The 56,437-nt window shown below is 70.5% G+C and carries 55 protein-coding genes (1 of these 55 cut by a window edge); 23 read left to right on the top strand and 32 right to left on the bottom strand.

Annotated elements, in window-relative coordinates; translation table 11 throughout:
- The 9 genes from QIT00_RS31005 to QIT00_RS30965 all read right to left on the bottom strand — a co-directional run.
- Window positions 1–465: the 5' portion of a dTDP-4-dehydrorhamnose 3,5-epimerase family protein gene (locus QIT00_RS31005; RefSeq protein ID WP_282538775.1), read on the bottom strand. Its footprint begins 114 nt before the window's first position; the window shows 465 of its 579 coding nt (coding positions 1–465); its start codon is at window positions 463–465; its stop codon lies beyond the left edge, outside the window.
- Window positions 466–498: 33 nt separating this feature from the next.
- Window positions 499–1,605 (bottom strand): nucleotide disphospho-sugar-binding domain-containing protein, encoded by a 1,107-nt coding sequence (locus tag QIT00_RS31000; protein WP_282538774.1) that lies wholly within the window; start codon window positions 1,603–1,605, stop codon window positions 499–501.
- 6 nt (window positions 1,606–1,611) lie between these two features.
- On the bottom strand, window positions 1,612–2,967 hold the full coding sequence (locus QIT00_RS30995) for an FAD-dependent oxidoreductase (RefSeq protein ID WP_282538773.1): 1,356 nt from the start codon (window positions 2,965–2,967) through the stop codon (window positions 1,612–1,614).
- 33 nt (window positions 2,968–3,000) lie between these two features.
- Entirely contained in the window at window positions 3,001–3,780 is a 780-nt protein-coding gene (locus tag QIT00_RS30990; RefSeq protein WP_282538772.1) for an SDR family oxidoreductase, read from the bottom strand.
- 33 nt (window positions 3,781–3,813) lie between these two features.
- Entirely contained in the window at window positions 3,814–5,031 is a 1,218-nt protein-coding gene (locus tag QIT00_RS30985; protein WP_282538771.1) for a class I SAM-dependent methyltransferase, read from the bottom strand.
- Between the two features lie 220 nt (window positions 5,032–5,251).
- Window positions 5,252–6,841 (bottom strand): MFS transporter, encoded by a 1,590-nt coding sequence (locus QIT00_RS30980; protein ID WP_282538770.1) that lies wholly within the window; start codon window positions 6,839–6,841, stop codon window positions 5,252–5,254.
- Window positions 6,842–6,896: 55 nt separating this feature from the next.
- Window positions 6,897–7,481, bottom strand: coding sequence for an NADPH-dependent FMN reductase (locus QIT00_RS30975; RefSeq protein WP_282538769.1), 585 nt, complete (start codon window positions 7,479–7,481; stop codon window positions 6,897–6,899).
- 347 nt (window positions 7,482–7,828) lie between these two features.
- Window positions 7,829–8,245 carry an NUDIX hydrolase gene (locus tag QIT00_RS30970; RefSeq protein ID WP_282538768.1) on the bottom strand — a complete coding sequence of 139 codons (417 nt, stop codon included), beginning with the start codon at window positions 8,243–8,245 and terminating at the stop codon, window positions 7,829–7,831.
- Window positions 8,242–8,901, bottom strand: a complete 660-nt coding sequence (locus QIT00_RS30965) for an NUDIX hydrolase (protein WP_282538767.1) — start codon at window positions 8,899–8,901, stop codon at window positions 8,242–8,244. Before QIT00_RS30965 ends, QIT00_RS30970 begins: the two co-directional genes overlap by 4 nt.
- A gap of 409 nt (window positions 8,902–9,310) precedes the next feature.
- Between QIT00_RS30965 and QIT00_RS30960 the strand changes: the two genes are divergently transcribed.
- The 13 genes from QIT00_RS30960 to QIT00_RS30900 all read left to right on the top strand — a co-directional run bounded on the left by QIT00_RS30960 (window position 9,311) and on the right by QIT00_RS30900 (window position 23,860).
- Window positions 9,311–9,820, top strand: a complete 510-nt coding sequence (locus QIT00_RS30960; protein WP_282538766.1) for a nucleoside-diphosphate kinase — start codon at window positions 9,311–9,313, stop codon at window positions 9,818–9,820.
- An 80-nt stretch (window positions 9,821–9,900) separates the two neighbouring features.
- Window positions 9,901–10,200 (top strand): hypothetical protein, encoded by a 300-nt coding sequence (locus QIT00_RS30955; RefSeq protein ID WP_282538765.1) that lies wholly within the window; start codon window positions 9,901–9,903, stop codon window positions 10,198–10,200.
- A 163-nt stretch (window positions 10,201–10,363) separates the two neighbouring features.
- Window positions 10,364–10,948, top strand: coding sequence for a CYTH domain-containing protein (locus tag QIT00_RS30950; protein WP_282538764.1), 585 nt, complete (start codon window positions 10,364–10,366; stop codon window positions 10,946–10,948).
- A 39-nt stretch (window positions 10,949–10,987) separates the two neighbouring features.
- Entirely contained in the window at window positions 10,988–11,752 is a 765-nt protein-coding gene (locus QIT00_RS30945; protein WP_282538763.1) for a hypothetical protein, read from the top strand.
- Between the two features lie 2 nt (window positions 11,753–11,754).
- Window positions 11,755–13,149 (top strand): hypothetical protein, encoded by a 1,395-nt coding sequence (locus QIT00_RS30940; protein ID WP_282538762.1) that lies wholly within the window; start codon window positions 11,755–11,757, stop codon window positions 13,147–13,149.
- Between the two features lie 61 nt (window positions 13,150–13,210).
- Window positions 13,211–13,948, top strand: a complete 738-nt coding sequence (locus QIT00_RS30935; RefSeq protein ID WP_282538761.1) for a class I SAM-dependent methyltransferase — start codon at window positions 13,211–13,213, stop codon at window positions 13,946–13,948.
- A 122-nt stretch (window positions 13,949–14,070) separates the two neighbouring features.
- Entirely contained in the window at window positions 14,071–14,598 is a 528-nt protein-coding gene (locus QIT00_RS30930; protein WP_282538760.1) for an ATP-binding protein, read from the top strand.
- A 602-nt stretch (window positions 14,599–15,200) separates the two neighbouring features.
- The gene (locus QIT00_RS30925) at window positions 15,201–18,419 is read left to right on the top strand and encodes a BTAD domain-containing putative transcriptional regulator (protein ID WP_282538759.1); all 3,219 of its coding nucleotides are present in this window, start codon (window positions 15,201–15,203) and stop codon (window positions 18,417–18,419) included.
- Between the two features lie 262 nt (window positions 18,420–18,681).
- The gene (locus QIT00_RS30920; protein WP_282538758.1) at window positions 18,682–19,737 is read left to right on the top strand and encodes a glucose-1-phosphate thymidylyltransferase; all 1,056 of its coding nucleotides are present in this window, start codon (window positions 18,682–18,684) and stop codon (window positions 19,735–19,737) included.
- Window positions 19,734–20,717: a dTDP-glucose 4,6-dehydratase gene (rfbB, locus tag QIT00_RS30915; RefSeq protein ID WP_282538757.1), complete on the top strand. Its 984-nt coding sequence runs from the start codon at window positions 19,734–19,736 to the stop codon at window positions 20,715–20,717. The genes QIT00_RS30920 and rfbB overlap by 4 nt, the downstream gene beginning before the upstream one ends.
- Complete coding sequence (locus tag QIT00_RS30910) at window positions 20,714–22,090, top strand: NDP-hexose 2,3-dehydratase family protein (RefSeq protein WP_282538756.1); 1,377 nt, start codon at window positions 20,714–20,716, stop codon at window positions 22,088–22,090. Before rfbB ends, QIT00_RS30910 begins: the two co-directional genes overlap by 4 nt.
- 33 nt (window positions 22,091–22,123) lie before the next feature.
- Window positions 22,124–23,089, top strand: a complete 966-nt coding sequence (locus QIT00_RS30905; RefSeq protein ID WP_282538755.1) for a UbiA family prenyltransferase — start codon at window positions 22,124–22,126, stop codon at window positions 23,087–23,089.
- Window positions 23,090–23,347: 258 nt separating this feature from the next.
- Window positions 23,348–23,860: a GNAT family N-acetyltransferase gene (locus QIT00_RS30900; protein WP_282538754.1), complete on the top strand. Its 513-nt coding sequence runs from the start codon at window positions 23,348–23,350 to the stop codon at window positions 23,858–23,860.
- 41 nt (window positions 23,861–23,901) lie between these two features.
- On the opposite strand, the gene cutA is transcribed toward QIT00_RS30900, so the two are convergent.
- The 4 genes from cutA to QIT00_RS30880 are packed head-to-tail and all read right to left on the bottom strand — an operon-like array spanning window position 23,902 to window position 26,647.
- A complete protein-coding gene (cutA, locus tag QIT00_RS30895) occupies window positions 23,902–24,228 on the bottom strand; it encodes a divalent-cation tolerance protein CutA (RefSeq protein WP_282538753.1) in 327 nt (108 codons plus the stop codon).
- A gap of 54 nt (window positions 24,229–24,282) precedes the next feature.
- The gene (locus QIT00_RS30890) at window positions 24,283–24,840 is read right to left on the bottom strand and encodes a GNAT family N-acetyltransferase (protein ID WP_282538752.1); all 558 of its coding nucleotides are present in this window, start codon (window positions 24,838–24,840) and stop codon (window positions 24,283–24,285) included.
- Entirely contained in the window at window positions 24,840–25,379 is a 540-nt protein-coding gene (locus tag QIT00_RS30885; RefSeq protein WP_282538751.1) for a GNAT family N-acetyltransferase, read from the bottom strand. Before QIT00_RS30885 ends, QIT00_RS30890 begins: the two co-directional genes overlap by 1 nt.
- Window positions 25,376–26,647, bottom strand: a complete 1,272-nt coding sequence (locus tag QIT00_RS30880; protein ID WP_282538750.1) for an XRE family transcriptional regulator — start codon at window positions 26,645–26,647, stop codon at window positions 25,376–25,378. Before QIT00_RS30880 ends, QIT00_RS30885 begins: the two co-directional genes overlap by 4 nt.
- A 167-nt stretch (window positions 26,648–26,814) precedes the next feature.
- Here QIT00_RS30880 and QIT00_RS30875 point away from each other — a divergent pair, with 167 nt between their 5' ends.
- Complete coding sequence (locus QIT00_RS30875) at window positions 26,815–27,180, top strand: hypothetical protein (RefSeq protein ID WP_282538749.1); 366 nt, start codon at window positions 26,815–26,817, stop codon at window positions 27,178–27,180.
- Window positions 27,181–27,378: 198 nt separating this feature from the next.
- Complete coding sequence (locus QIT00_RS30870; RefSeq protein ID WP_282538748.1) at window positions 27,379–28,467, top strand: methyltransferase domain-containing protein; 1,089 nt, start codon at window positions 27,379–27,381, stop codon at window positions 28,465–28,467.
- 180 nt (window positions 28,468–28,647) lie between these two features.
- Here QIT00_RS30870 and QIT00_RS30865 read toward each other — a convergent pair whose 3' ends face one another.
- From QIT00_RS30865 to ispH, 5 genes are all read right to left on the bottom strand, one after another.
- Window positions 28,648–31,002, bottom strand: coding sequence for an ATP-binding protein (locus QIT00_RS30865; RefSeq protein WP_282538747.1), 2,355 nt, complete (start codon window positions 31,000–31,002; stop codon window positions 28,648–28,650).
- A gap of 316 nt (window positions 31,003–31,318) precedes the next feature.
- Window positions 31,319–32,497: a flavodoxin-dependent (E)-4-hydroxy-3-methylbut-2-enyl-diphosphate synthase gene (gene ispG, locus QIT00_RS30860; protein ID WP_282538746.1), complete on the bottom strand. Its 1,179-nt coding sequence runs from the start codon at window positions 32,495–32,497 to the stop codon at window positions 31,319–31,321.
- Window positions 32,494–34,350, bottom strand: a complete 1,857-nt coding sequence (locus QIT00_RS30855) for a 1-deoxy-D-xylulose-5-phosphate synthase (protein ID WP_282538745.1) — start codon at window positions 34,348–34,350, stop codon at window positions 32,494–32,496. Before QIT00_RS30855 ends, ispG begins: the two co-directional genes overlap by 4 nt.
- A 4-nt stretch (window positions 34,351–34,354) precedes the next feature.
- A complete protein-coding gene (locus QIT00_RS30850; RefSeq protein ID WP_282538744.1) occupies window positions 34,355–35,398 on the bottom strand; it encodes a polyprenyl synthetase family protein in 1,044 nt (347 codons plus the stop codon).
- 25 nt (window positions 35,399–35,423) lie between these two features.
- Window positions 35,424–36,374, bottom strand: coding sequence for a 4-hydroxy-3-methylbut-2-enyl diphosphate reductase (ispH, locus tag QIT00_RS30845; RefSeq protein ID WP_282538743.1), 951 nt, complete (start codon window positions 36,372–36,374; stop codon window positions 35,424–35,426).
- Between the two features lie 242 nt (window positions 36,375–36,616).
- Here ispH and QIT00_RS30840 point away from each other — a divergent pair, with 242 nt between their 5' ends.
- Window positions 36,617–37,753: an IS701 family transposase gene (locus QIT00_RS30840; RefSeq protein ID WP_282538742.1), complete on the top strand. Its 1,137-nt coding sequence runs from the start codon at window positions 36,617–36,619 to the stop codon at window positions 37,751–37,753.
- A 107-nt stretch (window positions 37,754–37,860) separates the two neighbouring features.
- Here the strand turns inward: QIT00_RS30840 and QIT00_RS30835 are convergent, their stop codons facing one another.
- The gene (locus QIT00_RS30835) at window positions 37,861–38,310 is read right to left on the bottom strand and encodes a GNAT family N-acetyltransferase (RefSeq protein WP_282538741.1); all 450 of its coding nucleotides are present in this window, start codon (window positions 38,308–38,310) and stop codon (window positions 37,861–37,863) included.
- 141 nt (window positions 38,311–38,451) lie between these two features.
- On the opposite strand from QIT00_RS30835, the gene QIT00_RS30830 reads away from it, so the two are divergent.
- Together QIT00_RS30830 and QIT00_RS30825 are read left to right on the top strand one after the other, a co-directional pair.
- Complete coding sequence (locus QIT00_RS30830) at window positions 38,452–39,453, top strand: NADPH:quinone reductase (protein WP_282538740.1); 1,002 nt, start codon at window positions 38,452–38,454, stop codon at window positions 39,451–39,453.
- 37 nt (window positions 39,454–39,490) lie between these two features.
- Window positions 39,491–40,045 carry an SRPBCC family protein gene (locus QIT00_RS30825; RefSeq protein ID WP_282538739.1) on the top strand — a complete coding sequence of 185 codons (555 nt, stop codon included), beginning with the start codon at window positions 39,491–39,493 and terminating at the stop codon, window positions 40,043–40,045.
- Between the two features lie 113 nt (window positions 40,046–40,158).
- On the opposite strand, the gene QIT00_RS30820 is transcribed toward QIT00_RS30825, so the two are convergent.
- The 4 genes from QIT00_RS30820 to QIT00_RS30805 form a co-directional block, all read right to left on the bottom strand.
- Window positions 40,159–40,731 carry a dihydrofolate reductase family protein gene (locus QIT00_RS30820; RefSeq protein ID WP_282538738.1) on the bottom strand — a complete coding sequence of 191 codons (573 nt, stop codon included), beginning with the start codon at window positions 40,729–40,731 and terminating at the stop codon, window positions 40,159–40,161.
- 199 nt (window positions 40,732–40,930) lie between these two features.
- Complete coding sequence (locus tag QIT00_RS30815) at window positions 40,931–41,479, bottom strand: flavoprotein (protein ID WP_282538737.1); 549 nt, start codon at window positions 41,477–41,479, stop codon at window positions 40,931–40,933.
- 49 nt (window positions 41,480–41,528) lie between these two features.
- Window positions 41,529–41,849 (bottom strand): 4a-hydroxytetrahydrobiopterin dehydratase, encoded by a 321-nt coding sequence (locus QIT00_RS30810; protein ID WP_282538736.1) that lies wholly within the window; start codon window positions 41,847–41,849, stop codon window positions 41,529–41,531.
- 4 nt (window positions 41,850–41,853) lie between these two features.
- Entirely contained in the window at window positions 41,854–43,098 is a 1,245-nt protein-coding gene (locus tag QIT00_RS30805; protein ID WP_282538735.1) for a Twin-arginine translocation pathway signal, read from the bottom strand.
- Window positions 43,099–43,210: 112 nt separating this feature from the next.
- On the opposite strand from QIT00_RS30805, the gene QIT00_RS30800 reads away from it, so the two are divergent.
- Genes QIT00_RS30800 through QIT00_RS30780 form a run of 5 tightly spaced genes read left to right on the top strand, consistent with a single transcriptional unit; the run spans window position 43,211 to window position 46,070 of the window.
- Window positions 43,211–43,765 carry an ATP-binding protein gene (locus QIT00_RS30800; RefSeq protein ID WP_282538734.1) on the top strand — a complete coding sequence of 185 codons (555 nt, stop codon included), beginning with the start codon at window positions 43,211–43,213 and terminating at the stop codon, window positions 43,763–43,765.
- Complete coding sequence (locus QIT00_RS30795; RefSeq protein WP_282538733.1) at window positions 43,765–43,953, top strand: hypothetical protein; 189 nt, start codon at window positions 43,765–43,767, stop codon at window positions 43,951–43,953. The genes QIT00_RS30800 and QIT00_RS30795 overlap by 1 nt, the downstream gene beginning before the upstream one ends.
- Window positions 43,954–43,993: 40 nt before the next feature.
- A complete protein-coding gene (tgmA, locus tag QIT00_RS30790; protein ID WP_282538732.1) occupies window positions 43,994–44,263 on the top strand; it encodes a putative ATP-grasp-modified RiPP in 270 nt (89 codons plus the stop codon).
- A 2-nt stretch (window positions 44,264–44,265) separates the two neighbouring features.
- Complete coding sequence (gene tgmB, locus QIT00_RS30785) at window positions 44,266–45,471, top strand: ATP-grasp ribosomal peptide maturase (protein WP_282538731.1); 1,206 nt, start codon at window positions 44,266–44,268, stop codon at window positions 45,469–45,471.
- On the top strand, window positions 45,468–46,070 hold the full coding sequence (locus QIT00_RS30780) for a methyltransferase domain-containing protein (RefSeq protein ID WP_282538730.1): 603 nt from the start codon (window positions 45,468–45,470) through the stop codon (window positions 46,068–46,070). Before tgmB ends, QIT00_RS30780 begins: the two co-directional genes overlap by 4 nt.
- 111 nt (window positions 46,071–46,181) lie before the next feature.
- Here the strand turns inward: QIT00_RS30780 and QIT00_RS30775 are convergent, their stop codons facing one another.
- From QIT00_RS30775 to QIT00_RS30735, 9 genes are all read right to left on the bottom strand, one after another.
- Window positions 46,182–47,843 carry a transposase gene (locus QIT00_RS30775; RefSeq protein ID WP_282538729.1) on the bottom strand — a complete coding sequence of 554 codons (1,662 nt, stop codon included), beginning with the start codon at window positions 47,841–47,843 and terminating at the stop codon, window positions 46,182–46,184.
- Window positions 47,844–48,080: 237 nt separating this feature from the next.
- The gene (locus QIT00_RS30770; RefSeq protein WP_282538728.1) at window positions 48,081–48,398 is read right to left on the bottom strand and encodes a type II toxin-antitoxin system PemK/MazF family toxin; all 318 of its coding nucleotides are present in this window, start codon (window positions 48,396–48,398) and stop codon (window positions 48,081–48,083) included.
- Entirely contained in the window at window positions 48,395–48,739 is a 345-nt protein-coding gene (locus tag QIT00_RS30765) for a ribbon-helix-helix domain-containing protein (protein ID WP_282538727.1), read from the bottom strand. Before QIT00_RS30765 ends, QIT00_RS30770 begins: the two co-directional genes overlap by 4 nt.
- 31 nt (window positions 48,740–48,770) lie before the next feature.
- Window positions 48,771–49,736, bottom strand: coding sequence for a glutathione S-transferase family protein (locus QIT00_RS30760; protein ID WP_282538726.1), 966 nt, complete (start codon window positions 49,734–49,736; stop codon window positions 48,771–48,773).
- A complete protein-coding gene (locus QIT00_RS30755) occupies window positions 49,733–50,347 on the bottom strand; it encodes a flavodoxin family protein (RefSeq protein ID WP_282538725.1) in 615 nt (204 codons plus the stop codon). Before QIT00_RS30755 ends, QIT00_RS30760 begins: the two co-directional genes overlap by 4 nt.
- Before the next feature lie 44 nt (window positions 50,348–50,391).
- Window positions 50,392–51,999 (bottom strand): FAD-dependent monooxygenase, encoded by a 1,608-nt coding sequence (locus QIT00_RS30750; protein ID WP_282538724.1) that lies wholly within the window; start codon window positions 51,997–51,999, stop codon window positions 50,392–50,394.
- Window positions 51,996–53,579 carry a class I adenylate-forming enzyme family protein gene (locus QIT00_RS30745; protein ID WP_282538723.1) on the bottom strand — a complete coding sequence of 528 codons (1,584 nt, stop codon included), beginning with the start codon at window positions 53,577–53,579 and terminating at the stop codon, window positions 51,996–51,998. The genes QIT00_RS30750 and QIT00_RS30745 overlap by 4 nt, the downstream gene beginning before the upstream one ends.
- A 19-nt stretch (window positions 53,580–53,598) precedes the next feature.
- Window positions 53,599–54,555, bottom strand: coding sequence for an arylamine N-acetyltransferase family protein (locus tag QIT00_RS30740; protein WP_282538722.1), 957 nt, complete (start codon window positions 54,553–54,555; stop codon window positions 53,599–53,601).
- A gap of 4 nt (window positions 54,556–54,559) precedes the next feature.
- Complete coding sequence (locus tag QIT00_RS30735; protein WP_282538721.1) at window positions 54,560–56,389, bottom strand: MFS transporter; 1,830 nt, start codon at window positions 56,387–56,389, stop codon at window positions 54,560–54,562.
- Between the last annotated feature and the right edge of the window lie 48 nt (window positions 56,390–56,437).

The raw sequence follows: 56,437 nt of genomic DNA, 5'->3' as shown, positions 1-56,437 counted from the left end.
GAGGGCGAGTCCGGGGTCGAAGGGGTCGATGTCGATCTGCGTGCCGGGCGCGTACACCGTCGACATGACGTAGCTGATGCAGGTGTCGTCGTCGAGGGTGAGGAAGCCGTGGCCGACGCCCTCGGGGATGTACAGGGCGCGGCCCGAGGCGGCGTCGAGCTCGCAGACGTGGTGCCGGCCGAAGGCGGGTGAGCCGATGCGCAGGTCGACGATGACGTCGCGCAGCGCGCCGCGTACGCAGCTGACGTACTTGGCCTGGCCCGGCGGGATCGCCACCGTGTGGATCCCGCGCAGGGTGTTGCGGCGGGACACGGAGTAGCTGATCTGCCGGGGCACGAACGGCTCACCGAGCACCTTCTCCAGCTTGTCGGCGCGCATGCCCTCCCAGAAGGCCCCGCGCTCGTCCGGCAGTTGCTCGGGGGTGACGAGATAGGCCCCGGGGATCGCCGTCGCGGCGATGCGCACCGCGTTCTCCTCTCTGTCTGTTGCGGGCGGAGGTCAGCCGCGGGCGGCGACGAGCCGCTCCAGGTCGGCGACGATCTCGTGGGCGGGCGGAAGTGCCGCCATCTCCTTGGACACGGACTGGGCCCGCTCCCGGTACGAGGGGTCGTTCAGGAGCTGCTCGCAGGCGGCGTTGACCTCCTCGTGGCCGCCCGACTCGACCAGGAGCGCGGCGCCGAAGTCGACGACCTGGCGGGTGGCGGCCGTGGGGTACTCGGGGTGCGCGATCAGCTGCGGCACACCGGCGTTCAGGGAGGTCATGTCGGTGCCGCCGCCACCGTGGTGGATGATCACGTCGCAGGTGGGGGCGAGCACGTCGAGGGGCACCCAGCCGACGTGCACACCGGGCAGTTCGCCCCGGAGTTCGGCGGCGACGTTCTCGGGGGCGCCGACGACGACCTCCGCGCCGAGCCGGTCGATGCTGCGGGCCATGTCGCGCAGCCCCTCGCCGCTGAACAGGCGGGTGCCGGCGGTGATGTAGACACGGGGCCGCTCGCCCTTGGTGTACATCCAGGGCTCCAGGGGCTTCTGCGGGTTGCCGGGCACCCAGCGCATCGGCTTGGCGGGCACCGCGTCGTCGGGCCGCAGGCTGGGCGGGCAGACATCGAGCCACAGGTCGGGGTCCGGGACCTTGTCGAGGCCCAACTCGGCCAGGACGGGCGCCAGTACGGGTTCGGCGCCCGGGTCGTACGTACGGGAGTCGATGCGGTCCCACTCCAGGCGGACGCTGGGGATGCCCAGGTGGTGGGCGAGGAGCGGCGCGGTGTAGAACATGCCGCCGCCGACGACGACGTCGGGCCGCCAGTGGTCGGCGAGGGCGAGGAGGCGCTCCAGGCTGTCCACGGCGATCTCGGCGTAGACCCGGCCGACGGCCTTGAGCTGGTCGGCCGGGTTGTCCGGCATGGCGCCCATGAAGGCGCTGACCTCCTCCATCGACACGGGGGAGATCTGCACGGCGGGCAGTCCGACACTGGCGATGTTGGGCAGCACCCAGTCGATGCCGCCCATCATGACCTGGTGTCCCGCATTGCGGGCGGCCGAGGCGAGCGGGGCGTGGGAGAAGATCGGGTACGGGCTGTTTCCGGGGATGAACAGGACCTTCATGGGGCCTCAGCCTGCCTTCGTGAGCGCCGCGGCGGCCCGGATTCCCGAGAGCATCGCGGCTTCCGTCGTGGGTGAGTTGAAGTAGTCGCCGGCGAACACGACCGGGGCGCGCTGCTCCTGAAGTACGCGCACGGAGCGGCGGTAGCGGCCGGGGGCGGGGATCGGGAAGCCGTAGGGCCGCTCGGCGATCTGGAAGGGTTCGGCGCGCTCCACCGGGAAGTCCGGCCACAGCGTCGGCAGCAGCTGCGTGACCTCGGCGAACTGCTCCTCGGGTGAACGGCCCAGGAGGCGGCGGGTGTTGGCGCGGCCGGGGTAGGCGAACACGAGGAGCTTCTCGACGGGGTTGCCCGCCTCGTCCCGCACCGTGCGCGGGTAGGTGATCATGTTGCGCAGTGGCGGGTCCTCGGGGCCGCCCGCGACGATGTGCGCCTCGGCGGGCAGGACGCCCGCGTCGACCAGGAACGAGACGGACAGCGCCGGCTCGTAGGCCTGCGTCTCCAGGAACGAGCGGGTCTCGGCGCCCACGGTCTGCTCGGGCAGGGCGGCGACGAGCTTCGCGGCGATCGGCGCGGGTGTGGCGACGACGACCTGGTCGAACTCCTCGGTGACGGGGGCGCCGTCGGGGCCGACGGCGGTGATGCTGACACCGGCGCCGTCCGGCTGCACGGCGGTGACCTCGTGGGAGAGCCGGATGTCGGCGCCCTCGGCGTTCTTCTCGGCGAGGATCTCCATGCCGTTCCGGAGCACGTAGAAGCCGGAGCCGCCCATCCAGGCGAGCAGGGCGCGGGCGTGGACGGCGGAGATCTCCTCGCAGGCGAAGTTCCAGAAGCCCTCGATCTGCGGGCGGAGCAGGAAGTCGAAGCCGCGCCTGGAGACCTGCCGGTAGCCCCAGTCGGTGGCGCTCTGCCCGTCGTCGAACGGGGCGGACTTCACCGGGTCGAACAGGTCGAGCTGCTTCTTGCGGCCGACCTGGGCGAGCGTGCTGAGCAGGAACCTGATCCGGTCGCGCAGACCCACGTGCTGGTACGTGAGCAGGCTGAGCGGCGAGTCGGAGGAGAGCGGGACGGTCTTGCCGTGGTCGGAGATCCAGACGTTGCTGGAGATCTTGACCAGCTCGTCTTCCAGGCCGTACTCCTTTATGAGCTGGGTCATCAGCTTGTAGAAGCTGACGTACATCAGGTTGATGCCGACGTCGGGCTCGATCTCCGGGCGGTGCCAGGAGCGGGCCCGGCCGCCGAGTCCGTCGGCCGTCTCGTAGACGACGACGTCACGGCCGCCGCGGAGCAGTTGGCGGGCGGCCGCGGAGCCGGCCATGCCGCCGCCGATCACCGCGACTCGTGTGCGTTGCGTGCGACTGGTCATCGCGCCACCTCTGTCTGCTGGTCGGGGCCGGGGTCAGTGTTCGACGATCTCGTCGTGCGGCCACTCCAGGGCCTGGCCGAGGCCGCCGTCGACGGGCAGGTCGACGCCGGTGGTGAAGGTGGCGTCGAAGCCGAGGAAGAGGACGGCGCCGGCGACCTCGTCGGCGGCACCGAAGCGGCGCATCGGGGTCAGCTCGACGCCCTCCTTGATGTTGGCGGCGCGCAGTTCCTCGGAGCCGTCCGAGAGGCCCATCGTCGGGGTGTCGATGAAGCCGGGGCTGACCGTGTTGACGCGGATGCGGCGCGGCAGCAGCTCGGAGGCGAACACCTTGGAGAAGGCGCGGATGGCCGACTTCATGCCGGTGCCGACGCTGGTGGCGACGAAGCCCATGCCGACGGCGACGGCGGTGGTGAAGACGAAGGAGCCGCCGTCCTTGACGAGGGGCGCGAGCCGCTGCGCGGTGAAGAAGGCGCCCTTGGTGTTGGTGTCGAACATCCGGTCGTAGGTCTCCTCGGTCACCTGGCCGAGGGAGCCGAACTTGATGTAGCCGACGTTGACGAAGACGAAGTCGACCTCGCCGAGGGTGGTCTCGACGGTTTTGCCGAGGGCGTCGATGTCGCTGAGGCTCGCGGCGTCGGAGCGCAACACGTGGGCGCGCGGGCCGAGTTCGGCGCGGGCCTTCTCGATGTTCTCCTCGTTGAGGCCGGTGAGGAGGACCTCGGCGCCGCCGTCGAGGAGCTGCTTCACGACGGCCATGCCGATGCCATGCGTGCCACCGGTGACCACGGCCTTCTTTCCCGCGTACGTGTTCATGGGACCTTCCGGGTTGGAGTACGGATGGGGGTGTCAGACGACGTGGACGTCGGGCACGTAGAGGATCCATTTGCCGCCCGCGGCCCGGAATTCCTGTTCCTTCGCCATGATTTCCTCGGCGTGGTTCCAGGCGAACAGCAGGGCGTAGTCGGGGTAGGGCTTTGAGAACTCCGCGGACGGCCGTACGGGGATGTGGGTGCCCGGTGCGAGCCGGCCCTGCTTGGCGGGGGTGCTGTCGCAGATGAACGGCACGAGGTCCGGGCCGATACCGCAGTAGTTGATGACGGTGGCGCTCTTCGCGGTCGCCCCGTACCCGACGACCGAGTGGCCCTGCTCGCGCAGTTCGGTGAGGAGTTCCACGAGCTTGGCGCAGCTCTCCTTCACCTGCCGTGCGAAGCGGTGGTACGTCTCCGGGCGGGCGAGGCCCGCCGCGCGCTCGCTCTCGACGTGCTCGGTGACGGCGCCGGACACGGTGCGGCGGCCGGGCCGGGCGATGGTGTAGCGCATCGAGCCGCCGTGCACGGAGAGCGGTTCCACGTCGACGAGTTCGAAGCCGAAGCGGGCGGCCATGTTGCGCACGGAGGTCACGGAGAGCAGGTAGTAGTGCTCGTCGTAGATCTGGTCGAAGGCGTTCTGGGCCATGATCGAGGCGAGGTAGCGGTCCTCGATGACGAAGACGCCGTCCGGGGCGAGCACCGCGTCCGCGCCCCGGAACACCGAGTCGATGTACGCGATGTGGCTGGTGGTGTTCGCGGAGAAGATGACGTCGGCGGGGCCGTCGGCCGCGGCGATCTCACGGGCGCTGCGCTCCTCGAAGAAGTCGGTGCGCACCCGCACGCCCTCCTCCTTGGCGAACTCCCCGACCTGGGCGGAGGGGTCGACGCCGAGGTGGCGTACGCCTGCCTTGCCGATGGTCTTGAGCATCGTCCCGTCGTTGGAGCCGATCTCGACGATGAACGGGTCGTCGCCGGAGAGTTCGCTCTGCAGCAGCTGGTGCGCGTACTTCTCGAAGTGCTCGTGCATGACGGCCGAGCCGGCGGAGCGGTACGGGTAGTCCTCGTGGAACATCTGCTCGCGCGGCACTTCCTCGGTGAGCTGCACCATCGTGCATTCCGTGCAGATGCCCGCGGCCAGCCGGAAGAAGAACTCACTGCCCGCCGTCTGCGGTGTCACGAAGGAGTCGGATACGGGCTGTCGGCCGAAGTCGAAGAATTCGTCGACCGAGCCGCCGCAGATTCGGCATTGGACCATGAAGGAACCCCTTTGCGGTTCGTGGGCAGGCAGGCGTTGGTGTGCCAGGGCGGACGGGCGGACGGGCGGACAGTCCGATGCTGTCGGCGTCGACGCGAACGGTCCATGAAAGGTCCAGGTCATGTGTCAGGTCCGGCGGCGCCGGGTACGCCACGCGGCCCGAACGGGGCGGGCCCCGCACCGGCTTGGGGTGCGGGGCCCGGCCTCGGCCGCGTACGGATCAGGAGCTGCTCGCGAGCGAGCCTTCCGCGTCCTTCGCGGGCTCCGGCTCCTCGCCCTGCGGCTGCTCACCGGCGCCGACCTTGCGCAGCAGCGTGACGGCGAGCACGGCCGTGACGGCGATGAGCGAGGCGCAGACGACGGCGACGGTGTTGAGGCCGCTGGTGTAGGCGTCGCGGGCCGCGCTCAGCACCTTCTCGCCGAGTTCGCCGGGCAGTTGCTGGGCGACGACGACGGCGCCCTCCATGCCGCCGCGGACCGTCTCGGCGGCGTCGGCGGGCACGCCCTCGGGGACGGTGACGTCGCCGCGGTAGAGGGCGGTGCCGAGGCTGCCGAGTGCCGCGACGCCGAGCGAGACGCCGAACTCGCCGCTGGTCTCGGAGAGCGAGGCGGCCGAACCGCCCTTCTCCGGCGGCGCGGAGCTCACCACGAGGTTGGTGCCGAGGGCGCCGATCGGGCCCGTACCGAAGAAGGCGACGACGAAGCCGGTGACGAGGAGCGGGAGTCCGCCGACCGGGTCGACGAAGGCCACCAGGAGGTAGCCGACGGTGGTGAGGCCGAGGCCCGCACCGATGACCACGCCCATCGGGAGCCGCTTGGTGAGGGTCGGAGCGATCATCGCGGCGACGATGGAGGCGACCGCCGAGGGCACCATCCACATGCCGGCGGCGGTGGGCGAGAGCCCCTCGACCATCTGCAGGGAGCCGGTGATGAACAGGTAGCTGCCGCCCATGGTGGCCATCGCCAGCATCAGGATGAGCAGCGACGAGGTGAACGCGCCGGAGCGGAACAGCCGCAGGTCGAGCAGCGGGTGCTCCAGGTGGTTCTGGCGGCGGACGAAGAGCACACCGACGAGCACGCCGACCGCGATGGCGAGCAGCGGGACCGGCTCCCAGCCGTACCGGGCGACCTCCTTGAGGCCGAAGATGACCGGCAGGATGGTGGCGAGCGAGAGCCCGACGCTGATCAGGTCGATCTTCCCGGCGTTCGGGTCCTTGTACTCGGGCAGCAGGATCGGGCCCGCGATCAGCAGGATCAGCGTGACGGGCACGCCGAGCAGGAAGACCGAGCCCCACCAGAACTGGTCGAGCATCACACCGCCGATGACCGGGCCGAGTGCGGTGCCCGCCATGAAGCAGCTGGCCCAGACCGCGATGGCCCGGCCGCGCTGGCCCGGGTCCTGGAACATGTTGCTGATCAGGGCGAGCGTGGACGGCATCAGGGTGGCCGCGGCGACACCGAGCAGGGCGCGGCTGGCGATCAGCATCTCGGAGCTGGTCGAGTACGCGGCGATCAGCGAGGTGGCGCCGACGAACAGGGCGCCGATCAGCAGGAGTTTGCGGCGGCCGATGCGGTCGCCGAGGGTGCCCATGGTGACCAGGAAGCCGGCGATCATGAATCCGTAGACGTCCATGATCCACAGCGTCTGGGTGCCGGTGGGCGCCAGGGACTCGGCGAGGTGCGGCAGGGCGAGGAAGAGCACGCTCTGGTCGAGCGACAGCAGCAGCGTGGGCAGCGCGAGGACGGCGAGGCCCAGCCACTCGCGGGTCCCTGCCTTCGCCGGCACGGCCGGGGAGACATTCGTTGACATGGGGTTTCCTTCCAGGGTCGGCGCCTTGGCGGGCACGGAGCGGGGAGCGGAAGCGTCAGCCGGGATACGGGTGTTCGGCCCGCGCGGCGCGAAGTGTGCGGCCCCACCACGTCAGTTGGTCGAGCATGGTCTTGGCGGCGGCCTCGCACTCCGTGGCGTGGGTCGGGCGGCCGTCGTCGTCGAAGCGGTTCCAGTACTCGGGGAAGGCGACGGAGTCGCGGACGGTGACGGCGTGCAGCCCGGGGAAGATCTCCCGCAGGTGGGCCACGGAGCGCAGGCCGCCGGCGATGCCGCCGTAGGAGACGAACGCGACCGGCTTCGCCTTCCACTCGTCCACGTACCAGTCGATGGCGTTCTTCAGCGACGCCGGGAAGCTGTGGTTGTACTCCGGCGTGACGACGACGAACGCGTCGGCGCGGCTCAGCCAGGGCGCCAAGTCCTGTACGGCGGCGGGCCGTTCGGCGTGTTCGTCGGCGGGCAGCACATCGGGAAGCCAGACCTTGGCCAGGTCGATGACGTCGATGTCGAGGTCGTCGCGCTTGGCGGCCTCGGCCGCGATCCAGCCGGCCGGTGTGGGGCCGAAGCGGCCGTTGCGGGTGCTGCCGATGATGACGGCGACCCGTAGTTTCGGCTCGGGCATGGGGTTGGGTTCCCTCCTCCAGGTGCTCGACTTCTGTGCCTGACGGTGCCCGGTGCCGCCACCGGCTCGCTCTCGGTTCACTCTCGGTCGCTCTCGGGCCCCGCTCTCGGGCCCCGCTCTCGGCTCCGCCCCGAACCCCGTCGTGCTGAGGCGCTCGTCCTCAAACGCCGGACGGGCTGATTCCTCGCTCCCTCCGGCGCTTGGAAAGCGTTTTGGGGGCAACCCCCTCACGAGTTCGAATCTCGTATCCTCCGCCAGTGCCTCACCGGGCACGATGTCGAAGGGCCCCACCGTTCGCGGTGGGGCCCTTCGACGTGTGTGGTTGCAGTTTTGGTTGTAGTTCTCGGCTACTGGGAAGGCAGGGCGGTGTCGAGGTAGTCCTGCACCGGCTCGAACAGCCCGTACGGCACGTACTGCGGGATCTCGCCGTGGGAGACCCATGCCAGCTCGGCCAACTCCTCGGTGTCCGCAACGTAAGCCGTGCCTGCGACGACCTCGCAGGCGGAGTACGACATCAATCGGCCCGTCTTCGGGTGGACGCGCTCGCCGAGGAGCTTGGCGGCGGCCACGTCCAGGCCGGTCTCTTCCTTCGTCTCGCGCACGGCGGCGTCCTCGCGGGCCTCGCCGGGCTCGACCTCTCCGGCCGGGAACTGCCAGGAGAGCTGCCCCTCGCTGACCCGGCGGCGCACCATCAGTACACGTCCCTCGTGCACGACGATGGCGGCGGCGATGCCCGGCCGCTCGTCCGTGTTCTGCTGCGTCACGTGTGCTCCTCCAGGGCAGCCAGGATGGGTGGGAAGATCGTATCGACGGGGATGAAGCGGGTCATTGCGTTTCTGGGGACCCACATGACGTCGATGTTCTCGGCCGCGTCGCTGTTGGTGGCCTCTCCGGCCAGGTACTCGCACAGGAAGTACTCGCACAGCACGCCGGTCACAGGGTGAAGTCGGTTGCCGAGTTGCTGACGGACCGCGCAGTGAACGCCCGTCTCGTCCAGGGTCTCTCGCACGGTGGCGGTCTCTGCCTTGCCTCCCGGCTTGATGACCCCTGCCGGGAACTGCCATGTGATTCCGGCGGCGTCGTCGTCCCGGCGGCATACCAGGAGGACATCGCCGTCGCGGACGACCACCGCGATGGCAACTCGAAGTGCCTGCGCTCCAGGTGGTGTTGAGTCCGCTGCGGCCTGTTCCTTCGCCAGCAGGAGCGCGAAGCGCTGTCGAGCTGTCGGCGGGGCCTGCTCGTATGCCGTGTCGAGGAGTTGCTGCATCTCCCTGCGTGGCACGACGGACGCGTCCGAGTGCCAGGCGGCCACAGTCCTCACGGCAATGCCCAGGTGGGCGGCGAACTGTTCGTTGCCGAGCCGTAGGGCGGACTGCAGCAGGCAGGCGTACCGGCCGCTCCAGCGCTCGATCACGTCCACAAGACTGCCCCGCACGTCGCCGCCCCGGTGCAGGAATCCGCGCGCCGAAAGTGCACTCCCACTGCACTAGCACTTCATGGTCACGCGAGAAGGGCCCCGGAAGAATCGGAGTCACCCAGAGGCCAGGAAATCACCCGCTGAAGGCTCTGTCCCTGGGAGGCGCAAGAGAGGCGCGAAAGTGCCAGACGACCACAGGGAGATTCTAGATGCGTACCCTCAGCGGATAGCAGGAAAAGGGAAGTTGGCCGAATCGGAGCTCTCGGCCGGCTGCCCGACCGCACCTCGCCCGGCATTCGATCGTCCGGGGCCTCGCCCGTACGCCCAAGCCGCTTCGCCAGCGCCGGTAACCTCAACGGATGACGGCTGATCGTCCGTCATGTTCGGTTGCTAGCAAGGCGAAAGGAAGTCAATGGCCGAGGTTCAGGCACACACTGTCGAGCGCACGCTCGTCCTGCTCAAGCCCGATGCGCTGGCGCGTGGCCTGGCAGGAAGGATCATCACTCGATTCGAGGATGCCGCACTGAAGATCGTCGGCACCAAGATGAAGTGGATGGACGAGGAGTTCACTCGCCAGCACTACTTCGACCTGGAAGAGCGGCTGGGTTCGGAGGTCTACAACTTCACGGCGACGTTCATGCAGCAGGGACCGGTCATCGCCCTGGTACTGGAGGGCTTCGACGCCATCGCCACCGTCCGCAAGATCGTCGGCAGTACCTACCCGAACCAGGCTCCGGCCGGCACGGTGCGCGGCGACTTCTCGCACTACAGCGCGGCGGCCAGCGTCGCCTCGGGCAAAGCGGTCGCGAACCTCGTGCACGCCTCCGGAAACGCGGATGAGGCGAAGCAGGAAGTGGAGCTGTGGTTCGACAAGGACGAGCTGCAGGACTACAAGACGCTGGCCGAGATCTACACGTACTAGCAGCGGGTCGCGGCGTCACCGCGGGGGCGCCGGGGCGTTGATCACCACTGGGGCACGACCGTTTGATCCGAGAGGGTGCCATGACCAACCAGACCCGCCTGGCTTCCACCGACGAACTTGAGTCGATCTTCCAGCGTGAGCTGGCGAGCGACCGGTGGGCGGCTACCGAGACCGCATTTGCCCTGGCTGTACGCCATCGCGACCTGGGCGACTGGCCCGCGTCACGTGAGTGGGCCCAGCAATGCCTGCGTCTGCTGGAGGGCTTCCCCAGCGAGACGGAGGAGCAGGTCGCCACCGGCCGCACGTCGGTGGGAGGCGTTCAACTGCCGACCTACCTGCACTCGGGGGTCATCGAGGAGCGCTTCGGGGCCCTCGGCTGACACCCGCCGATCCACCGGGGTGATGCGGCCGTCCATCCGCATCGGCCGCATCACCCTTCCCCGCTAGACCACCAATCCCATAGCGATCGCCCGACCGGACAGGCCCCCGCACGGCAGGGTTCGGCTGGCTTCGCCATGTCTGAAACGAGGAGGCAGCAGCCCCGTGGCCGTCGAGATCGAGATGCGCGCCCGCTTCAGCAAAGAGGTTCACGACCAGCTCGTCGCCCGCCTGAAGGCGGACGGAGAGGACCTGGGCCCCGACGACAAGCACATCCACTTCTACGTACTTCCCGACCAGCTCCTGAAAGTTACGGACAACACCGCCGCCGGCACCGCCAAGATCACCCTGAAGGGGAGCCGGATCGGACAGGGCGCGGCCTTCGCAGAGACCGAGTTCGCCATCGCCCCCGCCGATGTTCCGGCCGCAGTGCAGGTGTTCAACGCCCTCGGGTTCGAGGCGGCGATGCACGAGGCGTTCAACTTCCGCCACAACTTCCGCTTCGACGGCGTCGAGATCGCGGTCAAGTGGAGTGAGGCGTGGGGCTACCACGCCGAGTTCGAGGTCCTGCTGGACGACGGAGCCTCGGACGCCGCCCGAACCGAGGCCGAAGCCAAGGTGACAGACGTGGCCACGGCGCTCGGGGTGGCCTTGATGACGGAGCAGGAGCTGGCCGACTTCACCGCCTCCTTCGAGGCCGCCGAGAAGGAGCGCAAGGAGCGCGAACAGCAGACCGCGCCAATCCGGTAGGCACCATCACCGCGCAGACCACCAGGGGGGTGGGCACGAGTGAGCACGACCCCGTTGACCGCAAGTCTGATCGACCTGGCTGCCCGAGGGCAGCTCCCGCTCCACCAGCACATGGACCACGCCACCCTCACGTGGATCCACGACAGCAGGCCCGACCTTCCGCCGACCCCAGCAGCGGTCTTGCGCCCGGAGTCGAAGGAACTCCTCGCACACGGCGGACTGCCCACCCAGTGGTGGGCCGATCCCCGCCTGTACACGTCGCTCCACGGCGTCCGGCACGCCATGAGGACGGCGGCGCTCGTCGCCGTCCTCGCCGAGGCGAACGGCCTCGACGACAGCGACACCGCCACGGCGATCCTCGCCGCCGCCGTGCACGACTGCCAGCGACGCAACGACCAGGACGACCGCGGACACGGCGCCCGCGCGGCCATCTGGCTCGCGGCGAACGCCGACACCGTCTGGGGCCACTTCGGCCTCACCGCCACTCCACGGCGAATAGTGCAGGCAGCCACCGCCGTCCGCCTGCACGACGTCCCGTACGAGGCATTCACTGCCGACGACAAGACGGACCACGCACGGGCCGAGCACATCACCGACTTGGTCAAGGCCGCCGACGCCCTGGACCGCTACCGCCTTCCGAAGTTGAAGTGGCGGCCGGACGCCCGGTACGTCCGCGAACCTGCCTTCGATCAACTGCGCGGCCTTGCCTTCGACTTGGTGCTCATCTCCGAACGGGCGTACCTCGCAGGAGCCAGTGGCACGGCAGCTGTCCGCTACGCGCTCGCCGAGAAGGGCCTGGCCTGACCATGGACTTCCGCGACGCCTACCACCTGTGGGCCGATGCCCACGCCTTCTTCGACTCCGCCCTCGTCCTCAGTCCCACCGACCACAACGACCCGCTTGCCACCCAGACTGCGGACTGGGAACGACGGCTCGCCGAGGAGACCCCGAACGGCCAACTGCTTCGGCAGAATGCCCTCTTCGAGGCCCTGAGCGGAAACGGCAAGCTGCACCTGCTGCACGTCACCCATGCCCTGGAGGAGATCAACCGAGAGGGAGTGCTCTACCCCTCGGGCGGCTGCCTCGTCGGGAGCATCTACTGCGCGCCGCTCACCGCGACCGAGCAAGGCTTCCGCATGCACAACCTGGGTGCCTACGTCCTGACAAAGGAAGCGCCGGCCTTCCTCACCAAGCTCGGCGTCACCGACCGCGTCCCCACCCCGCTCATCTTCGAGATCGACACGCCGCTGCAGGCTTACCGCGGGCTTGCAGGCGTGGACTACCTGCGGCTGGGCCTCATCCACCTGCAGATCTACACGCATCTCGAATACCTGCTGAGCAAGAACGAACGGCACCAGCTGCGCGAGACCGTCGCAAGCCGCGCCAAGAACTCGGCCGCGTTCCTCGCCACCGCCGCCGCCGTCACCTACCAGGGCACCCAGGTCGATGCCGATGCGTTCCTGAGGCTGCTCGACGAGACGATCCCCCGCCTGCCGATCCTTGGCTACCTGTACTTCGAAGCGGTCGCCGAGTATCTGATGCTCCACTCGACTTCCCACCACACTCGGCGCCTGGCCGAGCTCGGCGAGCTGAACAACTGGCTGTACAAGGAGATGCTGTTCGCCTCCTTCCCCGCCATGGCCGGCAAGTTCGACCTGGCGAGGTTCCGGCCGCGCCCGAAGCAACTGGCCGGCCTCATCCACCAAGTCGATCCGACCATCGACACGAGCCACGCGAACGCGTACCTGGTCGGACGGATCAGCTACCTCGTCGCCGCCCGCCTCTTCACATCCGGCGAAGCCCCCGAAGACTGGCACCACACGCTCTGGGAGTTCGACTCCCTCGCCACCCAACTCGGGCCGCTCCTCGGCCACCTCATCCACCGGGAACTGCGCACCTTCGGCCGCTACCCCGACTTCTACTTCTACTTTGACCAGCACAAGGCGCTGCAAGCCTGGAACTACTGGAACCACATGGACATCGTCGCCCCGTTCAACGGCACGATGCCCAAGGGCGAGATCGGCATCAACCCGGCCTACCCCAACCTCAACTACCGCGTCTGGCGCGCCGAGCAGGACGACACCGGCTGCCTCGCCCCGGTCGAGGAACTCGCGCTGACCATCGCGCCGAGGCTGGTGGACATCAAGTACACGCTGATGCGCAACAACCAGTGGACCGCCCCCACGCCCAGCGTCGCCTGAGGCTCTCCGCCCCATCCGCGGCACACCCCACCCGAGCAACCTCACACGCAGGAGATCCGTGATGAGTCCCTCCGGCATGCCCTCCATCGACCTCCTCGGCGAGCAGATCGCCTCCGTCCTCATCGACCCCGCCACGACCCACGGCCTCGCCCGTACCCTCCGGGCCGCCGCCAAGGAGATCGAGCTCCACCGCTACCACCACGCCAGCCGCCGCGCCTGGCCCAACGGCTGCATCGACGACAAGCCCGCCAAGGTCCATATCGGCGGCGGAGCCCACCGCATCAACGGGTTCTTCAACATCGACCTCGCCCCGCCGGCCGACCTCCTCTGGGACATCCGCGAGGGCATCCCCCTCCAGGACGACAGCACCGCCGAGATCTTCTCCGAGCACTTCCTGGAGCACATCGACTACCCACGCTCGGCCAAGCACTACGTCCGCGAGGCCCACCGCGTGCTCATCCCGGGAGGCCGGATCATCACTGGCGTCCCCGACGCCGCCTTTACCCTGAGCCAGTACCCCCGTCCCCTGGACACACCCGACGAGACCATCGAGCGCTGGTACGCCAAGCGCGACTGCCTCGGCGACATCAACACGCGACTCGACCTCGTCAACCTCGTCTTCCGTGACCAGGACGACGACCCCACGTACACCCCACACCTGTGGGCCTACGACCACGAGAAGCTCGTCCAGCTCTTCACCGAGGCCAGCTTCACCACCGTCGAGCCCTGGACGTACGACCCCACCATGGCCAACCTCAAGCGCCGCTGGGGCAGCGTCTACGTCGTCGCCACGAAGTAGCCCGTCAAGCAGCCCGCGGGTCCGGAGTGCCCCGCCCTTAGCCACCTCCGGACCCGCGGGCCTCCACCCACACCGCGGCGCCACGCACCCCGCCCGGCCACGCCGCCGAGGGAGCCACCCGCATGAACCCAATCCCCTCATACGTAAGCGAATTGACCCTCACCGCCACCCCCAACGCCGTCTCCTGGGCCCGCCGCCACACCGTCGACGTCCTCCAGCGCTGGGCATTCCCCAACGAGGGCATCGAAGTCGCCCGGCTTCTTGTCTCGGAGCTGGCCACCAACGCGATCGAGCACACCCAACCCGCGGAGCCCTATGAACTGGCCGCCGGATCCTCTGGCGTTGGCACGATCGTCCTCAGGCTCTGGCCAACCGACGGCGGCATCATCCTCGCGATCAGCGACCCCGACCCACGACCACCGGAACCTCGCGACCATGACACCAACGCCAGCGGAGGCCGCGGACTCATACTCGTCCAGGCCATGGCCAACCGCTGGGGCTACTGCCCCACCCAGCCAGCCCCCGGAAAGATCGTCTGGGCCGAGGTTCCCGCCCGGCCCGACAGCGCCCTGAGCGAGCCGGGCATCGGCGATCGTCAAACCGCCCCAATGCTCATCGGCCGAGTCCTGACGGGCCTGCGCGAGGTGTAGCTCAACGGCCCGGTCTGCTCCGCCTTTCACGCCGATCCCCGCGTCCGTAAGCCGATACTTCGCGCGAGCATCCGGCCAAAGATCCGCAACAACATACGGCCGTCTGACCACTACCCGCGCGTGATCCCGGCCCTCCGGGATGGTCAGAAGAACGTCATCAGCTCGACGCGACACCGCGGGCGTCATGAGGTCACGCTCTGAGAGGCCACTACGACTCAGGCTGTCGGCGAATGCCGGTCAGGCAGGCCGCACTTTCGGCCGAGATTACGTAACTACCCTGCATGGGAGGGGTGTTGGCCGGATCCTGTCCGCGCCGTACATCCGCCGACTCCGAAGGGCCCGTACATGATCGATGCAACTGCTCTTGCCATCGCGACCGGTGCTGCGAGCCAGGTGGTGGCCCACCTGCTCCAGGGCCATGTGGATGCCATCCGTGCACGGATTGCACAAGCCTATGGCACCGGCACATCCGGGGCAGGTCCGCACAGATCCGTGCAGGTCGGGGCGGTGGTGGGCAGGTGTCGGGCGATGCGGCCGGGATCCGGGCGGACCGGATCGGGATCGTCCTGTTGTCGATCGCCTCGTTCGGTTAGCGTGATCGCATGCGTTTCGGGGTGCTGGGCCCGCTCGGGGTGTGGACGACTCAGGGGCGGCCGGTACGGGTCCCCGAGCTCAAGGTCCGTGCTCTGCTGACCGCGCTCCTGATCCACCGCGGACGGCCGGTCTCCGTGGACCGGCTGATCGACGACATGTGGGGCACCCAACTGCCCAGCAACCCGGCCGGTGTGCTGCAGAACAAGGTGTGGCAGCTGCGCCGCGCCCTGGAGGACGCCGCGCCCGGCGGCCGTGACCTGGTGGTGTCCCGCCCGCCCGGCTACCAGCTGCAGGTCCCCGCCGACGCCGTGGACGCCGACCGCTTCCACGACCTGACGGCTCGCGCGCGCGAGAGCGCCGAGCCGCGCGCCCGCGCCGAGCTGCTCACCGAGGCGCTCGCGCTGTGGCGCGGCCCGGCCTACGCCGACTTCGTCGACGAGGAGTTCACCCGGGCCGCCGCCGACCGCCTGGAGGAGCAGCGGCTCACCACCCTGGAGGAGCAGGCCGACGCCCGCCTGGAACTGGGCGAACACGCGCTGGTGGCGGACGAGTTGAGCGATCTGGTGGCGCTGCATCCGCTGCGCGAGCGGCTGCGTACGGCGCACATCCGCGCGCTGTACCTGGCCGGTCGGCAGAGCGCGGCCCTGAGCAGCTACGCGGAGTTGCGCGAACGCCTCGCCGACGAGCTGGGTGTGGACCCGGGCCCCGAGCTCGCCGCGCTGCACCAGGCGATCCTGACGCAGAGCCCCGCGCTGACGGCGGTGCCGTCGCCGAGCACCACCGCGGCCAGGCCACCGTCGAACATACCCACCGCCCCCGGCAGGCTCATCGGCCGGGACGCGACGGTCGAGCAGCTGCGGGACCTGCTCGACCGGCACCGGCTCGTGACCCTGACCGGCTCCGGCGGCGTGGGCAAGACCCAGCTCGCCCTGGCGACGGCGGCCGCGCTCGGCCCGCGGTTCCCCGGCGGGGTCTGGCTCGCGGAGTTCGCCTCCCTGGACCCCTCCCCCGGCTCGGCGACCGAGGTGCAGGAAGTCGTCGAGGAGGTCCTCGGCGTACGCGACGACACCACCTCGGGGCCCGGTCCTGACGGCGATCCGCTCTCCTCGGTGGCCCGGGTCGTGCGCGCCCTGGGCGACGCGGACACGCTGCTGGTGTTCGACAACTGCGAGCATGTCGTCGCGCCCGTCGCCGAGTTGACCGGCCGGCTCCTGAAGGCGGTGCCCCGGCTGCGGGTCATGACGACGAGTCAGGCCCCGCTCAGCATCGCCGGCGAGACGCTGGTCGAGGTGGAGCCGCTGCGGCTGCCGCAGTCCGCGGCCGGCCTGGACGCCGACGACGTACTGCAGTTCAGCGCCGTGGAGTTGTTCGCGACCCGGGCCGCCGCGGCGGCGCCGCGGTTCCGGCTGACCGACGAGACCGTGGCGCCCGTCGTGTCCGTCTGCCACCGCCTCGACGGCATCCCCCTCGCCCTGGAGATGGCCGCCACCCGCGTACGCGCCCTCGGCGTGCACGAGTTGGCGGCCCGCCTCGACGACCGGTTCACGCTGCTCGCCGGGGGCGCGCGGGACGCACCGGCGCGGCAGCGCACACTGCGCGCGGTGATCGACTGGAGCTGGGAGCTGCTGAGCGGCCAGGAGCGTGCCGTCCTGCGCCGCCTGGCCGTGCACGCCGACGGCTGCTCCCTCGCGTCGGCCGAAGAGGTCTGCGCGGGACCCGACGTGGACCGCGCCGAGGTCCTCGACCTCCTCGCCCGCCTGGTGGACTGCTCCCTGGTCGTCATGGCCGACGGCGTGGACGGGCCGCGCTACCGGCTCCTGGAGTCGGTCACCGCGTACTGCCTGGAACACCTTGCCGGGACCGGCGAGCTGGAGGCGCTGCAGCAGCGCCACCGCGCGTACTACACCTCGCTCGCCGAACGCGCCGAGCCGCATCTGAGCGGCCACGGCCAGCGCGAGTGGCTGCGGCGCCTGGACAGCGAGACGGCGAACCTGCGCAACGCCCTGGAGCACGCCGTGAGCCGCGCGGACACCGGGGGCGCGCTGCGCCTGGTGAACGCCCTCGCCTGGTACTGGCACCTGCGCGGCCGCAACCGGGAGGCGGCGCGCTCCCTCACGCAGGCCCTCTCCCTCGTGCCCGACGGGGAGGCCGTCACGGTGGAGGCCGCGGCGGCGACGGCCTGGCTCGGCGGCGTGAAGCTGCTCCTCGGCGGCAGCAAGGACCCGCTCGGGGAGTACCGCACGGCGTTGCGCGCCTACGACGAGCTCGACGATCCGGGCGGCCGGGCGCGCGCCGAGTGGTTCCTCGGCTCCAACCTGTACGGCATCGGCGATCTGTCGCCCAGCGAGGAGCTGATCGAGCGCGCGCTGATGACGTTCCGGTCCCGCGGCGACCGCTGGGGCACCGCCGCGTCGCTGAGCAGCCGGGCCTTCCTGGCCAAACTGCGCGGCCGGTTCGGCGAGTTGCGGCGGTACGGCGAGCAGAGCCTGGAGATCTTCTCCGAACTCGGCGACCGCTGGGGGCAGTTGCGTGCCATGGTGCCGCTGCAGACCCTGGCCGAGGTGGTCGGCGACTACGAGCGGGCCGGGCGGCTCTACCGCGACGGGCTGCGGATGGCGGAGGACCTCGGGTTGTGGCCCGAGGTGTCGTTCCAGCTCTCCGGTCTCGGCCGGATCTCCCTGCTGACCCGGGACTACGCACTGGCCAGGGAGTTCCACGAACGGGCCAGGCGGCTCGCGGTGGAGCAGTCGGACGACTTCGGTGAGCAGTTCGCCGAGATCGGCCTCGGCATGGGGGCGCGCCGCGAGGGCGACCTGGAGACCGCCGAGCACCATATGCACAACGTCCTCGACGTGCACCGGCGCATGGGGTACCAGCCGGGGGTGCCGTCGCTGATCCTCGCCGAGCTCGGCTTCGTCGCCGAACTGCGGGGCGATGTGCGGGCCGCGCTCGAACTGCAGCGGGACGGACTCACCGCCGCCGAGTCCGCGGGCGACCCGCGGGGCGTCGCGCTCGCCCTGGAGGGCCTTGCCGGGGCGGAGCTGCTCGCCGGGCACGCCGAGCGGGCGGCCCGGCTGCTCGGTGCGGCCGCGGGGGCACGGGAGCGGGTGGGGACGCCGTTGCCCGGCGGTGAGCGAGCCGATGTCGACCGGATCTTCGCGGGGGCGCGGGAGGCGCTGGGCGAGGAGGGGTTCGCGGCGGCGTTCGAGCGGGGGCGTACGGAGTAGTCCCTCCCCGCCCCTTCCCGAAAGCCTGCGGCAGCTTCGGGGCTCCGCCCCGGACCCCTCCCCCAAGCTCTCGGCTTCGCTCGAGCAGGGGGGACCCCCATCTCAAACGCCGGAGGGGCTGATTTCCCGGCCGGACCTGACAAGGTCCAACACCCTCTCCCCCGGCGCTCGTTGCCCCGCAGCTAGCCTCACCGGAGCACTCCCTAACAGCCGAACGAAGTTATTTCACCCCCGGCCGAAGAGTTCACTCCGGAAGGACAAAGTGAAAGCTCTAGTGCTATCCGGCGGGATGGGGACCCGGCTTCGGCCTCTCACCTACTCCACGCCGAAACAGCTGATTCCGGTCGCCGGCAAGGCGGTCCTGGAACATGTCATCGACAACATCCTGGCGGCGGGCATCACCGAGATCGGCATGGTGGTCGGCGGTCAGGGCGACAAGATCCGTGAAGTGATCGGCGACGGCGGCCGGTTCGGCGCCCGGATCACCTACATACCCCAGGCCCAGCCCCTCGGCCTGGCCCACTGCGTCAAGATCTCCCGCGATTTCCTGGGCGACGACGACTTCCTGATGTACCTGGGCGACAACGTGCTGCCGGAGGGCGTCGCCGACATCGCCGGGTCCTTCGCCGCGCACCGCCCGGCCGCTCAGCTCGTCGTGCAGAAGGTCGCCGATCCGCGCGCGTTCGGGGTCGCCGAGGTCGACGCGGATTTCACGGTGACGGCGCTCGCGGAAAAGCCGGATGTACCGCGGAGCAATCTCGCGCTCATCGGCGTGTATTTCTTTACGCCCGCCATTCATACGGCGGTCGACGCGATTCGGCCGAGCGCCCGCGGCGAACTGGAGATCACCGACGCCGTGCAGTGGTTGGTGGCGAACGGCGCCCCCGTGAAGGCGAGCGAATATCTCGGTTTCTGGGCGGACACCGGAAACGTGGACGCCGTACTGGAATGCAATCGGCGGCTTCTCGACGAGCTCCCGCCGCAGCAGCTCGGCACGGTCGACGCGGCCAGCAGGGTCGACGACTCCGTGGTGCTCGCGGCCGGCTGCCAGGTGGTGAACTCCCGTATCGAGGGGCCCGCGTACATCGGTCCCGGCAGCGTCGTCGAGGACAGCCACATCGGCCGCTACACCGCCATCGGCGCCGACTGTTCGGTGCGCCACACGCTGATCGAGGACTCGATCGTGCAGGACGGGTCCGCCCTTTCGGACCTGCCCGGTCTGAGCGGTTCGCTGATCGGCAGGACCGCCTCGGTGTCGGCGACCCGCCGGCACCGTCTCATCGTCGGGGACGACTCCCGGGTGGAGGTCGCAACATGAGGATCCTGGTGACGGGCGGCGCCGGTTTCATCGGCTCGCACTACGTCCGCGCACTGCTCGACGACGCCTACCCGCAGGCCGTGGGGGCCCGCGTCACGGTGCTCGACAAGCTGACCTACAGCGGCAACCGCGAGAGCCTGCCCGCGAGTTCGGACCGCCTGGACTTCGTGCACGGCGACGTCTGCGACGCCGAGCTGCTGCGGGAGCTGCTGCCGGGACACGACTCGATCGTGCACTTCGCGGCCGAGTCGCACGTCGACCGCTCGATCGCCGCCGCCGCCGACTTCGTCCGTACGAACGTGGTGGGCACCCAGGTGCTCCTCGACGCGGCGCGGATGGCCGGGATCGGGCGCATCGTGCACGTCTCCACCGACGAGGTGTACGGCACGATCCCCACCGGCTCGTGGACGGAGACCTGGCCGCTCCGGCCCAACTCCCCGTACGCGGCGTCCAAGGCGGCTTCCGACCTGATGGTCCGCAGCTACGCCCGCACCCACGGGCTCGACGTGTCCATCACCCGCTGCTCCAACAACTACGGCACCTACCAGCACACCGAGAAGCTCATCCCGCTGTTCGTCACCAACCTCCTGGAGGGCAGGCAGGTCCCGCTCTACGGGGACGGCCACAACGTCCGCGAGTGGCTGCACGTCCAGGACCACTGCCGGGCTGTGGAAGCGGTACGCGCCAAGGGCCGGGCCGGGGAGATCTACAACGTGGGCGGCGGCACCGAGCTGACCAACCTCGACCTCGTGCACCGGCTGCTCGACCTGTGCGGCGCCGACGAGTCCGCGATCCGCCGGGTCGCCGACCGGCTCGGGCACGACGACCGCTACTCCCTCGACGGCACCAAGATCCGCGAGGAGCTGGGCTTCGAGCCCGAGGTGCCGTTCGATCAGGGCCTCGCCGAGACCGTCGGCTGGTACCGCGACAACCCCGGCTGGTGGAAGGACGTCAAGCGCCGCCAGGAGGAGGCCCGATGAGCGCGGCCCTCGCCACGCCGCGGGAGGGCTCCGAGACCGCGCGGCTGCTCCGCTCGGTGGCCGCCCCGCACGGCAGCGGCCCGGACACCGACCGGGTCGCGCCCTGGCTGGCCGAGTACGCGCGTACGCACCGCTTCCGCGTGGACCGCATCCCGTTCGCCGACCTGGACGGCTGGTCGTTCGCGCCGGACACCGGGAACCTGGTGCACCGCAGCGGCCGCTTCTTCTCCGTGGAGGGGCTGCACGTCACGCACCCCGAGGGCCCGTTCCCCGAGTGGCAGCAGCCGATCATCAACCAGCCCGAGGTCGGCGTGCTCGGCATCCTGGTCAAGGAGTTCGACGGCGTACCGCACTTCCTGATGCAGGCCAAGATGGAGCCCGGCAACCCCAACCTGCTGCAGCTCTCCCCGACCGTGCAGGCGACCCGCAGCAACTACACCAAGGTGCACCGGGGCGCGGACGTGAAGTACCTGGAGTACTTCGTCGACACTCCGCCCGAGCGGGTCATCGCCGATGTGCTGCAGTCCGAGCACGGCTCCTGGTTCCTGCGCAAGGCCAACCGGAACATGCTGGTGGAGGCGGTCGGCGAGGTCCCCCTGGAGGACAACTTCTGCTGGCTCACCCTCGGGCAGATCGGTGAACTCCTGCGCCACGACAACGTGGTGAACATGGACGCGCGCACCGTCCTCGCCTGCGCCCCCGCGCAGCCCGCGACGAGCGCGCTGCACTCCGAGCGCGAACTGCTCTCCTGGATCACCGGGGAGCGCGCCCGCCACGACCGGCGGGTCAGGTCGGTGCCGCTCGCCGGCCTGACCGGCTGGGAGCGCGGCGCGTGGTCGGTGGAACGGGTCCCGGAGGAGCGGTACTTCCGGGTCATGGCGGTGTCCGTGGAGGCGGAGAACCGCGAGGTCGCACAGTGGACGCAGCCGCTGATCGAGCCGATCGGCCTCGGCGTCACCGCGTTCGTGACCCGCAGCTTCGGCGGCGTACCGCATCTGCTCGCGCACGCCCGCGTCGAGGGCGGCCTGATGGACACCCTGGAGCTGGCCCCGACGGTGCAGTGCACGCCGGACGCCTTCCGGGACGCCGCGCCCGCGCAGCGCCCGCCGTTCCTGGACCTGGTGCTCGACGCCCCGAAGCAGCGCATCCGGTACGAGGCCGTGCACGCGGAGGAGGGCGGCCGCTTCTACCACGCGCAGAGCCGGTACCTGATCGTCGAGGCGGACGAGACCGAGGCCCCGGCCGTGCCGCCGCCCGGATACCGCTGGGTCACCCCGGCCCAGCTCAACTCCCTGGTGCGGCACAGCCGTTACGTCAACGTGCAGGCGCGGTCGCTGCTCGCCTGCCTCAACACCGCCGCGGTCACGCCCTGAGCGGCGCCCCCGGCCCGACAGTAAGGACTCCCCATGGTGGCTGCGGGTACGCAAGTGGCCCCGGCACTCGGCGTGCTCCCTCGACTGGGCAGGTACGCCAGGCTGGTCAAGTTCCAGTTCGTCCTCGACTTCTTCCTCGCCCTGCTCATCGTATGGACGGCGATGGCGCCGGACACCCGGCTCGACGGGCCCGTGCTGCTGACCCTGCTTGTCTTCGCCCTCGGCAAGGTCGGCGTGCTGTCCGCGGTGATGACGCTCGACGACGTGACGGGCGTCAAGGACGGCAGCGACACGGCGAACTACCTCTCCGACGACAACACCGAGCTGCGCCCGCTCAAGCGCAAGCCGCTGCTCACCGGTGAACTCACCGTGCACCAGGCGCAGCGCTTCGGCCTGGCGGCGCTCGCCTGGGGTGCGGTGTGGTGGCTGGTGGCCACGCTGTCCGCGCCGCACGTCCCGGTGTGGGGCCTGGTGGTCACGGTGCTGCTCCTTGTGCTGAGCGTGCAGTACTCGTGGGGCCTGAAGCTGAGCTACTTCGGGCTCGGCGAGGTGTGCCTGCTGTTCTCCGCGTCGGCGTTCGTGCTGTCCCCGTACGCCCTGACGGTGGGTGAACTGCCCGCGTTCGTCCTGGTGGAGGCGCTGCTCTTCGGCTTCGGGCAGCTGCTGATATCCGGATACTCCAACACGCAGGACATCACCGGCGACGCCGCGGTGGGCCGGCGCACCGTCGCCGTGATGGCCTCGGAGCGCGGCAACCAGGTGTTCCTGGGCGTACTCACCGCCCTCAACGTCCTGGTGATCGCGGTGCCGTTCGCGGCGGGCTGGATCCCGGCGTGGTTCGCCCTGGCGACACTCCCCCTGGTGGTGCTGCGGCTGCGCCAGTACACCTCGTTCCTGACCAACGGCCACGCGCTGCTGGCCCGCAGCCGCGGCGTGGTGGTTTTCCGTACGACGGTGGGGTGCGTGTTGCTTTACAACTTGGCTCGGCCTTGGCTTTGAGGCCGTGCGGCGCTGTGTTCTGAGGGGCACCGGGCGGACTGGGTCCACCCGGTGCCCGCCCTTACCACCGCGCGGCCGAGGAAGTGAGATCCGCCGAGTACCAGTACAGACTTCGGCATGCGGGCGATCGGCTGGACCTTGCCGCTTGGCGGCGGGGTCACGGCGTACGGCCAATACCCTGCGTTCCGTACGGACATCTCTCGTCGCCACAGGAACGAGGGCACCTGCCGTCACCGCATGGCTTGAGGAGTCAGCATCGTGGACCTGAAGCTCTACACCCACGCCGACGCCAAGGATGTGCGCACGATGCTCCTGGACATCCACGACGAGGCATACGCGGACGACTCGGATCCCTTCCACTCCCGGGCCCGGTTCTCCTACTTCCTCGACCTGTGGTCCAAGCGTGAGGATTGGCTCTGTATTTCGGGATGGGAGAATGGCTGCCCTGTCGGCTACGCCTACGGCTCGAAGTTCAAGCCAGGCGGCTGGTGGCTGGGCAGCACCCGTCCGCGGCATGTGCGCGGCCCGATCTTCGCCCTCTCCGAGCTGATGGTCGTACCGAAGTGGCGGGGAACAGGCCGGGCCCGCCAGATCCACGACGCCCTCTTGGCCGAGGTCGAGGGCGCACGGTCCGTGTCGCTCCAGGTCGAGGCGCGCCATCCGAAAGTGCAGGCACTCTACGTGCAGTGGGGCTACGAGAAGGTCGGCGAATCCGAGCCGTCGCCGGATGCGCCGCTCTATGCGGTGATGGCCAAGCCGCTGCACCGGTGAGCGGTGCCGGTTCTGGAGAGAGTCCTGGTCAAGGCCGGGTTCTAGCCCGCCAAGGTCTTGTCCATCCAGTTTCGGAATCCCTCGGAGGCGGCAAGGAGTTCCGTCGCGGTGATCTCCGGGTTGGCCCACGGGTGGTGCTCGATCAGTCCCCGCTCCAGCGCTTCGTACTTGTCGCCCCGCGACTTGAGTACGAGGCGGTACTCCTCACCGGTGCCGAACTCGCCGTCGTGCCAGAACGCTGCACCGATCGGGCCGATGACCTGGGCCCCGGCAGCGAGGCGAGACTGCACAAGGACGCGTGCCAGGGCATCGGCCTGGTCACGCGTCTCAGTGGCGGTGGCGACCTCGATGTACTGGTTCCTGTCCATGCCGTATTCCTCGTTCCGGTGGCTTGGGTGCACCGTGGTGAATCCTTTGGGACATCAGGCGAGTTGTCGGGGGACCGTGTGTCCGCCCAGCGGGCGCAGCATCGCGGCGTACACCGGCGCGTCGTTGAACGGCTGGGTCTCACCGACCTTTGCGTAGCCCCATGACTCGTACAGGGCCTGCACCTTGGGGTGGTCCCGGTCGACAAGGAGCGTCGACCGCTGTTCGGGCCTGCCGTCGAGGAGCGCTTCGTGCAGGGTGTGGGAGATGCTCTGGCCTCGCCACTTCGGGAGCACCATGACCTCGGACACGGCGAACGTGCGCTTCCCGGTCTCAGTCCTGAAGTCGTCGTCCAGGCCTTCGACCTTGGCCCACCAGGGGGACCCTGCCGCGAGGGGCGCGCCGTAGGCGAAGCCCACCGGCTCCCCGCTGTCGTAGCCGATCACGCACACGAAGCCGGGGTTGGCGGACCAGTGATCGACGAACCAGGCGAACCGCTCGCGCGCGTGGAACGGGTCCTCCTCTCCCTCGTAGCAGCCGTCGTGGACGTCAAGGAGCAGCGTGCGCAGCTCTCTGGCGTCCTGGGGTCCGTGGGTGCGCAGTTCGAGGCTCATCACTTGTCGTTACCGGAGTCGAGTGGGCGGAGCATGACGGTGAGCGGGGGCGAGTCCGGCGAGGGCTGGGAGCGGCCGATGACCTGGTAGCCCCACCGTGCGTAGAGGGCTTGTACGCGGCCGTTCTCGTTCGCGGGCGACACCATGAGGGTCACGGACGTCTCGTCGCGGCCGGCGAGGAGGCGGTCGTGGATGAGCTTGGCGATGCCTCGGCGGCGGAACCGCTCGATGACCACCATTTCCTTGACCGCGACCGTCGGTGTGCCGGTCACGTCGGCGGCGGGGGCGGGGGTGGTGCGCTTCCACCATCTGTCGTCGGGCGTGAGGCTGTTGACGTACCCGTAGCCGACCGGCGCACCGTCTTCGTAGGCGATGACCGTCTCCCAGCCTGCCTCGCTTCCGTGCCGGGCGAGGCGTTCTGCGTAGCGCTCCACCGAGTAGTGCGGATCGTGCAGCTGATCTTTTCGGACCTCGGCGTAGACGTCGATCAGCACGCTCCACACGGCGTCGATGTCGCGGGCACGGCGCAGCTCGGTCAAGGTGTCCTCCGGAGTCGATCGTCAGCGTACGTCGCCCATGCGCGGGCGGGAGCGCTGTGCGGGGCGATCTCGTTCAGCGCGCGCTCGAAGGCGGTCAGCATCCCGGCCACACGCGGGTGGCCGGTGGACTCGAACGGGACGGACATAGCCGTCCGCACGGCAGGGGAGACGTCGCCCTGCCCGAGTTGGGCGCTCGCCAGCCGCGCGGTGGTGATCGCCCGCGTACGCGTCAGGCTGGGGCGCAGGGCTGCGAGGCTGCGATGGGCGTGGGCTTCGGCTGTCGCGAAGTCCCGTGCCGCCAGGTGCGCGGCGGTGGCAAGGCTGTGGAGTTCGGCCCGGTCGAAGAAGGCCCGCATCCATACCGGGCGCGGCTCGTCCAAGTTGTGGCCGTGCGCGCGGTCGAAGGCGTCCTCGGCGAGGCTGAGGCAGCGGCGGATCGCGGCGAGGTCCCCGCGGATGCCGTGGATGGCCGCGTGCCGGGCGTGCCCCAGCGCGGCGAACAACGGGTCGCGGCGCGCGATCGGCAACCTGCGGGCGGCGTCGTTGGCGGCCAACGCGTCCACCGGCCGTCCGAGGTGCCGGTACAGCGACCCGGCATGCGACCAGATCCGGAACTGGATCGCCAGGTCACCGGACATCCCCGCTAGCGTCGTGGCCCGGTCGAAATGACGCTGCGCGGAATCGAACCGCCGCCCGTCGATTGCGGCCCACATCGCCGATGACGTGAACGACGCCGCCGTGGCGTATACGGCGTCCTGAACGCGCTGGCTCGCGCTGCCGCCCTGGAGCAGCCCGATCGCCTCCCCGGCCAGTCCGACGGCCTGCGCCTCAATGGTCGCCCGGCCTCCCTGGTGGTGGTCCCTGGCGATGATGTCGGCGAACTTGGCGTGCAGGCGCTGCACATCGCCGGACCCGACACGACGCCGCGTCGCAGCGGATACCGGTGCGGCGCTCAGGGCCAGGGCCACGGTGGCGGTGCCGAAGGTACGGCGCAGCACAGCACTCTCCTGATCATCGTGTTCGGGCCGCTTGGCGCGGGGGGTGAAGCCCAGCTCAACGGCTGTACGCCCGGTCACGATCTCCAACGCCATGCGCTGTTTCGTGTGCGGCCAACGTGTCTTGCCACTCACCAAGTTGTGAACCGTGCGGGCGGACACCTTGCCGCGAGTACCGGTGAGCGACTCGATCGCATCGTTCATCGCGTCGGCCAACTCCTCATGAGTCATGCCGAGTTCTTTCAACAGCGCACGCAGATCCTTGGCCGTCACACGCTCAAGGTAGCCGCGCCCGGCTGGTCCGGTCTTTCGCGAGGGTCAAATTTTCCGGTCGGTCACGACCAGCCGACCCCCGGATTTTCATCGCCCCCGGCCCATGTCCGGGCTTGTACTGGACGCAGCACACCGACCGCTCTCCCCCGCGAGGCAGGCAGCAGACGATGAGCCTGGACACCGAGCACCTTCAGCACACCGAGACACCTGGTCTGGACGGACTGCGGCGCCTCGTCGACATCGCACAGGCCGCGCACCCGGCCGGTTACATGCCGCAGCACGATGTGATGCGCGCCCAGATCCGCGAACTGTCCGTGTACCTGAGGGCGTTCACCGAGACGATCGAGACGCGGGCCCGGCAGGACGAGGAATTGCGCCGCGACGCACAGCAGCTCCTCGCCCGGCGGCCGGGGCCCGACCAGCCCCGCGCCGTGCAGGCCGAGCACCTGCGGCAACTCGCCCGCCTCAACCAGCGGTACCTGGGCATCGCCCAGACCCGCCGTCCCGACCAGAGCGCGACGGCCGCCGACTGACGCGCTGTGCTCGTCTCGACGCCCCCGGACGGATCGTACGTACTCAACGAAAGGGAACAAGCCCATGGGTAAGCACGGAGGCAAGCCCGCCCCCATCAAGCCCTGGACACCGCCCCCGACCCCGCCGTCACCGGACGGCAACGGCGGCCGGACCTCGTGAGCGACCCGCGCGCGGACTGCCGTGCCACCCTTCACACGATGGGCCTGCTGAGGGAACGGTGGATCGCGGACGCCTTCGATCGCACCGACCGCACCCGGTTCGTCCCTGACCGCATCCGCCTCCCCGGTGACAGCGACAGCGGACGCACCATCGACCGCACCGAAGAGCCGGAGGCGTGGGCCGCGGCCGTTTGGGACCCGCACACCTCGGTCGTGACCCAGCTCGACGACGGCGCCACCCCACTCGACCACCCGGGCGGGGGCGACTTCACCTCGTCGGTATCGGCCCTCGACATCGTCCTGGAGAAGCTGCACCACCTCGATCTGCGAGGCGGTCACCGGGTGTTGGAGATCGGAACCGGGTCCGGCTACCACACCGCTCTGCTCGCCCACCGCACCTCGCAGGTCACGACCGTCGAGGTCGACCCCCGGCTGTACGAGCAGGCCCGGAAGAACCTCTCCCCCACACCGGTGCACCTGGTCCTCGGCGACGCGACCACGACGGTGCCCGAGGGCCCGTACGACCGGATCATCTCCACGGCCGCCGTCCACACCCACCTGCCGGACGCCTGGCGAGCGCAGGCCTCGCACGGCGCCGTCGTCGTCGCCCCCTACACCACCGCCCTCGTGCACGGCGGCGCGCTCCTCGTCCTCGACGGGTACGCGAACTGCCTGCACGGCCGGTTCGCCGGCTCGGCCTCGTACATGCTGCTGCGGGCGCATCGTCCCGCCCCGGTCGACGTCAGCCGTCTCCCCGACGCCTACGAGACGCATCGCAGCCCCATCGACCCCGAGCAGGTCATCGGCCGGGGCTGGGGGCAGACCTTCGCCCTGAGCCTGGCCCTGCCGGGCATCGGCATGGACGTACGCACCGACGACGACGGCCGGCGCCTCGCTCAACTGTGGGACCGGCACGGCTCGGTCACCGTCCTGAACATCGCCGACTGGCGCGACGAGGGGGCGGTGACGTGGTGGGGCCCACGCAACCTGTGGGCGGAGGCAATCGAGGCGTACGCGCGGTGGCGCGCCGACGGGCAGCCCCACTTCACCCGCTACGGGATCACTGTCGTCCGGGACCGGCATGTGCTGTGGCTCGACGTTCCCGGAAAACGCGTGCTCACCTTCTGACTGCGGGTGTGGGTGCCCAACTCGTAGGTGGGGGCGGGTGGGTGGGAAAGGGGGGCAAGCGGCACGTGCCGGGTGAACGGCTTCGGCGCCGAGGTGCACCGGAACGTGCCGGGTGAACGGCTTCGACGTACGGGGAACCGACCGTTCCGGGTGAACAGCTTCCGCGTACGGGAACCCCCCTCACGCCGCCCGCACAGGCCCCCTCCCCGTGGCTCCGGCTCTGCGGGACATCCAGCTGGCCACCTGTACGCGGGAGGTGCAGGCCAGCTTGCGCATGATCTTGCGTACGTGGTTCACGGCCGTCCACTCCGCGATGCCCAGCCTGCGGGCGATCTCGCGGTTGGTGAGCCCGCTCGCCACCAGTTCGGCCACCTCCCGCTCCCGCGGGGTGAGGGGGTGGGCGGAGCCCGGGTCGCGGTCCGAGCCGGTGCACTCCAGGGGTGTCAGGACGGCGAGGAGAGCTGTCTCCGGTGCCGCGTTGCCGCCCTCCGCCGCCAGGGTCTCGGCGTCCTCCTCGCCCAGGCGGACCCGGGTGAGGGCGGCGACGGCTTCCATCTCCATCCGCAGCTGGGCGGGTGCGACGCAGCCGGTGGCGGCCCGGACGGCCGCGGCGGCGCCGACGGCCCGTGCCACCCGGCGCCAGGTCTCCGTGGACCGGCCGCGGGCGCGGCTCAGCAGGATGCTGAACTTCTCCAGGCCGAGCGGGCAGAGCATCAGGTGCTTGAGCGCGGCGAAGTCCGGCAGGGCCGACCGGTACAGGTCGACGGCGCCGTCCTGGTCCCCGAGGGCGAAGGCCGCGTCGGCCAGGACGAGGCGGGTGAGCGCGACATTGCGTACGTCCTGCTGCTGCTCGAAGATCGCCAGCGCCTCCAGGGCGATCCGGCGGGCCCCGTGCGCGTCGCCCTCGGCGCGGCGGGCGTCCGCGAGGTTGCGCAGCACCTCGGCGTGTTCGCCCTCGCGGTCCACCCAGGCCACGGCCGCGCACTCCTCCAGGCGGCGGTCGGCCTCGACGAGGTCGCCGCGGTGCAGGGCGACCAGTCCCGAGCGGCGCATGCTGGACGCCACGCCGACGTGGTCGCCGAGCTCCTCGCAGGCGCCCCTGGCCATCGCGAGGCAGTCCTCGGCGGCGGTCAAGTCGCCGGTGCACAGCAGGAGTTCACCGAGTGCGAGGTGGGCCTTGGCCTGCTGGGCGAGGGTGAGGCCCACGCCGCGCAGGGCGGTGCGCAGCCAGCCGATGCCCTCGTGGACGGTGCCGCGCGCCTGCCAGTACAGGCGCAGGCTCGCGGCGATCCGGACCACGCCCGCGAGGTCGCCGGTGCCGCTCAGGAACCGCAGCGCGCCGCTCAGGTCCTCGCGCCAGTGGTCGAGCCGGTCGAGCAGCCGGGCCTGGCCGGGTCCGCGCAGGCCGCTCTCCGCGCTCTCGGCGAGCCGGATGCAGAACGCGGCGTGCTCCGCGCCGAGCAGGCCGGCCTCGCCCAGGGCGTGCGCCTCGTCGAGGAGGAACTGCCGGGTCAGGCCGAGCATGGCGAGGGCGAGTTCGCCGTCGGACCGCTCCTCGGTGTGCAGCAGGCTCTTGTCGACGAGCGCTTCGAGCAGCCGCCGGAAGTCGGCCGGGTCGCCGGGCCACACGGACTCGGCGGTGGGTACGTCGAAGGGCCGGTGGAAGACGGCGAGGCGCCGCAGCAGTCCGCGCTCGGCCGGGTCGAGCACGTCGAGGCCGCGGGCGAGGGCCGTGCGCATGCCGCGGTGCCGGGAGAGGGTGTCGAACTCGGTGCCGGACAGCGCGTCGAGGCCGTCCGCCAGCTCGTCGAGGAGCCGCTGCGGCGAGAGCATCTTCATGCGGGCGGCGGCGAACTCGATGGCGATGGGCAGTCCGTCGGTACGCCGGCACAGCCGTACGACGGCCTCCCGGTTCTCCTCGGTCAGGGTGAAGCGGGGCCGGCTGACGGCGGTGCGGTCCACGAAGAGGCGGACCGAGGCGACCTCCCGCAGGGCCGCGAGGTCCGACTCGGCGCCGTCCTCGGGGGGCAGGGCGAGCGGGCCGAGCCGCAGCAGGGCCTCGCCGTACACGCCGAGCCGTTCGAGGCCGGTCGCGAGGACGGTGAGCCGGGGGCAGTCGTTGATCAGCCGGGCGACGACCGGCGCGAGGGCGGGGCGCAGCCGGTCGCAGCCGTCCAGGACGAGCAGGCTGTGGCGGGGCTCGAAGTACCGGCGCAGGGCGGTGCGTGCGGGGCGGGCGGCGTCGGGTTCGAGGCCGAGGGCCTCGGCGAGCGCGGTCTCGGGGTCCTGGCCGGGGCGGAACCCGCCGGCGTCGACGACGCGTCCGCCGTCCTCGAAGGCGCGGGACACCTCGGCGAACGCGGCCACGGCGAGCCTGCTCTTGCCCACTCCGGCCGGGCCGGTGACGGTCGTGACGCGCACCGCCGGGTTGCCGAGGCTGCCGCAGAGCTCGGCGAGCTCCTGCTCCCGTCCCACGAGGCAGCGGGCGGCGATGGAGAGGACGCCCACTCCGGCGGCGCCTAGCTCGTCACTCATGGTGCTGGATCTGATCGGGTGCATGGGGCCGTCCCTCAGGTCTTCATCGGTTACCACGGGCCTGGCTCGGTTACGTCACGCTAGATCGCTCCGACGTTTGAGCGAACGGATCCAGCCGTACGAGGAGTACGAGGAGGGAGCGCGAGCTGGGCGGCACCGATCGGTCTCGGGGTCAACTTCTCTGCGTACGAGCCAGGTTGAGGATGCCTGGAGGCGGATCTCGATGGCCTAAAACCCCCTATCTTTTTGCATAGAATGTCAAAACGCGACGGCCCGCCGGGACCTCCGGCGGGCCGTCGCGCGCTGTGCCGCGGGATCACGGGGTCGGCGTGACGACCACCTCGCCCGCCTCTCCCGCCTCTCCCCCGAGTTCGCCCCGCTCCTCGGCGATCCGCATCGCCTCCTCGACCAGTGTCTCGACGATCTGCGACTCCGGCACGGTCTTGATCACCTCGCCCTTGACGAAGATCTGCCCCTTGCCGTTGCCGGACGCCACGCCCAGGTCGGCCTCCCGCGCCTCGCCGGGGCCGTTCACCACACAGCCCATGACGGCGACCCGCAGGGCGGCGGGGAATCCCTCCAGGGCGGCGGAGACCTTCTCCGCCAGGGTGTGCACGTCCACCTGGGCCCGCCCGCACGACGGGCAGGAGACGATGTCGAGGCCCCGCTCGCGCAGCGCGAGCGCCTCCAGGATCTGCGTGCCGACCTTGACCTCCTCGACGGGCGGCGCCGACAGGGAAACCCGGATGGTGTCGCCGATGCCCTCCGACAGCAGCGCCCCGAACGCGGCGGCCGACTTGACCGTGCCCTGGAAGGCCGGGCCCGCCTCGGTCACGCCGAGGTGCAGCGGATAGTCACAGCGCTGGGCGAGCAGCCGGTACGCGGCGATCATCACGACCGGGTCGTTGTGCTTGACCGAGATCTTGATGTCGCGGAAGCCGTGCTCCTCGAACAGCGAGCACTCCCACAGCGCCGACTCGACCAGCGCCTCCGGCGTCGCCCGCCCGTACTTCTCCAGGAGCCTGCGGTCCAGGGAGCCGGCGTTGACGCCGATGCGGATCGGGATGCCCGCGTTGGACGCCTCCTTGGCGATCTCCCCGACCTTGTCGTCGAACTTCTTGATGTTGCCCGGGTTGACGCGGACGGCGGCACAGCCCGCGTCGATGGCCGCGAAGACGTACCGGGGCTGGAAGTGGATGTCGGCGATCACGGGGATCGGCGACTTCCTCGCGATGGCGGGCAGCGCCTCCACGTCGTCCGTCGAGGGGACCGCGACCCGTACGATCTGGCAGCCGGACGCGGTGAGTTCGGCGATCTGCTGCAGCGTGGCGTTGACGTCCGCCGTCACCGTCGTCGTCATCGACTGCACCGACACGGGCGCGTCACCGCCCACCGGCACCGAACCCACCATGATCTGCCGGGACTTGCGCCGCTCGGCCAGCGGTGGCAGCTGCGCCTCCGGGCGCAGTGTGGGTATCCCGAGACCAACCGTCACCGTGTGTCCCCTCCCCGTTCGCCCCGTTCCTCGTCCATGAGGCGGGCCATCTCGCTCTCGAAATCGGTCACCAGGCCGTTCATGCGGGCCTCCTCCGGTCCGCTGATCTCCTCCACCACGCTCCGCGCGATGTGCTGTGCGGTCAGTCCGCAGGCCGACAGGACGTCGGCCCGGCCGCCGTGGTCGAGGAAGCGCCGCGGGATGCCGAACTCGCGCAGCGGCGTCCGCACGCCCTCGTCGCGCAGGAACTGCCCGATGGCCGAACCCACGCCGCCGGTACGGCTGTTGTCCTCGACGGTGATGGCGAAGCGGTGCCGGCGCGCCATGTCGGCGAGCGTGGTGTTGACCGGCGTCACCCAGCGCGGGTCGACGACCGTCGCCCCGATGCCGTGCGCCCACAGCACCTCGGCCACCTGCAGCGCGACCCGCGCCATCACGCCGACCGAGACGATCAGCACGTCCAGCGGTCCCGCCCGGTGCAGGACGTCGGTGCCGGCGAACGTCGCCTTGGCGGGGATGTCCTCGCCCGTCGCCCCCTTGGGGAAGCGCACCAGGGTCGGGCCGTCCCGCCACTCGACGGCCTCCTGAAGGAGTTCGGCGAGCCGGGCGCCGTCACGCGGGGCGGCCATCCGCAGCCCCGGCACGACCTGGAGGACGGACAGGTCCCACATGCCGTTGTGGCTGGGCCCGTCGTCTCCGGTGACGCCGGAGCGGTCCAGGACGAAGGTGACGGCCCTGCGGTGCAGCGCCACGTCCATCAGGAGCTGGTCAAACGCGCGGTTGACGAAGGTCGAGTAGATCGCGACGACCGGGTGGGTGCCGCCGAGGGACATGCCCGCGGCCATGGTGACCGCGTGCTGCTCGGCGATGCCCACGTCGACGACCCGGTCCGGGAAGCGCTGCTGCATCGGCAGCAGCCCGGTCGGCTCCAGCATGGCCGCCGTCACCGCCACGACGTCCGGGCGGCGCTCCGCGATCCGGACCATCTCCCGCCCGAACACGGACGTGAACGACGGTCCGCCCGAGGAGGCGAGGGCCTTGCCCGTCCCGGGGTCCATGGGCTTGATCGCGTGGCCGCGGTCGAGCTCGTTCCGCTCCGTGGGCGCGAAGCCGCGGCCCTTCTCCGTCACCACGTGCACGACCACGGGCCGGCCCAGGCCCCGCGCCTCCCGCAGCACCCGCTGCAGCGCGGCCACGTCGTGCCCGTCCACGGGGCCGAGGTAGGCCAGACCCAGCTGCTCGAACAGGTTGGGGCCCGGCGCCTCGGCGCGCAGCGCCCCGAGGTGGTCGGCGAACCCGCCGCGGGTGGGCGCGTACGAGCGCTGGTTGTCGTTGAGCACGATGACCAGCGGCCGTTCGGGACCGCCGGCGATGTTGTTCAGCCCCTCCCAGGCCATGCCGCCGGTCATCGCCCCGTCACCGATGACGGCGACCACGGCGCGGTCGGTGCGGCCCTGGTGGGCGTCGGCGCGGGCCAGGCCGTCGGCGTACGAGAGGGCCGTCGAGGCGTGCGAGTTCTCGACCAGGTCGTGCTCGGACTCCGCCGGGTTCGGGTAGCCCGACAGGCCGCCGCGCTTGCGCAGCCGGTCGAAGCCGGCGGCCCGGCCGGTCACGATCTTGTGGACGTACGACTGGTGGCCCGTGTCCCACACCAGGCGGTCGCGGGGCGAGTCGAAGACGCTGTGCAGGGCGAGGGTCAGCTCGACGACGCCCAGGTTGGGGCCGAGGTGGCCGCCGCTCGCGCACACCCGGTCGACGAGGAACGCTCTGATCTCCTCGGCGAGGGCGTCGAGTTGGTCCGGCTCAAGGCCCCGCAGGCTCTCCGGGCCGTGGACGGTCTCCAGGAGTGTCATCCGATCACCGGTTCCGGTAGGCGACTTCGAGGGCCATCTCATTGAGCTCGTCCCGCCACACCGCGTCGATCGCGGCCGATTCGAGGGCGGCCCGGGCGCGTTCCACGAGGGCGTCGATGCGCGCCTCGATCCGGGTCCGGCTCTCGCCGAGCAGCCCGTGCAGCGCCTCGGTGTCCCACTCGGGGCGGTTCACCAGGCGGCGCACCTCGGGGTCGCGCTCGGCGGCCTCGGCGAGCAGCAGCGTCATCTTGTGCTGCTCCAGGTCGCCGACGGGCTTGCCCGCCACCGTGCTGTCGCCGAAGGTGCCGATGACGTCGTCGCGCAGCTGGAAGGCGAGGCCGAGGGCCTCCCCGTACTCCTCGAACGCCGGGGTCAGATCGGGGCGTTCGGCGAGGGCGGCGCCGAGCAGCAGCGGGCGCGTGATGCTGTAGCGGCCGGACTTGCAGATCGCGATCCAGCGGGACAGCTCCGGCTCGATCACGCCCTCCGCGGCCACGGCGACGTCCAGGTACTGGCCGATCTGGACCTCGGTGACCATCTCGCCCCACACGTCGCGGGCCGCGGGCGGCAGTCCGCGGGTGAGGCGGTCGGCGTAGAGGGTGGCGAGCACCCCGGAGATCAGGGCCACGCCCTCGCCGTAGCGGCGCGCCTCGCCGCGCCAGCCGCGCCGCTGGTGCACGGCGGCGTGCTTCACGTGTGCGGTCACCGCGCCGCGCCGCAGTTCGGAGGCGTCGAGCACGTCGTCGTGCAGGAGCGCGCCCGTGTGGATCAGCTCGATGCCGGAGGCGGCGTCCGCCACGAGCGGTCCGTCCGGGTCGCCGCCCGCGGCCAGGTAGCCGCTGACGCAGAAGGCGGGCCGCAGCCGCTTGCCGCCCGCGTCGACCAGGGACGTCACCGTGTCCACGGGGACCGCTCCCCGTTCGTCCACGCCGCTCCAGCGGGCGCGTTCGTCGGCCAGGAGCTCGCCGAGTCGCCGCTCGGCCCGGCGCAGCACCTCCGTACGGGTCTGCCGCACCGTGTCCCGGCCCGTCACCGCGGTCGTCATCATGTGCCTCCCCTCTCTGTCCGGCCGGTCAGCCGGCGTTCGCCCCTTGGATGAGCCGCGCCGGCGGATGGAAGACCACGTCCTCCTGCGCCACCTGCTCGATCTCGATATCGCGGTAACCGAAGTCCGCGAGCCTTTCGATGAGTTGGTCCACGAGAATTTCCGGGGCACTCGCACCCGCACTCACGCCGACCACGGAAACGCCTTCGAGCCAGCTCTCGTCGAATTCCGTGACATCCGGAACCAGATAGGACGTGACACCGAGACGCTCGGCCACCTCGACCATGCGCAGCGAATTGCTGGAATTCCGGGACCCGACCACGAGGAACAGATCGGATTCCGGCACGACCGCCTTCACGGCGTCCTGCCTGTTCTGGCTCGCGAAGCAGATGTCATCGGTTCCCGGACCCTGCAGATCGGTGAACTTGCTCCGCAGGACGTCGATGATGTCGCGGGTCTCGTCCACCGAGAGCGTGGTCTGCGTGAGATAGCCGACCGGTGTGTCGGCGGGCAGGTCGAGCAGCTCGGCGTCCGCCACCGTCTCCACGATCAGCGTCCGGTCGGGGGCGTGCCCGAAGGTGCCCTCGACCTCCTCGTGCCCGGAGTGCCCGACGAGCAGCACCGTGCGGTCCTCCCGGGCGAACCGCCTGGCCTGCTGGTGCACCTTGGAGACCAGCGGGCAGGTCGCGTCGATGACGTCGAGCCGGCGGGCCTGCGCGTTACTGCGCACCTGGGGCGAGACGCCGTGCGCGGAGAACACGCACACCGCGCCCTCGGGCACCTCGTCCTCGGAGTCCACGAAGATCACTCCGCGCCGCTCCAACTGCCGCACCACGTAGTGGTTGTGCACGATCTCCTTGCGTACGTAGAGCGGGGTGCCGTGGCGCTCGAGTGCGAGCTCGATGATCGATATGGCACGACGCACACCGGCGCAGAAGCTGCGCGGTTCCGCGAGAATCACTTTCTTTTTGCGTCCCATTTCCACCCGTCTCGGCTACGAGGTCAACTCCCGGCATCGACTGTGCTGTTCAGATGCGCCGCGGTCAACCAATGGAATACGCACGGACCCGAACCAGTCACGCCTGACAAGCACCCCAACCGCTGAACCTTGCCATGGGCTTGTCATTCATCAAGGCGCCTTCCGATTCCTAATGTGGAGCGGTCAGCACGGCGTGAATCGAGCGACCGCACGGCGTGGAATCAGAACGACCGAGGAGGCACATGAGTACTGCTCTCATTCACCCCGAAGCGGTGCTCCACGACGCGCTCCAGGACCTGTGCGCCCCGCTGTTCGCCTCCCTGCGCCGCAGCGACCAGCGCCGGCGGGGCACCGAGTACATCCACGGGCTGCTCTCCACCCACGGCCGCAAGTCCATACGGAACATGGCGGCGCTGATCGGCGGCAGCAGCACCGGCCAGAGCCTGCACCACTTCATCTGCAGCTCCACCTGGGACTGGATCCCGGTGCGCCGGGCCATGGCCGAGTACCTGATGCGCTCCGCGCCGCCGCAGGCCTATGTCGCCCGGCCCATGACGATCCCGAAGGTGGGTCGGCACTCGGTGGGGGTGAGCCGGTACTTCTCCGCCGACGAGGGCCAGGCCCTCAACGCCCAGCGCGCCATCGGCGTCTGGGGTGTCGCGGACACCGTCACGGCGCCGCTGAACTGGCGGCTCTTCCTGCCCCAGGTGTGGATCAAGGACGGCCTGCGCCGCAACCAGGCGTCCATCCCGTACGAGGCGGAGCCCGAGACGATCAGCGACTGCGTTCTGACGGCCTGCAGCGAGAGCCTCGTCGACTGGGAGCTGCCGCCGCTGCCGGTGGTCGTCGACATCGACGAGGCCGACCCGGTCGCCACCGTCCTGGGCCTGCACGCGCAGGGCCTGCCCTCGATGGTGCGGGTGCACGGCGAACTGCCGCTCACCGTCAACGACCCGGCGCTGACCGGGCACAGCGCCCGCCGGATGACCGCACCGGAGATCATGCAGGCGGCCCGCGCCCTGTTCCGCCCGGTGGCCCGCACCGCGCTCGTCGCGTCGGTCGGCGTACGCGTCCCGGGTACGGGGCCGGGCGGGGCGCCGCTCTCGCTCGTCGGGATCACGGCGCCGGGCCGGCGCGAGCCCGCCGAGCTGTGGCTGACCGACCTGCCCCACCCGACGGCGGCGGCCCTGCGCCTGACGGGCTTCGCCCGGCGGGTCGACCAGGACTTCGACGAGGTCACCGCGCAGGTCGGCATCCGCGACTACGTCGGCCGCTCGTACAGCGGCTGGCACCGGCACACGACACTGGCGTCGGCGGCGCATACGGTGTCGGTGCTGTCCGGGGTGAGTGCCGCCCCGCAGCTGCGGCAGGCGTGCTGAGGCTTCCCCCTCCCCGCCCCTTCCCGAAGTCCTCGCCGGACGGGTCTCCTCAATCGCCGGAGGGGCTGAAATTCAGCCCCTCCGGCGATTGAGGCCAGGAAGACGCGTCAGGCCCGCACGTCGAACCGGAAGTGCAGCGCGGCAATACTCATCCGGCGCGCATGGTAGAAGCGGTGCGCCGCCACGTTGGTGACACCGGAGTCGAGTTCGACCCCGTCGCACCCGGCGGCCCGCGCCCGCTCGACCAGCACGTCGAAGAGCCGCGCACCGACCCCGCCCGACCTGCGCCCGGCATCCGTGACGAGATCGTCGACCTGGAGGATCCGCCCCCGGCTGGTGGCCAGCGTGCGATGCGTCGCCACCGCCGCACACGCCCCGTCGGCCCCGTACGCGGCGGTGAACACCAGCCCCTGCCCGTACGCCTCGACGGCGAACCGGTCGAAGGCGTCCTCGGTCAGGGCGGGCCGCAACGCACACAGCAGCGGCCGCACGTCGTCGCGCATGCGCGGGCTGCCGGGGACGACATCAACGGTTTCGAGGGGCTGAGGACTCCGCATCACCCCACCCTCTGCGCGGGCACGGGCCCGCCCAACGCCCGCCTGCCTTCTCCGTCAGGTGCCGCGACGTGACCTGCTCGACCTGACAGAGAGGAGATCGGCCGATGGCACCTCCCGTACGTCGTGTGTGTTTCTAGGCCCATGCGTGCTGCCTATATCGAGGAGCTCGGCCCGCCGGAGGGCATCCGGTTCGGCGAGCTGCCCAGTCCCGTGCCCGGCCCCACCGACGTCCTCGTCGACACCCTCGCGACCACGGTCAACCCCGTGGACACCTTCGTACGCAAGGGGGTGTTCAGCACCCCGCTGCCGTTCCCGTTCGTCGTCAGCCGGGACATGGTCGGCCGGGTCGCCCAGGCCGGTCCCGGTGCGCACGGCTTCGCCGTCGGTGACCTGGTGTGGTCCAACAGCCTCGGGCACGAGGGCCGGCAGGGTGCCGCGGCCGAGCAGGTCGTGGTGGCCGCGGACCGGCTCTACCACCTGCCCGAGGGCGTGGACCCGGCCGACGCGGTCGCCGTCGCGCACCCGGCGGGCACGGCGCACCTCGCACTGTTCGCCCACGGCAGGGTGCGGCCCGGCGAGACGGTCTTCGTCGGCGGGGCCGCGGGCAACGTCGGCAGCGCTCTGGTCGCCATGGCGGTCGACGCGGGGGCGCGGGTCGTCGCGACGTGCAACCCGCGGGACATGGAGTACGTACGCGCGCTCGGCGCGGCCGGCGTGGTCGGCGTGGTCGACTACCACGATCCCCAACTGGCCGTGAAAGTACGGGAGTTGACGGGCGGCATCGGAGTCGACCTGCACATCGACACGTTCGGCGACCACGACCTGGAGCGCGCGGTCGAGCTGATCGCGCCGCGCGGCCGGATCGTGCTGCTCGCCGGCGTGCGGTCCCGGCCGGTGCTGCCGGCGGGGCCGTTCTTCATGAAGGACGCCTCGGTCCTCGGCTTCGTCATCTCCCACGCCTCCACCGGGGAGTTGGCGGCGGCCGCGGTGTCGATCAACCGGCTGCTCGCCGAGAAGAGGCTGCGCCCGCGGGTGACGGAGACGCTCCCGCTGAGCGCGGCCCGGGAGGCGCACCAGCGCATGGAGCGCGGCGAACTGCGCGGCAAGCGGTTGGTGCTGCGCACGGACCTGACGACCGACTGAGCACACTCACATCCTGCGAGAGAGAAGGAAGTTCACCATGCAGAATCTGGCCGACGGCCGTTCCGCGATCTTCGAGGTGCGCGCCGAGACGGTGATCTCCGCGACGCCGGACGCGGTGTACGCCACCGTCAGCGACCTCGGCCGCAGCGGCGAGTGGAGCACCGAGTGCCAGGGCGGCACGTGGGTCGAGGGCGCGCCGGGCGCGGTGGGCTCGATCTTCCGCGGCGACAACGTGCGCGGCACGGACGTGGTGGCCTGGGCGCCGGTGATCCGCGGCCCGTGGACCACCGAGTCCGAGGTCGTCGAGGCCGAGCCGGGCCGGGTGTTCCGCTGGTCGATCCTCACGAAGGACCGCCAGAAGCAGGACAGCATCTGGTCGTTCGAGATCACCCCGGAGGCGGGCGGCGGCAGCCGCGTCGTCCACCACTTCCGTCTCGCCAAGCTCACCGAGGGCCTCACGAAGATCGTCTCGGGCCTGGAGGAGGGCGACCAGAAGCGCTTCGTGCAGGAGTGGAACGACAAGCTGGCGGGCGATGTCGCGGACACGCTGGACCGGATCCGGGTCGTGATCGAGAAGGACGCGGGCGCCTGATCCCGGGAACTTGATCCCGGGAACCGGAACCTCCCTCGTACGTCTCGTAAGTCCCGTAAGTCCCGTACGAGGGCGGTTCCGCCGTTCCGGGAGGGTGGCGCTTGCGCGAGGGTTCAGCGCACGACGTCGAAGACGTTCAGCTGCATCCCGTTGGCGTAGGCCTCGTACTCGACGAGCTTCAGCTGCTGGGCGTCCTTGTCCGTGTCACTGAAGAGGCGCTTGCCCGCGCCGAGCAGGACCGGGAAGACGAGCAGGTGGTAGCGGTCAATCAGGCCGGCGTCCGACAGGGCGCGGTTCAGGGTGGCGCTGCCGTGCACGATGATCGGGCCGCCCTCGGTCTCCTTCAGCGCGGCGACCTCGTCGAGCGAGCGCAGGATCGTCGTCTCCGCCCAGTCGGACACCAGCTTGTCCTCGGTGAGGGTGGTGGAGACGACGTACTTCGGCATCACCTTGTAGTCCGCGAACTCCTCCATGCCGGGCCACACAGGGCTGAACGCCTCGTAGCTGACGCGGCCCATCATGAGCGCGGTGGCCTCTTTCTGCTCCCGGCCCTTGATCTCGTACGCCTCGGGCAGGAACTCGATGTTCTTGAAGGTCCAGCCGGAGTTGCGGTACCCGGGCTCGCCGCCCGGGGCCTCCACGACTCCGTCGAGCGAGACGAAAGCGGTGCTGATCAGGGTGCGCATCTGGGGTTCCTCTGCTTCAGGTCCGGGTTATGCGATCTATGACCGGCGCCGCCGACAGAACTCATCGCTGCCGCACATATTTTCGTCGGTCTCCATCCGGCACCGGTTTCCATCCGGCGCCGGTCTCCATCCGGAACCATCCTCCAGGGCAGCGCCTCCGAGTTCGCGTGCTTCGGCGGATGTGATGCGGCCCCGAACGTCATCCCCCGGAAGCCACCAGGCGCCTGATCCCATCAAGGGCCTTCCTCCACGGGAACGCCTCCGGGTTCCCCTGTTTCGGCGGGTGTGATGCGTACCCGTCCGGCCCGTCGAGGACGAGGACGCCCTGGCTGCGGAGCACCTCGATCGACCGGGCGACCGCGGGCTGCGTCCCCTGGGCCTGGTTGAAGTACGGCATGGCCGCGACCGGCACCCCCATGTGTACCGCTTCGGAAGGCAAGCCGATCGCGAGGGTGTCGCTGATGCCCGCGCCCCACTTGTTCAACGTCGTGCAGGACATCGGCGCGACGAGCATCGCCGTCGCCTTCGGCAGCGCGTCGGACTCCCACGGCAACTTGTACTGGGAGCGCACCGGGTGCCCGGTCAACTCGACCAGTTCGCCGCTGCGTTGCTCCCACCAGCGGGCTGCGGACGGGGAGAGCACCAGGCAGACGTCCCATCCGTCGTCCTGCGCGGCGCGCACCCCGTCGTCGACGAACTGCGTGGGGCCTGCGGCACAGGCGATCAGGTACAGAACCGGCTTTGTCATGCCTGGAGTCCACCCTGTCGGATCGGCGACGTCGACCGGACGGGCCGATTCACGGTTCGACGGGTTCCGCTCCGTGTGCCTCGGCGATCGCGTCGATACGGCGGGCGAGGTCGAAGTCCGCAGCGGTCAGCCTGTTTCCGGCGTCGTGGGTGGTGATCCCGAAACGGACCCGGCCCCACCGCAGGTCGATGTCAGCGTGGTGGCCGATGAGCCGCTCGACGTCCGCGACGTGCACGATCATGGCCACGCCGCCGTGGTAGCGGATCGCGAACGTACGGGAGATCTCATCGCCTGCCCGACGCCATCCCGGCGCCTGGCGCAGGGCGTTCTCGATCTGCCCCTCGGTCAACGGCACCGGCTGATCCGCCACGCCTTCAGCTCCCTTCGGTCACGGGCGCCAGAACCTCGGCGAGATCCCGGCCGACCGGTGCATCCTGCCACGGCAGCATTGCTCGCTGAAGGGCGCTCAGCTCCCGCCGCATTCGTGCTGAACGGGTCTCGACCGCGATGCCCGTCGCCGTGCGTGCGATCTCCAGCGCCTGCTCCGGCTCACCCGCACCCGCTGCCGCTGTGGCGTGCCGGGCCAGATACACACCGCGGTCCCGACGAGCTGTTTCCGGGACGATGTCGAGGACTTGGGACCACAGCGAAGCGGCTTCCGTACCAAGGCCGAGACGCCCGTAACAGGTGGCCCGTTGCACTTCCAGGTAGCCGGGGGTTCGGCGGCAGGCATTGCCCCAAGGCAGGTCGTCATCGACTCGGGAAAGAAGCCCGTCAGCCGTGTCGATGAGCCTGTCCACCGTGCTGCGGTCCCCGGTGAGGCTGGCGCCGTGTGCCTGCTGCTGCATCGCCATGATGCGGACCTTCGGCACAAGGCTGCGAGGGTCCTCAAGAGCCGCCTCGCACAGATCGACAACGGCGGCCCCGTCACCCAAGTCAGTGCGTACTTGCGCCTGATTGACGAGGGAGTAGCCGATCAGGTGCGGATCGCGGGAACGCACCGCGATCTCCTGGGTGACCCCACGCCAGAAGCTCGCCCCATCCATGTCGCCGGCGTCCTGGTAGAGCCAGCCGACGAGAGCGGCGTAGGCGGCGCCTGCGCGGAGCAGACCTCGACGCGTCTCACCTTTCGCGGACCGCACCAGCTTGTCGATGAGCTGGTACTGGGCTGACACCGTCCCGATCAAGTCGTGCGGCCCGAGGAACATGTCCGCCCGATAGTGACCCTCAAGCTGTTGCTGGAAGTAGTCGATCAGGGCGGGGTCGACGTGTTGTGGCGCCGCGGGGCCAGGGGCCAGGGCAGCGGCCGTCACAGTGACGAAGGTGCGGCGTTTCACGTCGTCCTCGCGGTGGTGTTCGGGTCGGATCCAGCCTGGCGGCACGGTGAAGCCCAGGTCTTCGGGCCACAAGCCGAACGCGTCGTGCAGCACCGATGCTGTGTCCTCGCTCGGCCAGCCCGGCGCCCGGCCTTCCCATCGGCGCCACGTGCGGGCTGACACAGTGAAGTGGGCGTCGTCGAGGACGCGTTGGCCCAGTCGTTGCAATTCCTCGGCGGCCCTCTCGGCGGAACGCCAACCCACGCGTAACCGCGCTGCTCTCAGCGCATCATTGCGGCCCATACGGCCATTCTGAGGCGTCATCACTCGCAGATCCGCCCATGGCCGTTACTTGGCCGGAGATGACCACCGGGCGACCTATCTCGCGTCTGATGCACTCTCCCACCATCAGGGTGTGACCACAGAACGCGCAGCGAAAGCAGCAGACGGCCACCTTCCGTTCACCAACGGGACGCAACAGGAGGCCTGCTCCTACTGGCCGGAGACGGACGTGTGTGTACGGAGAACGATCACCCTCGCCACACCCGCCCCCACCCTCGCCCTTAAAGCGCTGCCCATGCGCGTCGAGCGGACATTCCGGCGCACCCGCAGGGCAGTCCCTCGAACCCGCCGATTCGTAGGCGAGGCCATCAGCGGCCTTGTCCCGGACGACCGTGCTGACGACATCCTCCTCTGCACGTCTGAGCTCGCCACGAACGCGCTCCAACACACCCCGCCCGGCAGGATGTTCCGCGTCAGCCTCACCCTCGCGTCCGACGCGCTGCGCATCGAGGTACATGACGCGGGCGACGGGCTGCCCCAGCTGCGCGAGGCCACCAAGGACGACGATCGGGGGCGCGGGCTGCTGCTCGTCGCGGCGCTCGCCGACGACTGGGGTACCTCGCGGCGCGATGGCCCCGGAAAGTCCGTCTGGGCCGCCTTCCAGATCGCCGACGCGAGGGGCCACTGATGACCCGAGCGACGGCCACCGAGCGCAGAGCGGCCAGACCCGCCCGGCGACCGGCACCCGGCCGCCGCCGACGACACAGTGTGTCGTCGTGCTGGCGGGACGGCCAACTCATGGGCGCTGTACTGCTGTTCGTCCTCTGGTTCTCGTTGATCACCTTCGTGTTCGCCGTTGCCTCCCAGAACTCCTGACTCTTGCCGCCGCCCTCAAACAGATCCCGAAGGAGCAGCAATGTCCTCCGTTTCCACGACCGCACCCTGGGGCGTACGTCGACTCGCCCTGTACCCCGACATCACCCAAGTGCCGTACGCACTCACCGAGTTGAACTCTAAGACGCAGACGACCCGCTACCTCGACCCGAACGGCGACCGCGTCGACATGGGCGGGCACGGCACCGGAACGTCCACCGCCAACCAGACCGCAACGTCGGCCGACGGCGGCGGACCCAACCCGCCCCCGCCCGCCGACCAGGACCTCACCCCGGACAGCGACTCGGACTGACCGTGATCGAAGCACCGGTTCTCGTCGTCACCGCGCTCGGCGATGTCACGGCGGACCTGGTGGTGGAGGAGCTGTACGGCCGGGGCGTCCCGGTCGTACGCCTCGATCCCGCCGCCGACTTCTCCCGTACCGCCGAGCTGAGCGCCCGTATCGAACGAGGCGCTTTCGCCGGGGCCGTCACCACCGCGACCCGGCACCTCGACCTTTCCCGCGTCCGCTCCGTCTACTGGCGCCGCCCCACACCCTTCACCAGCCCACAAGAATGGGAAACGCCCGAGCAACGGTTCGCGATCGAGCAGTCGCGCCACGGCTACTTGGGAGTGCTGCACGCACTGCCGGACGCCCGGTACCTCAACCACCCCGCGCGGAACCGCGACGCCGAGAACAAGGTGCTGCAACTCTCCACCGCGGCCCGACTGGGGTTCACGCTCCCCGCAACGCTGATCACCGATGTACCGGCGGACGCCGCGCAGTTCGTGGCCGACCACCGGGCCGTGATCTACAAGCCCGTGCATCGCGTACACCTCGCGGGCGAGGACGGCCGGAACCGGACGGTCTGGGTGCGCACAGTTCGCGCCGACGAACTCGACGACTCGATCGCCCTGTGCCCGCACCTCTTCCAGGCCTGCGTGCCGAAGGTCGCCGACATCCGCCTCGCCATGGTCGACGGTGAGGCGTTCGCGAGCCGTATCGACATCGCGGGCGATCACCTCGACTGGCGCCGGGACCAGAGCCTGATCACCTGTTCTCCCGTCCCCGTACCAGGCGCTGTTCGCGAGCCAGCGAGTGCCTTCCTCCACTCCTTCGGGCTGCGCTTCGGCGCTTTCGACTTCGCGCTCGACGCCGACGGCCGATGGTGGTTCCTCGAATGCAACCCCAACGGGCAATGGGCGTTCGTCGACGAGGCCACCACGCACGCCATCACCTGCGCACTCGCCGACACCCTCCAGAAGGGCGACACCGCATGGCCCTGGAAACCGCCGCCGCGCTGCGCCGCAGGCTCGTCGAGCAGCTCGTCGCCGACGACGTGCTGCACGACCCCGGGGTACGTCGGGCCGCCGAGACCGTTCCCCGCGAGGTGTTCCTCGGCAACGCGATCTACCGGCCGAGCAGCGCACCAGGCGTCACCGTCTGGACACCCACCCGCCGCGACGGCACGACCACCGACGAGTGGCTGCCCCTCACGTACGAGAACCAGACGTGGGTGACCCAGGTCAACGGCGTACTCGCCGAGGACGCCGTCGGCCCCGTCACCGGAGGCATCCCGACCTCGTCCTCGACCCTGCCCGGCGTCGTGATGTGGATGATCGAGCAGGCCGGGATCGCCCACGGCACACGCGTGCTCGTCATCGGCACGGGAACAGGTCTCTCGACGGCGTACGTCTGCGAGGTCGCCGGCGAGGAGAACGTGACCTCGATCGAGACCGACTCCGGGGCAGCAGAGCGCGCCCGTGAAGCGCTCAGCGAGGCGGAGTACTCCCCGGCACTCGTCACCGCCGACGGCCTGCGCGGCCACCCCGACCGAGCCCCGTACGACGTCGTCATCGCGTTCTGCTCGATGCGGCACGTCCCGTACGGGCTGCTGCGGCAGATCGCCTCTGGAGGCACACTTCTCGTCACGCTCTCCGGCTGGGGTGCCGCGTACGGGCTCGTACGTCTCACCGTCGAGGGGAGCAACGCCGCTCGGGGCCAATTCCTGCCCGGCTACACCTCGTTCATGATGGCCCGCCCGCACGACTGTCCGCCGCACGGGCCGTGTCGCAAGCACGAGTCCGTGCCGCCGAGGACGGCGAGGGGTGGACCGTGAGTCGGCGCGGGCCGATCGACCTCTGGAGCAGCGTCGAGGACGCGGTCCTCGCGTGGCAGAGCCACGGCTCACCGCACCTGTCCGAGTTCGGGATGACCATCACCGTTCCAACTAAGTGATCAGGAGTGAGTCTTGGACTCGTACCTGGTCGCTGCGGACATCCCGAACGGTTTTGGATGTCCGACTGGTCGCCCGCGTTCTCGTTTCCTCCGTCCGGGCGCGCAGCTCTTGGCTGCGGTCCGTGGCGGGGTGGCGGGTTTCCTCACGCCCCTGTGCTCCCGGTCCGGCCTGGAGGGTCCGAGGCCCAGCACCATCACTCTGGTGATGCTGGGGCGGTGCCGTCCGTCGCCGGATCGGGTGCCCGAGGGCGCGTCGCCCGATCGCGATACCAGCGGCATCGTGACGGGACATCTTTCGCTTGTTGCTGATCAGCGGCTTACGCCAGTGCTCATCGCCCCACATCGACGTATACGCCGGGTCCACGGCGACGATCGCGAGATCCTGCTCGGCGGCCATCGACACGATGCGGGCCTTGAGCTTGCCCGTGGGCATGCCGGAGATCAGCTGGCGGAACCGCTTCTTGCGGCCGTGCTGCTCGCGGGTCTTCTCGGCGGCGAAGTCCAGGTTCTCGATCCCGATCGCCTTCGCACCGGTGCTATTGGTCCAGTGCAGCAACTGGGTGAGGGCGTGCCTCACCTGGGCGTCGCGGTGACCTGCGGTGCCGGACAGGTCGTACCAGAACCGCTTGGGGTCGCCGACCGGATTTCCGTGCTGGTCAAGGTGGTAGGCGGCGAAGTGGTCGGCGTTGGTGTCAACGCCGACCATGCCGCCTGCTCGTGCGGCGTCGAGCGGGATGGTCTTAACGACGGGGCGCTGCCAGGATGCGGTGAGGTACCAGCGGCCACGGCCAACGTCCAGGTGGATGCGGTAGGCCACCGCCCGGTTCTGCCCGATGCGGTCGGCCCACTCCTGGCCCCGGTGCTTGAAGGCAACTTTGGAGGCGAGGACGTACCGGCCACGCGGGGCGTTCGCCAGATCGGCGAGCGGGGCGGGCAGCTTGATCGACACTTCGCCGTCCGGGGTGACGCGGATCGTCTCGTTCCCGAAACGCTTGCCGGACTCGCCGTCAGCGGCGAGGAACCAGCGCTCGGCCTCCCACTGCTCGCGCCACTGGGTCTCGGTGAGCTGCGCGGCGGCGAGGTTGTGCCGTTTGTTCATCAGCCGCCGGCCGCCGCGCACCACGCGCACCACCCCGGCTTCACGCTCAGTGCGGGCCGCCTCCAGGCGGTGCTCCAGCATGTGCAGGCGCCGGGACTTGTGGAACCACTCGCCCTTGGACCGGTAGCCGCCCGGAGCCCGCTTGGTGCCCTTCTCGCCGATCGGCTGGGACAGCCGGTGCATCAGCGTGCGGACACCGGCCTCAAGGTTCTGTATGTGCGCGAGCTGGCAGCGGCGCGAGAGCGCCCACTGATCGTGCGTGGCCTTCGTGAGCGACCCGGCCCAGCGCGAAGAAGACTCGGCGGTCAGGCCCTGTTTCCGGGCCGCCCACGTGTCGCTGCTGTGGTCCAGGCCGTCAGCGCACCGGGCCTTGAGGTCCAGCGACGCCAGGTGTCCGAGGTGTTCGCCGACCACGCGCAGAACCTTCTCGTCCTCCGGAGTGAGGTGCTTGAGACGGTCACGCACAGCGACACCCGACGGCCCTGTAGCCACGAACGGATCATCGATCGGCCGAAGCTGCTTCTTCTTCGACGCAGCCAACACCAACACCCTCATTCCATGAGGAACTTGAACCATTCTATCGAGAAACCTACAGGTCACAGCATGCAATCAGATATCAACAGCCCGCCGAGGCATCCGAACTCACTCTTACGACCTCGAGGACGCTTATGGGCACTCAATCCCCAGCAGTTCCCGACCCCCGAGGCCCAGAGGGTGTGGATCGGAGCACCGGGAGTACCGCATGGGCCGAGCTGGGCGCTGCCCATCTAGGGCGCCACGCGCGAGAACGCCCTACTCCAGCCCCAGGAAGAGCCCGAGGAGCTCCTCCACCCGCTCCATCTCGTCACGCGGCAGATAGTGCTCCAGCTCTCCCGCGTACCGGGTGTCGATGGTGCGGATCTGGTCAATGAGCAGCCGTGTCGTTCGTCCGCCGAATTCGATCTCGGGTCGGAACGATGCCGCTCGGGCGCTGGTCGAGGTCGGGATGACGGTGACGACGGACCAGGCGTCGCGCTGGATGCTGATGACGAGTCCGTAGCGCTTGCCGCGTTGTTCGAGGCCGCGCTTGGCGTCGCCGAGATCCACCGGGTAGATACCGCCCCTGATCACCGTCCGGACTTCCCGTTCGGGTCGAACTCCTCGTGGGCGGTGCTACCCCGCAGGTCGACGACGCCACCGCCCTCAGCAACGCCCCAGTCGTCCGGCTCGTCGCTGAGGTCCTCGTGGGCGAGGCGCGCCATGTCGGCGTACATGGCCTCGCGCCTGGCCTCGCGTTCCAGTTGCTTGAGGGCGCGGCGTAGCAGGTCGGAGGCGGATTCACCCTCGCGCTTGAGTTCGGCGATGACCCGCCTGTCCTCGTCGTTGGGGCGGAAGGCCACCGTGTTGGCGATGGCCTCGGTCCGCTTGGGGGTCTTGGCCGGCTTGGATCGTTTGTCCCTGATGGTGGCCATGAGGGAAGTCTACGGTCAAGTTAAACAAACGTCAAACAGTGAGCGGGTGTGGGACGGCCTCCCGCCCCTGCACCCCGCCCAGCTCCCCCAGGTCCGGTCCCGCCGGGACGATGCGGGTGGGGTTGAGGCCCGGCATGCCATAGTAGTAACTGCGCTTGATGTGGTCGAAGTTGACCGTCTCGGCGAAGCCGGGGGTCTGGTAGAGGTCGCGGGTGTACGCCCACAGGGCCGGGTAGTCCTTGATGCGCCGGACGTTGCACTTGAACAGGCCGTGGTAGACCGTGTCGAAGCGGATCAGGGTGGGCCAGAGGCGGAGGTCCGCGACCGTCAGGGTGTCGCCGACCAGGTAGCGGCGGTCCGTGAGGCGCTGTTCCAGGGCGTCGAGGCGGGTGAAGAGGCGGGACACCGCCTGTTCGTAGCTCTCCTGCGAGGGCGCGAAGCCCGCGCGGTACACGCCGTCGTTGAGGTCGGCGTGCATGGCGCGCGAGACCGCTTCGATCTCGTCCCGCAGCTCCGCCGGGTAGAGGTCCGGCGCGTTCGGGGCGTGTTCCGCGCGCCACTCGGTCGCGAGGTCGACGACCAGCTGGTCGAAGTCGTTGCTGACCAGCTTGCGCGACGGGATGTCCACCAGGGCCGGCACCGAGACACCGCCGGTGTAGTCGGGCTCGGCCGCGAGATACGCCTCGCGCAGCGCGTGGATGCCGAGGACCGGGTCGACGCCGCCGGGGCTGCCCGTCTCCTCGCTGAACACCCAGTGGTGGTCGCCGTCGATGAGCTCGCGTACGGGGTCCGTCTCGGCGAGTTGGACGGCCTCGGTCAGGCCGAGGAGCTGACGGGCCAGGACGACCCGGTGCGCCCAGGGGCAGCCGCGGTTGATGACCAGGCGGTAGCGGCCGGCCTCGACCGGCCAGCCCTCCGCGCCGTCGGCCCGCACCCGGGCCGTGAAGTGCTGCGGCGCGCGGCGGTGTTCGGTCTTCGGGGTCTCGTCGGCCTTCATATGCGCTGCTCCTCACCAAAGGCAGTGCCCGCCCGGAGTCCCGCGCGGAGCGTCCCCGCCACCCGGGCGACCCTGGCCCCCAGGTGGAACGCGGTCTGCGCGTCCGCCTTGGAGACCTCCTCCGGGCCGCGGTCCGTGTCCGTCTGGGCGCCGGCGCCGAGCGTGATGCCGAGCCGGTTCAGGTCGTGCTCGGATGCGGTGGACGCGCTCCAGCCGGGCAGCAGGTCGAGGCTGACCCAGTGCATGCCGTGCTGCGCGGCGAAGACGGAGAAGTACTGCAACGTGTGCAGCTTGTCGCCGCTCATCGAGCCGGAGATGGTGAACCCGGCGGCGACCTTGTCCGTCCAGACCCGCTCCGCCCAGCGGCGGGAGGTCGACTCGGCGAAGGCGTGGAACGCGCCCGACGCGGTGCCCAGGTAGGTGGGGGCGCCGAAGACGATGGCGTCCGCGGTGTCAAGGGCCTCCCACTGCTCGGGCGTGATGCCCTCCACGGGCACCGGCACGGCCGTGGCGCCCGCGTCGGCCACCGCGTCGGCGACGGCCTCGGCGAGCACGGCGGTGTGTCCGTAGCCAGAGTGGTAGGCGATGGCGACGGTCGTGTCGGTGTGCATGAACTCTCCTTCCGTTACAGGTATGTGAAGGGTGTGAGGGGCCGTCAGGCGCGAGCGAGCAGCACCTCGTCCAGCTCGGCCTCCAGGTGCGCCAGGTCGCGCTCGTGGCCGTGCGCGGCGATGTGCCCGTCGGGGCGGACCAGGTAGTAGTGGGCCTCCCGGCAGGCGCCGTGGGCGGCGAGCTCGCGGCGGCGCAGCGGCAGCACCCGCAGCCGGCCCCGGCGCCCGGCGATACGGCGCACGTCGTCCAGCCAGGGCCCGTGCCCGCTGGGTGTGACGGCCACGAGCGTCCACTGCGAGGGGTCGGCGTGCGGGCCGCTCATCTCGTACGCGAGGGCCTGTTCGCGGGGGAAGACCGCGCCGACGCGCAGTCCCGCGCCCGGGAGCTTGCCGCGCAGGACGCAGCCGGTCCGGCGGGCCGGGAGCTGGGTGCCGCGGACCACCTCGTAGGCGAGGCGGCGGCCCGCCATGACGGGGGCGTAGAAGCGGGTGACGGCGCCGGTGCGCTCCGCCAGGCGGAACAGGGCGTCGCGGGTGACGACCTTGGCTCGGCTGCCCGCCATCCAGGCGCGTGTCTGCATGTCCGTGTCCCGCACGATTCTCCGCGTGATGTGGGCGCGTTCGGCGCCGTAGTCGCGCAGCAGCGAGGACGGCGACTCGCCGTGGATCACCGCCGCGAGTTTCCAGGCCAGGTTGTGCGCGTCCTGCAGGCCGTTGTTCATGCCCTGGCCGCCGGCCGGGCTGTGCACGTGCGCGGCGTCGCCCATGAGGAAGACCCGGCCGCGCTGGAAGTCGGTGGCGTGCCGGGCGTGCACGCGGAACACGGTCTGCCAGACCGGGTCGGTGAGCGTGATGCCGCGCGGGCCGCGCTCGTCGACCAGCTTCTGCATCATCTCGACGCCGACGTCCTGGCCGCTGCTCGGCAGCACGCACAGGAAGCGGAAGACGCCGTCGGGCATCGGCACGATGACGAGGGTGCCCGTGGACGCCTGGTAGTAGAGGATCTCGTCGGACGGCAGGTGTCCCTCGATGTGCGTGTCGACCAGGGCGAACGCCATCTCGTACGTGCTGCCCTCGAAGCCGGTGCCGAGCTGGCCGCGCACCGCGCTGCCCGCTCCGTCGGCGCCGATGAGGAACGGGACGCGGACGCGTTCGACGGTGCCGTCGCGGTGCTCCAGGACGGCGGTGACGCCGTCGGTGGCGTCGATCCGGCCGGAGTAGTCGACGTCGTCGACGGCAAGCAGCCGCACCCCGCGCTCGGTCTTGCCGCCGAGTGCGTGGAAGCGCTCGGTGAGGAGCCGCTCGGTCTCGTACTGGGGCAGGCTGCGGGCCGCGTACTCGGCGGGGATCTGGAAGGAGGCGAGCGGGCGGCGGTCGGAGAAGTAGCTCCACGCGTCGATGCGTACGGAGGCCTTGCGCAGGCCGTCGCCGACGCCCAGGTCGTCGAGGATGTCGATGGCCCGCGGCCAGAGCGACAGCGCCTTGGGGACGTGCATCGGCTCCAGGTCGCGGTCGATGACGCGCACCCGGACGCCGCGGCGCAGGAGTTCGGACGCGGCCAGCAGGCCGGTGGGTCCTGAGCCGACGACGAGGACGTCCACGTCGGTGGCGGTGGCGGTGGCGGTGGCGGTGGGTTCGATGGTCTCGCTCATGCGGCGTGCTCCAGCCGTTCGCGGAGCCGGCGGGCGAGCTCGAGGCGCTGCACCTTCATGGTGGCGGTGCGCGGGAGTTCGCTCAGCGGCATCTGTACGGGGTCGGCGAGCTGCGGGAAGTCGGCTACGGCGCGACGCCAGCGCTCCGGGTCGAGGGGTTCGTTCTGCTTGGTGCACACCACGGGCAGCGGCTGCTTGTCGGGGCCGGGCACGAGGACCAGCTCGGAGAGCTCCTCCAGGCGGCCGAGGACGGTGTCCTCCACCTCCAGGGTGCTGTCGATGCCGGGGATGACGTCGACCTCGCGGTCGAGGAGGTGCACGCACCCCGCGGACGTGCGGTAGCCGACGTCGCCGGTGCGCCACCAACGGCCGTTGCACTCCTTGGCGTACCGCTCCTCCTCGGCGTAGTACGTGACGGCGCGGCCGTCGCTCTGCACCTCGATGGAGCCGGGGCTGTCCTTGGTGGGGCGCCGGCCGTCGCGGCTGACGACGCGCACGCTGGTCATGCCGGGGATGGTGAAGCCGAGGCAGCGGCCGTCGGCCTTGTGCACGTTCTTCTTCGTGTACCAGCGGCCGACCAGCGGACCGCACTCGCTCTGCCCGTAGAACTGGAAGAACAGCGGGTTGCCGCGCCCGGAGGCGGTGAGCAGTTTGCGCATGGTGGGCGGGTGGATGGCGTCGAACGTGCCGCTGTAGTACTTCACGTTGGACAGCGGGCGGCGCGGGTCGTCCACCAACTCCTCCCATTCCATGTAGGAGTTGGGGTGCGTCTCCAGGAATCCGGGGCGGGTGCGGGCGAACAGGTCGGCGGCGTGCTCGGCCGATCCGTCGTTCATGACGACCACCGGCATGCCCTTGGGCAGGGCGACGGCGAGCGCCATGTACATCCGCGAGTGCACGTAGGAGACATGGACGGCGTACGTCTCCTTCCTGCGGATCAGGGAGGCGAGCCGGGTCTGCGGGCGGAGCCGGCCCTGCAGCGAGCGGGCGGTGTGCACGACCAGCTTGGGCACGCCGGTGGTGCCCGAGGTGTGCGTCATCAGGGCCGGGTGGTCGGCGTGCATGCGGACCGGCGTGCGGCGCGGGGAGCCCGCGAGGTCGGCGAGGCCGGTGCCGCCCTTGCCCATCTCGCCGCCCTGGCCGACGGTGACGATCCGGCCGGTGATCTCGTCCAGGGGCAGGCCGGCGAGGTCGCCGCCCAGCTTGTCGTCGTCGGTGATCAGGTGCGGCTGCTCCAGGCGGCGCAGGAGGGCCTCGACGGTGCTGCCGTCCAGGGCCGGGGAGAGCAGCGCGGGCACGGCGCCGATCCGGGACGCGGCGCAGGCGAGCAGGTAGATGTCGAAGTTGTGGGCCTTGTAGAGGGCGACGTGCTCGCTGGGCCGGATGCCCGCGGCCCACAGCCGGGCCGCCAAGTCGTCGACGAAGTCGGCGAGTTCGGCGAGCGTGAAGTGCCGGCCCGCGTCGGGCAGCGCCTCCAGGTCGTGGTCGAGCGTGATGGGGGTGGCGGGGTGGTCGGCCGCGGCCTGCTCGGGGACGCTCCCCAGGTAGAGGCCGTTGCGCGGGGGTGGGATGCGGAACATCGCGGAGGACTCCTCGGCGTCAGAGGGTGGCGGGGCGGCGTGCTGCGGCGGGCGCGTCCGGGCGGTCCTGGGGGGCGGGCGCCTGCGGGCGCCGGGCGGCGGCCTTGCGGCGCTCCAGGGCGGCGGCCTCGACGAGGGCCGCCTGCAGCAGCGGCTCCTCGTGCGCCGTGACGGTGAGTCCGAAGACGTCTCCGAGCACGGGTCCCACGTCCCCGGTGGCCAGCAGGCGGTGTTCGCGGCGGCCGTCGGGGTACTGGGTGGTGAGCTTCAGGTTCTGCAGGGAGTGGCGCAGGTGCTCGTCGCCGCGCTGGGCGATGAGCTGGCCGACGAACGCGGAGCGCGGGTGGCTCGACATGAAGTGGTTGGACGTGTCGAAGTCGACCGGGTGGTGGCGTTCCAGGCGCAGCCCGAACACGTCGAACCAGCCGTCGGGCCGCTGGGAGCGCAGCACCCACTCGTCCTCGTCGAGCCCGACCCGCCAGGTCCACTCGCCCACGGTCAGCGTGGCGCGGTCGGTCAGCGGGATCGGCTCGATCAGACCCTCGTCCCCGAACCCGGCGTCGCACAGCAGGCGTTCGCCGTCGACGTCGACGAGGAGGACGGCGTGGCCGCGGGCGCGTACGGCGTCGTCGCCGCGGCGGATGCGGGAGAGGTAGCGCCGGACGGTGAAGCCGAGGCGCTCCAGGGCGGCGGCGAAGAGCATGTTCTGCTCCAGGCAGTAGCCGCCGCGGCGCCGGTGGACGAGCTTGTTCTGCAGCGTCGGTACGTCGAGCCGGACGGCGGAGCCCATGAACAGGTCGAGGTTGGTGAAGCGCATCGTCGACATGTGGGCGCGGTGCAGGGCGCGCAGCACGTCGGCGGTGGCGGTGCGGGGGCCGTCGTGGCCGATGCGCCGCAGATAGGCGTCGAGGTCGAGGGCCGAGACGTCCCAGGACTCCCCCGCCCGGGTGCGCTTCCGAGGCGGATCGTCGTGCATGCGGTCACCTTTCATGGGCGTGCTCCAGTTGCGCCGGGCCGTGAGCCTGACCGTGCGCCGGGCCGTGCGCCGGGCCGTGCGCCGGGCCGTGAGCCCGGCCGTGAGCCCGGCCGTGCGCCGGGCCGTGAGCCTGGCCGTGCGCCGGGCCCTGGTACGTGGGGCCGGGGTACGTCGCGCCCGGGTGGCTGGGGCCGGGGTACGTGGAGCCGGAGGAGGGGGCGAGTGCGGTGTCGTACGCGGTGCTTGGGTGCGCTTCGGGGCGGCCGGTGCCGTACCCGGAGCGGGAGAAGTAGTCGAAGGGCGCGTCGTCCGGTCCGACGTGCTCGGGGCCCAGGTACTCGGGGCCGCTGTAGGCGGGCACCGGGTAGGCGGGCGAGGCGTATCCGCGCTCGGCGTGGCCGGGCTCGGCGTAGCCGGAGTGCGGGTGGCCGGAGTGCGGGTGGCCGGAGTCCGTGTACCAGGGGTCGTCGGGCACGTCGTAGCCGTAGCCGTCGTACGGGAAGTCGCCCTGGTCGGGGCCGGGTTGCTGGGGGCCGGACCGCGGTTCGGCAGGGGTCGTCCCGGGGCGGCGGCGGCCGCTGGCGTGCCGGCCCGCCGGGCGTCCGGCCGGGTGCCGCACGCCGGTGCGGCGGGCGCCCGCGTGCCGGCCGCGGCGCCGCTTCGCGGCCCGGTGGGCGAACGTGACGAGCAGGACGCAGAACGCGAGGAAGCCGGCGGTGAACAGCGCCGCGGACGCCAAGTCACCGACAGCCAGAGGGAGTTGGGCTCCAGCGCCGGAGCCCAGGTTGAGGACGAAGCCGTACACGGCGATGGCTATGCCGCGGGCCGCGCCGGCGCTCGCGCCGATGGACTGCACGACGGCCGGGCCGACCGTGGATATCGCCAGGACGAAGACGAACAGCGCCCCGCCGAGGGCCAGGGTGTTGTCGCCGGTCAGGGAGGTCGCGCCGAGGCCGGCCGCCGCGACGACGAGGGAGAGCGCCGCGCGGGGCAGTGCGGGGACCTTGCCGAGGAGCGGGGCGAGCAGCACGGCCACGACCATGGCGGGCAGGGCGCTGGCGCGCAGGCTCAGCATCGCGCCCGGATCGCCCACCAGTTCGGCGGGCCCGTACAGCTGGACCGCCGTGTAGATCGTGGTGAGGCTGCCGACCAGCGGGAGTGTGACGACGAACAGCGGCAGGAGCCGGGCGGAGACGAGGACGCGGGCGCCGCCCCCGGCCGGCTTCGCGCCCGACCGGGGTGTGCGCTCCGGGTCGGGCAGCATCACCTTCCACACGGCGATCGCGCCGAGCGCGAGCAGCGGGGCGGAGACGAGGAACACCGCGCGCCAGCCGAGTGCGGAGCCGATCAGCTGGCCCTCGACCTGGCCGATGACGACGGTCGAGCCGGAGGCGCAGTTGACGGTGGTCAGCGCGAGGGGAAGCCGGTGCTGCGGCACGCGCTCGCCCAGGTAGGCGTACGACATGGGCACGAACGAGCCGGCCACGACGCCCTGGAGGGCGCGCAGCGCGGAGGCCCAGGTGAGGTCGGAGGCGAGCGGGACGAGGGCCGTGGCCACGGCGAGCGCGGCGACGCAGCCGGTGAGGACCGTGCGGCAGCCGTAGCGCTGGGAGAGGGGGCCGCTGGCCAGGGAGCCGCAGGCGTAGGCGGTCGCGAAGGCGGTGGTCGTCCAGGCCACGGACTCCTGCGGTACGCCCCAGGCCCCGGCGAGTTCGGGCATCAGCGGGATCGTGACGAAGGTCTGTCCGACGACGAGCATCGCGACGACGGACATCATGACGACGGTGGCGGCGAACGGGGCGGGTGCGGCCTGCTTCTCGTGGGCTGTGGTCATGACGACCCCTCGCCTCTCTCCTCACGTGCGCGGGGCACGTCGATCCTC

Source organism: Streptomyces luteolus, from assembly GCF_029968015.1.
Classification (GTDB): Bacteria; Actinomycetota; Actinomycetes; order Streptomycetales; family Streptomycetaceae; genus Streptomyces; species Streptomyces luteolus.
This window is presented reverse-complemented; position numbering and strand designations above follow the sequence as displayed.

Coding starts and splice junctions, on each gene's coding strand:
- QIT00_RS31000 (WP_282538774.1), bottom strand. CDS start 1,605: ATGAAGGTCCTGTTCATCCCCGGAAACAGCCCGTACCCGATCTTCTCC.
- QIT00_RS30995 (WP_282538773.1), bottom strand. CDS start 2,967: ATGACCAGTCGCACGCAACGCACACGAGTCGCGGTGATCGGCGGCGGC.
- QIT00_RS30990 (WP_282538772.1), bottom strand. CDS start 3,780: ATGAACACGTACGCGGGAAAGAAGGCCGTGGTCACCGGTGGCACGCAT.
- QIT00_RS30985 (WP_282538771.1), bottom strand. CDS start 5,031: ATGGTCCAATGCCGAATCTGCGGCGGCTCGGTCGACGAATTCTTCGAC.
- QIT00_RS30980 (WP_282538770.1), bottom strand. CDS start 6,841: ATGTCAACGAATGTCTCCCCGGCCGTGCCGGCGAAGGCAGGGACCCGC.
- QIT00_RS30975 (WP_282538769.1), bottom strand. CDS start 7,481: ATGCCCGAGCCGAAACTACGGGTCGCCGTCATCATCGGCAGCACCCGC.
- QIT00_RS30960 (WP_282538766.1), top strand. CDS start 9,311: ATGGCCGAGGTTCAGGCACACACTGTCGAGCGCACGCTCGTCCTGCTC.
- QIT00_RS30955 (WP_282538765.1), top strand. CDS start 9,901: ATGACCAACCAGACCCGCCTGGCTTCCACCGACGAACTTGAGTCGATC.
- QIT00_RS30940 (WP_282538762.1), top strand. CDS start 11,755: ATGGACTTCCGCGACGCCTACCACCTGTGGGCCGATGCCCACGCCTTC.
- QIT00_RS30935 (WP_282538761.1), top strand. CDS start 13,211: ATGAGTCCCTCCGGCATGCCCTCCATCGACCTCCTCGGCGAGCAGATC.
- QIT00_RS30930 (WP_282538760.1), top strand. CDS start 14,071: ATGAACCCAATCCCCTCATACGTAAGCGAATTGACCCTCACCGCCACC.
- QIT00_RS30925 (WP_282538759.1), top strand. CDS start 15,201: ATGCGTTTCGGGGTGCTGGGCCCGCTCGGGGTGTGGACGACTCAGGGG.
- rfbB (WP_282538757.1), top strand. CDS start 19,734: ATGAGGATCCTGGTGACGGGCGGCGCCGGTTTCATCGGCTCGCACTAC.
- QIT00_RS30910 (WP_282538756.1), top strand. CDS start 20,714: ATGAGCGCGGCCCTCGCCACGCCGCGGGAGGGCTCCGAGACCGCGCGG.
- QIT00_RS30905 (WP_282538755.1), top strand. CDS start 22,124: ATGGTGGCTGCGGGTACGCAAGTGGCCCCGGCACTCGGCGTGCTCCCT.
- cutA (WP_282538753.1), bottom strand. CDS start 24,228: ATGGACAGGAACCAGTACATCGAGGTCGCCACCGCCACTGAGACGCGT.
- QIT00_RS30890 (WP_282538752.1), bottom strand. CDS start 24,840: ATGAGCCTCGAACTGCGCACCCACGGACCCCAGGACGCCAGAGAGCTG.
- QIT00_RS30875 (WP_282538749.1), top strand. CDS start 26,815: ATGAGCCTGGACACCGAGCACCTTCAGCACACCGAGACACCTGGTCTG.
- QIT00_RS30870 (WP_282538748.1), top strand. CDS start 27,379: ATGGGCCTGCTGAGGGAACGGTGGATCGCGGACGCCTTCGATCGCACC.
- QIT00_RS30865 (WP_282538747.1), bottom strand. CDS start 31,002: ATGAGTGACGAGCTAGGCGCCGCCGGAGTGGGCGTCCTCTCCATCGCC.
- QIT00_RS30855 (WP_282538745.1), bottom strand. CDS start 34,350: ATGACACTCCTGGAGACCGTCCACGGCCCGGAGAGCCTGCGGGGCCTT.
- QIT00_RS30850 (WP_282538744.1), bottom strand. CDS start 35,398: ATGATGACGACCGCGGTGACGGGCCGGGACACGGTGCGGCAGACCCGT.
- ispH (WP_282538743.1), bottom strand. CDS start 36,374: ATGGGACGCAAAAAGAAAGTGATTCTCGCGGAACCGCGCAGCTTCTGC.
- QIT00_RS30840 (WP_282538742.1), top strand. CDS start 36,617: ATGAGTACTGCTCTCATTCACCCCGAAGCGGTGCTCCACGACGCGCTC.
- QIT00_RS30835 (WP_282538741.1), bottom strand. CDS start 38,310: ATGCGGAGTCCTCAGCCCCTCGAAACCGTTGATGTCGTCCCCGGCAGC.
- QIT00_RS30830 (WP_282538740.1), top strand. CDS start 38,452: ATGCGTGCTGCCTATATCGAGGAGCTCGGCCCGCCGGAGGGCATCCGG.
- QIT00_RS30825 (WP_282538739.1), top strand. CDS start 39,491: ATGCAGAATCTGGCCGACGGCCGTTCCGCGATCTTCGAGGTGCGCGCC.
- QIT00_RS30820 (WP_282538738.1), bottom strand. CDS start 40,731: ATGCGCACCCTGATCAGCACCGCTTTCGTCTCGCTCGACGGAGTCGTG.
- QIT00_RS30815 (WP_282538737.1), bottom strand. CDS start 41,479: ATGACAAAGCCGGTTCTGTACCTGATCGCCTGTGCCGCAGGCCCCACG.
- QIT00_RS30805 (WP_282538735.1), bottom strand. CDS start 43,098: ATGGGCCGCAATGATGCGCTGAGAGCAGCGCGGTTACGCGTGGGTTGG.
- QIT00_RS30795 (WP_282538733.1), top strand. CDS start 43,765: ATGACCCGAGCGACGGCCACCGAGCGCAGAGCGGCCAGACCCGCCCGG.
- tgmA (WP_282538732.1), top strand. CDS start 43,994: ATGTCCTCCGTTTCCACGACCGCACCCTGGGGCGTACGTCGACTCGCC.
- QIT00_RS30775 (WP_282538729.1), bottom strand. CDS start 47,843: ATGAGGGTGTTGGTGTTGGCTGCGTCGAAGAAGAAGCAGCTTCGGCCG.
- QIT00_RS30765 (WP_282538727.1), bottom strand. CDS start 48,739: ATGGCCACCATCAGGGACAAACGATCCAAGCCGGCCAAGACCCCCAAG.
- QIT00_RS30760 (WP_282538726.1), bottom strand. CDS start 49,736: ATGAAGGCCGACGAGACCCCGAAGACCGAACACCGCCGCGCGCCGCAG.
- QIT00_RS30755 (WP_282538725.1), bottom strand. CDS start 50,347: ATGCACACCGACACGACCGTCGCCATCGCCTACCACTCTGGCTACGGA.
- QIT00_RS30750 (WP_282538724.1), bottom strand. CDS start 51,999: ATGAGCGAGACCATCGAACCCACCGCCACCGCCACCGCCACCGCCACC.
- QIT00_RS30745 (WP_282538723.1), bottom strand. CDS start 53,579: ATGTTCCGCATCCCACCCCCGCGCAACGGCCTCTACCTGGGGAGCGTC.
- QIT00_RS30740 (WP_282538722.1), bottom strand. CDS start 54,555: ATGCACGACGATCCGCCTCGGAAGCGCACCCGGGCGGGGGAGTCCTGG.
- QIT00_RS30735 (WP_282538721.1), bottom strand. CDS start 56,389: ATGACCACAGCCCACGAGAAGCAGGCCGCACCCGCCCCGTTCGCCGCC.